Here is a 57671-nt window from a genome sequence, read left to right on the forward strand (position 1 = left end):
CAGTAGTCTCTCCAGCAGGAATTGTTACTGTTACAATAGTCTCAGTATAATCATCCTCGCCAGCAGTACCCGTCGTCGTTACAATCTCGATAACAGTATCCTCATCACTTGGGTTACTCAACGTTACAGGAATTGTTACTGTACCAGCATCTTCGTTTACTACTACATCTTCGATTGTTACTGTTGGAGCATCGTCGTTATCTACAATAGTTACCGTTCCACTTGGATCTGTATTATCAGTGTTACCACTTGTTACCGTACCATCTACTGTGAAAATCTCATCTTCTTCATCGGTAGTATCCTCTGTAATTGGAACAACTACTTCTCCTTCAGTCTCTCCAGCAGGAATTGTTACCGTTACAATAGTCTCTTCAAAATCATCCTCACCAGCAGTACCAGTCGTAGTTACAATGTCAATCACTGTATCCTCATCACTTGGGTTACTCAACGTTACAGGAACTGTTACTGTACCAGCATCTTCGTTTACTACTACATCTCCGATAGTCACTGTTGGTGCACCATCGTTATCTGTAATTGTTACTGTTCCGCTTGGATCTGTATTATCAGTGTTACCACTTGTTACTGTTCCATCTACTGTGAAAATCTCATCTTCCTCATCTGTCGTGTCTTCTGTAATTGGAACAACTACTTCTCCTTCAGTCTCTCCAGCAGGAATTGTTACCGTTACAATAGTCTCTTCAAAATCATCCTCACCAGCAGTACCAGTCGTAGTTACAATGTCAATCACTGTATCCTCATCACTTGGGTTACTCAACGTTACAGGAACTGTTACTGTACCAGCATCTTCGTTTACTACTACATCTTCGATTGTTACTGTTGGAGCATCGTCGTTATCAGTAATTGTTACATCTCCGCTTGGATCTGTATTGGCAGTGTTACCACTTGTTACCGTACCATCTACTGTGAAAATCTCATCTTCTTCATCGGTAGTATCCTCTGTAATTGGAACAACTACTTCTCCTTCTGTTTCTCCAGCAGGAATTGTTACTGTTACAATAGTCTCAGTATAATCATCCTCACCAGCTGTACCAGTCGTAGTTACAATGTCAATCACTGTATCCTCATCACTTGGGTTACTTAAGGTTACAGGAACTGTTGCTGTACCAGCGTCTTCATTAACTACTACATCTTCGATTGTTACTGTTGGAGCATCGTCGTTATCTACAATAGTTACCGTTCCACTTGGATCTGTATTATCAGTGTTACCACTTGTTACTGTTCCATCTACTGTGAAAATCTCATCTTCTTCATCGGTAGTATCCTCTGTAATTGGAACAACTACTTCTCCTTCAGTCTCTCCAGCAGGGATTGTTACCGTTACAATAGTCTCTTCAAAATCATCCTCACCAGCTGTACCAGTCGTAGTTACAATGTCAATCACTGTATCCTCATCACTTGGGTTACTTAAGGTTACAGGAACTGTTACTATACCAGCATCTTCGTTAACTACTACATCTTCGATAGTTACTGTTGGTGCATCATCGTTATCTGTAATTGTTACTGTTCCGCTTGGATCTGTATTATCAGTGTTACCACTTGTTACTGTTCCATCTACTGTGAAAATCTCATCTTCTTCATCGGTAGTATCCTCTGTAATTGGAACAACTACTTCTCCTTCTGTTTCTCCTGCAGGAATTGTTACCGTTACAATAGTCTCTTCAAAATCATCCTCGCCAGCTGTACCCGTTGTAGTTACAATATCAATCACTGTATCCTCATCACTTGGATTACTCAACATTACAGGAACTGTTACTATACCAGCATCTTCGTTAACTACTACATCTTCGATAGTTACTGTTGGTGCATCATCGTTATCTGTAATTGTTACTGTTCCGCTTGGATCTGTATTATCAGTGTTACCACTTGTTACTGTTCCATCTACTGTGAAAATCTCATCTTCTTCATCGGTAGTATCCTCTGTAATTGGAACAATTACTTCTCCTTCTGTTTCTCCAGCAGGGATTGTTACCGTTACAATAGTCTCTTCAAAATCATCCTCACCAGCTGTACCCGTTGTAGTTACAATGTCAATCACTGTATCCTCATCACTTGGATTACTTAAGGTTACAGGAACTGTTACCGTTCCAGCATCTTCATTTACTACTACATCTTCGATTGTTACTGTTGGAGCATCGTCGTTATCAGTAATTGTTACATCTCCGCTTGGGTCTGTATTGGCAGTGTTACCACTTGTTACTGTTCCATCTACTGTGAAAATCTCATCTTCTTCATCTGTCGTGTCTTCTGTAATTGGAACAACTACTTCTCCTTCTGTTTCTCCAGCAGGGATTGTTACCGTTACAATAGTCTCTTCAAAATCATCTTCTCCAGCAGTACCAGTCGTAGTTACAATCTCTATAACAGTATCCTCATCACTTGGGTTAGTTAAGGTTACAGGAACTGTTACCGTTCCAGCATCTTCATTTACTACTACATCTTCGATAGTTACTGTTGGAGCATCGTCGTTATCTATAATAGTTACTGTTCCGCTTGGATCTGTATTGGCAGTGTTACCACTTGTTACTGTTCCATCTACTGTGAAAATCTCATCTTCTTCATCGGTAGTATCCTCTGTAATTGGAACAATTACTTCTCCTTCAGTCTCTCCAGCAGGAATTGTTACCGTTACAATAGTCTCTTCAAAATCATCCTCACCAGCAGTACCAGTCGTAGTTACAATGTCAATCACTGTATCCTCATCACTTGGGTTACTTAAGGTTACAGGAATTGTTACTGTACCAGCATCTTCGTTTACTACTACATCTTCGATTGTTACTGTTGGAGCATCGTCGTTATCTACAATAGTTACCGTTCCACTTGGATCTGTATTATCAGTGTTACCACTTGTTACCGTACCATCTACTGTGAAAATCTCATCTTCTTCATCGGTAGTATCCTCTGTAATTGGAACAACTACTTCTCCTTCAGTCTCTCCAGCAGGAATTGTTACCGTTACAATAGTCTCTTCAAAATCATCCTCACCAGCAGTACCAGTCGTAGTTACAATGTCAATCACTGTATCCTCATCACTTGGGTTACTCAACGTTACAGGAACTGTTACTGTACCAGCATCTTCGTTTACTACTACATCTCCGATAGTCACTGTTGGTGCACCATCGTTATCTGTAATTGTTACATCTCCACTTGGATCTGTATTGGCAGTGTTACCACTTGTTACTGTTCCATCTACTGTGAAAATCTCATCTTCTTCATCTGTAGTATCCTCTGTAATTGGAACAACTACTTCTCCTTCTGTTTCTCCAGCAGGAATTGTTACCGTTACAATAGTCTCTTCAAAATCATCCTCACCAGCAGTACCAGTCGTAGTTACAATGTCAATCACTGTATCCTCATCACTTGGGTTACTCAACGTTACAGGAACTGTTACTGTACCAGCATCTTCGTTTACTACTACATCTTCGATTGTTACTGTTGGAGCATCGTCGTTATCAGTAATTGTTACATCTCCGCTTGGATCTGTATTGGCAGTGTTACCACTTGTTACCGTACCATCTACTGTGAAAATCTCATCTTCTTCATCGGTAGTATCCTCTGTAATTGGAACAACTACTTCTCCTTCTGTTTCTCCAGCAGGAATTGTTACTGTTACAATAGTCTCAGTATAATCATCCTCACCAGCTGTACCAGTCGTAGTTACAATGTCAATCACTGTATCCTCATCACTTGGGTTACTTAAGGTTACAGGAACTGTTGCTGTACCAGCGTCTTCATTAACTACTACATCTTCAATTGTTACTGTTGGAGCATCGTCGTTATCTACAATAGTTACCGTTCCACTTGGATCTGTATTATCAGTGTTACCACTTGTTACTGTTCCATCTACTGTGAAAATCTCATCTTCTTCATCGGTAGTATCCTCTGTAATTGGAACAACTACTTCTCCTTCAGTCTCTCCAGCAGGGATTGTTACCGTTACAATAGTCTCTTCAAAATCATCCTCACCAGCTGTACCAGTCGTAGTTACAATGTCAATCACTGTATCCTCATCACTTGGGTTACTTAAGGTTACAGGAACTGTTACTATACCAGCATCTTCGTTAACTACTACATCTTCGATAGTTACTGTTGGTGCATCATCGTTATCTGTAATTGTTACTGTTCCGCTTGGATCTGTATTGGCAGTGTTACCACTTGTTACTGTTCCATCTACTGTGAAAATCTCATCTTCTTCATCGGTAGTATCCTCTGTAATTGGAACAACTACTTCTCCTTCTGTTTCTCCTGCAGGAATTGTTACCGTTACAATAGTCTCTTCAAAATCATCCTCGCCAGCTGTACCCGTTGTAGTTACAATATCAATCACTGTATCCTCATCACTTGGATTACTCAACGTTACAGGAACTGTTACTATACCAGCATCTTCGTTAACTACTACATCTTCGATAGTTACTGTTGGTGCATCATCGTTATCTGTAATTGTTACTGTTCCGCTTGGATCTGTATTATCAGTGTTACCACTTGTTACTGTTCCATCTACTGTGAAAATCTCATCTTCTTCATCGGTAGTATCCTCTGTAATTGGAACAATTACTTCTCCTTCTGTTTCTCCAGCAGGGATTGTTACCGTTACAATAGTCTCTTCAAAATCATCCTCACCAGCTGTACCCGTTGTAGTTACAATGTCAATCACTGTATCCTCATCACTTGGATTACTTAAGGTTACAGGAACTGTTACCGTTCCAGCATCTTCATTTACTACTACATCTTCGATTGTTACTGTTGGAGCATCGTCGTTATCAGTAATTGTTACATCTCCGCTTGGGTCTGTATTGGCAGTGTTACCACTTGTTACTGTTCCATCTACTGTGAAAATCTCATCTTCTTCATCTGTCGTGTCTTCTGTAATTGGAACAACTACTTCTCCTTCTGTTTCTCCAGCAGGGATTGTTACCGTTACAATAGTCTCTTCAAAATCATCTTCTCCAGCAGTACCAGTCGTAGTTACAATCTCTATAACAGTATCCTCATCACTTGGGTTAGTTAAGGTTACAGGAACTGTTACCGTTCCAGCATCTTCATTTACTACTACATCTTCGATAGTTACTGTTGGAGCATCGTCGTTATCTATAATAGTTACTGTTCCGCTTGGATCTGTATTATCAGTGTTACCACTTGTTACTGTTCCATCTACTGTGAAAATCTCATCTTCTTCATCGGTAGTATCCTCTGTAATTGGAACAACTACTTCTCCTTCTGTTTCTCCAGCAGGGATTGTTACCGTTACAATAGTCTCTTCAAAATCATCTTCTCCAGCAGTTCCAGTCGTAGTTACGATCTCTATAACAGTATCCTCATCACTTGGGTTAGTTAAAGTTACAGGAACTGTTACCGTTCCAGCATCTTCATTTACTACTACATCTTCGATAGTTACTGTTGGTGCATCATCGTTATCTGTAATCGTTCCTGTAGCAGCTACTCCACCAACAGTAAGATCATAAACTTCAGCTTCTTCATCAATTGCATCGTCAGTTGTTGGTACTGTTACTGTAAAATCAGTAACTCCAGCAGGAACTGTAATCGTACCATCACCATTTAATACAACACCGTTAGTGAATTCCGCATCCGTTGGTAGCGTGTAATCCTCATCCTCAGTACTATCATTTGAAATAACAAATGGATATACTTCAGCATCTGCGCTCTCTACAACTACTACATCGTGTACTAATGAAGTACCTTCTAATTCTTCTTCCGTTGATACCGATACTACACCAGCATCATCGTTATCTGTAATCGTTCCTGTAGCAGCTACTCCACCAACAGTAAGATCATAAACTTCAGCTTCTTCATCAATTGCATCGTCAGTTGTTGGTACTGTTACTGTAAAATCAGTAACTCCAGCAGGAACTGTAATCGTACCATCACCATTTAATACAACACCGTTAGTGAATTCCGCATCCGTTGGTAGCGTGTAATCCTCATCCTCAGTACTATCATTTGAAATAACAAATGGATATACTTCAGCATCTGCGCTCTCTACAACTACTACATCGTGTACTAATGAAGTACCTTCTAATTCTTCTTCCGTTGATACCGATACTACACCAGCATCATCGTTATCTGTAATCGTTCCTGTAGCAGCTACTCCACCAACAGTAAGATCATAAACTTCAGCTTCTTCATCAATTGCATCGTCAGTTGTTGGTACTGTTACTGTAAAATCAGTAACTCCAGCAGGAACTGTAATCGTACCATCACCATTTAATACAACACCGTTAGTGAATTCTGCATCCGTTGGTAGCGTGTAATCCTCATCCTCAGTACTATCATTTGAAATAACAAATGGATATACTTCAGCATCTGCACTCTCTACAACTACTACATCGTGTACTAATGAAGTACCTTCTAATTCTTCTTCCGTTGATACCGATACTACACCAGCATCATCGTTATCTGTAATCGTTCCTGTAGCAGCTACTCCACCAACAGTAAGATCATAAACTTCAGCTTCTTCATCAATTGCATCGTCAGTTGTTGGTACTGTTACTGTAAAATCAGTAACTCCAGCAGGAACTGTAATCGTACCATCACCATTTAATACAACACCGTTAGTGAATTCCGCATCCGTTGGTAGCGTGTAATCCTCATCCTCAGTACTATCATTTGAAATAACAAATGGATATACTTCAGCATCTGCGCTCTCTACAACTACTACATCGTGTACTAATGAAGTACCTTCTAATTCTTCTTCCGTTGATACCGATACTACACCAGCATCATCGTTATCTGTAATCGTTCCTGTAGCAGCTACTCCACCAACAGTAAGATCATAAACTTCAGCTTCTTCATCAATTGCATCGTCAGTTGTTGGTACTGTTACTGTAAAGTCAGTAACTCCAGCAGGAACTGTAATCGTACCATCACCATTTAATACAACACCGTTAGTGAATTCCGCATCCGTTGGTAGCGTGTAATCCTCATCCTCAGTACTATCATTTGAAATAACAAATGGATATACTTCAGCATCTGCGCTCTCTACAACTACTACATCGTGTACTAGTGAAGTACCTTCTAATTCTTCTTCCGTTGATACCGATACTACACCAGCATCATCGTTATCTGTAATCGTTCCTGTAGCAGCTACTCCACCAACAGTAAGATCATAAACTTCAGCTTCTTCATCAATTGCATCGTCAGTTGTTGGTACTGTTACTGTAAAGTCAGTAACTCCAGCAGGAACTGTAATCGTACCATCACCATTTAATACAACACCGTTAGTGAATTCCGCATCCGTTGGTAGCGTGTAATCCTCATCCTCAGTACTATCATTTGAAATAACAAATGGATATACTTCAGCATCTGCGCTCTCTACAACTACTACATCGTGTACTAATGAAGTACCTTCTAATTCTTCTTCCGTTGATACCGATACTACACCAGCATCATCGTTATCTGTAATCGTTCCTGTAGCAGCTACTCCACCAACAGTAAGATCATAAACTTCAGCTTCTTCATCAATTGCATCGTCAGTTGTTGGTACTGTTACTGTAAAATCAGTAACTCCAGCAGGAACTGTAATCGTACCATCACCATTTAATACAACACCGTTAGTGAATTCTGCATCCGTTGGTAGCGTGTAATCCTCATCCTCAGTACTATCATTTGAAATAACAAATGGATATACTTCAGCATCTGCGCTCTCTACAACTACTACATCGTGTACTAATGAAGTACCTTCTAATTCTTCTTCCGTTGATACCGATACTACACCAGCATCATCATTATCTGTAATCGTTCCTGTAGCAGCTACTCCACCAACAGTAAGATCATAAACTTCAGCTTCTTCATCAATTGCATCGTCAGTTGTTGGTACTGTTACTGTAAAATCAGTAACTCCAGCAGGAACTGTAATCGTACCATCACCATTTAATACAACACCGTTAGTGAATTCTGCATCCGTTGGTAGCGTGTAATCCTCATCCTCAGTACTATCATTTGAAATAACAAATGGATATACTTCAGCATCTGCACTCTCTACAACTACTACATCGTGTACTAATGAAGTACCTTCTAATTCTTCTTCCGTTGATACCGATACTACACCAGCATCATCGTTATCTGTAATCGTTCCTGTAGCAGCTACTCCACCAACAGTAAGATCATAAACTTCAGCTTCTTCATCAATTGCATCGTCAGTTGTTGGTACTGTTACTGTAAAGTCAGTAACTCCAGCAGGAACTGTAATGGTACCATCACCATTTAATACAACACCGTTAGTGAATTCTGCATCCGTTGGTAGCGTGTAATCCTCATCCTCAGTACTATCATTTGAAATAACAAATGGATATACTTCAGCATCTGCGCTCTCTACAACTACTACATCGTGTACTAATGAAGTACCTTCTAATTCTTCTTCCGTTGATACCGATACTACACCAGCATCATCGTTATCTGTAATCGTTCCTGTAGCAGCTACTCCACCAACAGTAAGATCATAAACTTCAGCTTCTTCATCAATTGCATCGTCAGTTGTTGGTACTGTTACTGTAAAATCAGTAACTCCAGCAGGAACTGTAATCGTACCATCACCATTTAATACAACACCGTTAGTGAATTCTGCATCCGTTGGTAGCGTGTAATCCTCATCCTCAGTACTATCATTTGAAATAACAAATGGATATACTTCAGCATCTGCGCTCTCTACAACTACTACATCGTGTACTAATGAAGTACCTTCTAATTCTTCTTCCGTTGATACCGATACTACACCAGCATCATCGTTATCTGTAATCGTTCCTGTAGCAGCTACTCCACCAACAGTAAGATCATAAACTTCAGCTTCTTCATCAATTGCATCGTCAGTTGTTGGTACTGTTACTGTAAAGTCAGTAACTCCAGCAGGAACTGTAATCGTACCATCACCATTTAATACAACACCGTTAGTGAATTCCGCATCCGTTGGTAGCGTGTAATCCTCATCCTCAGTACTATCATTTGAAATAACAAATGGATATACTTCAGCATCTGCGCTCTCTACAACTACTACATCGTGTACTAATGAAGTACCTTCTAATTCTTCTTCCGTTGATACCGATACTACACCAGCATCATCATTATCTGTAATCGTTCCTGTAGCAGCTACTCCACCAACAGTAAGATCATAAACTTCAGCTTCTTCATCAATTGCATCGTCAGTTGTTGGTACTGTTACTGTAAAGTCAGTAACTCCAGCAGGAACTGTAATCGTACCATCACCATTTAATACAACACCGTTAGTGAATTCCGCATCCGTTGGTAGCGTGTAATCCTCATCCTCAGTACTATCATTTGAAATAACAAATGGATATACTTCAGCATCTGCACTCTCTACAACTACTACATCGTGTACTAATGAAGTACCTTCTAATTCTTCTTCCGTTGATACCGATACTACACCAGCATCATCGTTATCTGTAATCGTTCCTGTAGCAGCTACTCCACCAACAGTAAGATCATAAACTTCAGCTTCTTCATCAATTGCATCGTCAGTTGTTGGTACTGTTACTGTAAAATCAGTAACTCCAGCAGGAACTGTAATCGTACCATCACCATTTAATACAACACCGTTAGTGAATTCTGCATCCGTTGGTAGCGTGTAATCCTCATCCTCAGTACTATCATTTGAAATAACAAATGGATATACTTCAGCATCTGCGCTCTCTACAACTACTACATCGTGTACTAATGAAGTACCTTCTAATTCTTCTTCCGTTGATACCGATACTACACCAGCATCATCATTATCTGTAATCGTTCCTGTAGCAGCTACTCCACCAACAGTAAGATCATAAACTTCAGCTTCTTCATCAATTGCATCGTCAGTTGTTGGTACTGTTACTGTAAAGTCAGTAACTCCAGCAGGAACTGTAATCGTACCATCACCATTTAATACAACACCGTTAGTGAATTCTGCATCCGTTGGTAGCGTGTAATCCTCATCCTCAGTACTATCATTTGAAATAACAAATGGATATACTTCAGCATCTGCGCTCTCTACAACTACTACATCGTGTACTAGTGAAGTACCTTCTAATTCTTCTTCCGTTGATACCGATACTACACCAGCATCATCGTTATCTGTAATCGTTCCTGTAGCAGCTACTCCACCAACAGTAAGATCATAAACTTCAGCTTCTTCATCAATTGTATCGTCAGTTGTTGGTACTGTTACTGTAAAGTCAGTAACTCCAGCAGGAACTGTAATGGTACCATCACCATTTAATACAACACCGTTAGTGAATTCTGCATCCGTTGGTAGCGTGTAATCCTCATCCTCAGTACTATCATTTGAAATAACAAATGGATATACTTCAGCATCTGCGCTCTCTACAACTACTACATCGTGTACTAATGAAGTACCTTCTAATTCTTCTTCCGTTGATACCGATACTACACCAGCATCATCGTTATCTGTAATCGTTCCTGTAGCAGCTACTCCACCAACAGTAAGATCATAAACTTCAGCTTCTTCATCAATTGCATCGTCAGTTGTTGGTACTGTTACTGTAAAATCAGTAACTCCAGCAGGAACTGTAATCGTACCATCACCATTTAATACAACACCGTTAGTGAATTCTGCATCCGTTGGTAGCGTGTAATCCTCATCCTCAGTACTATCATTTGAAATAACAAATGGATATACTTCAGCATCTGCGCTCTCTACAACTACTACATCGTGTACTAATGAAGTACCTTCTAATTCTTCTTCCGTTGATACCGATACTACACCAGCATCATCGTTATCTGTAATCGTTCCTGTAGCAGCTACTCCACCAACAGTAAGATCATAAACTTCAGCTTCTTCATCAATTGCATCGTCAGTTGTTGGTACTGTTACTGTAAAATCAGTAACTCCAGCAGGAACTGTAATCGTACCATCACCATTTAATACAACACCGTTAGTGAATTCCGCATCCGTTGGTAGCGTGTAATCCTCATCCTCAGTACTATCATTTGAAATAACAAATGGATATACTTCAGCATCTGCGCTCTCTACAACTACTACATCGTGTACTAATGAAGTACCTTCTAATTCTTCTTCCGTTGATACCGATACTACACCAGCATCATCGTTATCTGTAATCGTTCCTGTAGCAGCTACTCCACCAACAGTAAGATCATAAACTTCAGCTTCTTCATCAATTGCATCGTCAGTTGTTGGTACTGTTACTGTAAAGTCAGTAACTCCAGCAGGAACTGTAATCGTACCATCACCATTTAATACAACACCGTTAGTGAATTCCGCATCCGTTGGTAGCGTGTAATCCTCATCCTCAGTACTATCATTTGAAATAACAAATGGATATACTTCAGCATCTGCGCTCTCTACAACTACTACATCGTGTACTAATGAAGTACCTTCTAATTCTTCTTCCGTTGATACCGATACTACACCAGCATCATCGTTATCTGTAATCGTTCCTGTAGCAGCTACTCCACCAACAGTAAGATCATAAACTTCAGCTTCTTCATCAATTGCATCGTCAGTTGTTGGTACTGTTACTGTAAAATCAGTAACTCCAGCAGGAACTGTAATCGTACCATCACCATTTAATACAACACCGTTAGTGAATTCTGCATCCGTTGGTAGCGTGTAATCCTCATCCTCAGTACTATCATTTGAAATAACAAATGGATATACTTCAGCATCTGCGCTCTCTACAACTACTACATCGTGTACTAATGAAGTACCTTCTAATTCTTCTTCCGTTGATACCGATACTACACCAGCATCATCATTATCTGTAATCGTTCCTGTAGCAGCTACTCCACCAACAGTAAGATCATAAACTTCAGCTTCTTCATCAATTGCATCGTCAGTTGTTGGTACTGTTACTGTAAAATCAGTAACTCCAGCAGGAACTGTAATCGTACCATCACCATTTAATACAACACCGTTAGTGAATTCTGCATCCGTTGGTAGCGTGTAATCCTCATCCTCAGTACTATCATTTGAAATAACAAATGGATATACTTCAGCATCTGCGCTCTCTACAACTACTACATCGTGTACTAATGAAGTACCTTCTAATTCTTCTTCCGTTGATACCGATACTACACCAGCATCATCGTTATCTGTAATCGTTCCTGTAGCAGCTACTCCACCAACAGTAAGATCATAAACTTCAGCTTCTTCATCAATTGTATCGTCAGTTGTTGGTACTGTTACTGTAAAGTCAGTAACTCCAGCAGGAACTGTAATAGTACCATCACCATTTAACACAACACCGTTAGTGAATTCTGCATCCGTTGGTAATGTGTAATCCGCATCCTCCGTACTATCATTTGAAATAACAAATGGATATACTTCAGCAACAATACTCTCCGCAACAACCACATCATGTACTAACGAAGTACCTTCTAATTCTTCTTCCGTTGATACTGACAAAACTCCAGCAGTATCATCATTAGTAATAGTTCCCACTCCAGTATTAGCTGCTGGATTGATTGTTCCGCTAGATACACTAGCTATACTAACCGAAAATTGTTCATTGTTTTCAACTTTATCATCTCCATTTACAGTAACAGGAAACACTCCACCTGTCTGTCCAGCTGGTATAACAACTGTTAAGACTGTAGGAGCTACATAATCTGCATCACCTAGTGTACCCGTACCATTAGAAACTGTAAAAGCTACTGTTGTATCCACATCTACTGGCGCACCTAAAGTCACCGGAAAATTTGCAACTACAGTTGATCCATCATCACCTTCGACTACCGTCACATCACCAACACTAACCAATATAGAATCAAAGAAATCATTTTCTTGTGAAGATTCGAAGTTAGTAATCGCAATAGCGATAGTATTATCGTTACCCGCGTCTACATCACTTAGTGACACAGTACCCGACAAATCTGTTTCTGTTATGGTAAAATTACCATTGCCAGAAACAGTAAAACTATATTGACCATTTGCGTCCGTTGTAGTTGTTTGAGTTGAATCACCTGTAAGATTAACAGCCACACCAGATCTTGGAGCACCGTCTACAAAAACTTGACCACAAATAATAGGATTAGTAAGGAGTACAGACTCTTCAGGACTGTATTCCACATCTTCAAATAATAAAGAAAACTGTCTATCTTCAAAACCTAAACCTCCATTATAACCATCTTTACTTATTGTATATTCAATAGAAGAGAACGAGTTATAATATCCAGTAAATGAATAAGAATCATCTACATTAATACCGTCAACAATTCCAGATCCATTAGACTCCCCTATTATCTGGGTAGGAGTTTGTGTAATGTTAATTTGTGAATTAGCACCATTTGTATAGTAGGCATCAGGAATCTCCAACTTAACTCTCTCTACATCCCCAGCAATATTACTATCTAGGTCTAATGCAGTAAGATATACTGATACTGCCTGGCTTATATTAGTATTTGCTACTACGAAATTGAATGTAAAAACAACCTCTTGCCCATTAACCCCAGGGTCTCCCTCAATAACTGGCTGAAAAGCTCTATCAAAACCACCAATAGCACCAGTTGTAGCATCTAGGTTATCTATACTATTAATAGAAGCTCCATTAATAAATGCATCTACAGAGACTAAACAGTCAATACCTGCTGATACATCATTAAATCTAAAGACATCACCTACTTCAACTACCGTTGGTGAGCCAGCCTCTGATTCTACAGTAGCATTTGTTCCAATGAAATCTGCAGATGTTAATACAATAGGATCATCATCACACGATCTCGCAACAGATTGAGCGTAAATGTTTCCATTAAGAAATAATCCTCCGAAGGTCAACAGAAGGATTACAATGACATTATTAAAATGCTTAAGAGTAAATTTTATCATATACTATAGGTAGCTGAAAGCATAAGCTTTCTGTTTTAGTTGCAATTAATGGGGTGTAACTATAAAAACCATTACAAAAATACAATGGACTTAAAAAACGGATTTCAGAACTACCCATCTTCACCAAAAATTCGATTAAAGAAGCAAATAATTCGGTGTTATACACATGTTATAAACAATTAAAATTCCAAGCAACACAATTCCCTCCTATGTACGCAATAAATAGCGGTAGGGTTTTAGAAAATATAAAATTTGTTGATTAGCATAATCCGCTGAACATCAGTATAGATAAGGGATAAGCGGCTTCACGCTCGAAAAAACTACTAAAAAACGATATAAAAATGGCCTCTTAAAATATGTTAATATTCTAGCAGTCAGACAGGTATATGTTGCTAATTTTCCATGTTAATTAACAGATTTTCCTGCAATACTGAGCTTATAATTAATCTTCTCTGAAATAGAGTTTTTATAATATTTCAGAGAAAAAAGCGTACCGCTTAAAATCGTAGAATCTTAAAGAAAAAAGAAAATAACGAATTTAAGAGCTTTTACGGACAGTTAGTTATAAATACAAGTGTGTATTCATAAATTCCGAAAAACACTCTAAAACAAGTCTTGAGGACAAGCCAAATTACGTATACATAATTTTTTACTATTCAAAAATAGTATAGCAATAGAATAAAATTATGATTCAAATTTTCGCGAAAGCGTAATAAAATTATCCTTTAATCAGGTTCCAAATGTCATTTCCAAAAATCACAACCATTAATCCCATCACAATGACAAAACCAATAATTTGACCTCTTTCTAATGTTTTTTCTGAAGGAGCTTTTCCAGAAATCATTTCATATAATAAAAACATCACGTGCCCTCCATCAAGTGCTGGAATAGGAAGAATATTTACAAAGCCAAGCCAAACAGAAAACATAGCCGTGAATCCCCAGAATTTATACCAATCCCATTGTGGTGCCATCATCTCTACAATACCTATAGGACCTTTTACTTTCTTGTAACCTTGTACTTTTCTATTAAAGATTAATTTAAACTGGCGCACTTGCTTAGTGAGTACATCCCATGTTTTTGTAAGACCAGCAGGAATTGCCGCTCCTATACTATACTCATCTTTTACTAATAATTCCTCAACGTTTGCACCTACCCCAAAAGAACGCCCCTCACCTACAGCAAAGGTTTTTTCTATACGTTGCCCATCTCTATCAAGTGTCATAGCAACATCTCCGCCTTTTGCTTGATCAAAAATAGATTGAAACTCCGTCCATTCATTAATAGTATTTCCATTAATCGCTACAATTTTATCACCTACAAGTACATCATTATTGAATGCTATAGAGTCCTTGGCCACTAGTCCTATAGTATTACTAAAACGTGGTCTTATAAATTGCTCTTCTGCATCAAGTACAGATTTTTTTGCTTCGTCTGGGATAGGGAATGTAAGTTCATTACCATCACGCACTACAGTTACGTTATCACCTAATAATATGTCAATCTGCACATCGTCAAAACGAGTTACCGTTTTATCGTCTATTTTTATTACTTGATCACCATTACGCAACCCTATTTCTTCACCTACTTCGCCTACAGCAATACCATACTTAAGACGGTCTGCTGGTACATACTCATCTCCATAATAAACAAGCATTGCACTATAAATGAACCATGCAAGAAGCACATTTACAGTCACACCACCTATCATCACAATAAGACGTTGCCATGCAGGTTTTGATCTAAACTCCCAAGGTTCTGGATCTTTTGCCATTTGCTCCTTATCCATACTCTCATCAATCATCCCAGCAATCTTCACATAACCTCCAAGTGGAAGCCATCCTATTCCATAAACAGTGTCACCTATTTTTTTCTTGAACAACGCAAACTTCACATCAAAGAAGAGAAAGAATTTCTCCACTTTAATACCGAAGTAACGAGCTGGTGCAAAGTGACCAAATTCATGTAAAATTACAAGGATAGAAATAGCAAGCGTAAACTGGGCAATCTGTATAAAAGTCTCCATAGAAGGATATAAGTCAAATTTTGAACGCACAAAAATAGGCTTTTAGATGCGCATACTAAAGTTATATGCGCGTAGGATAGCATTTTTCAAGCCATACTTTATATAACTGCCACTTGGATTGTAACTTTGTAAAAAAATGCACTATGGCACATCACCTCGCTCGCTATAAAACACTATTTATTACCCTTGGTATTCTTTCTGTCATTATTATGACCTTAATATATAGCCAACTCAAAGTAACTCCATCTCTTACAATTTACCAACCAGACATGGTAGATAAAGAACTCGTAGACAGCACCATGCAATATGTGAAGAAATATCATACCATTGCAGATTTTTCTCTAACAAACCAGAATGGAAAGACCATCACGCAGAAGGATTATGAGAATCACATCTACGTAGCAGATTTTTTCTTTACCACCTGCCAGACCATTTGCCCTATTATGACAGAGCACATGGTGCAAATACAAAAGAAGCTAGAGGGAGATACACTAGTTAAACTACTTTCTCACTCAGTAATCCCTACTTATGATACTCCAGAAGTTTTGAAGGCGTACGCCATAAAAAAGGGAGTAGATGACTCACGATGGAACCTTGTTACTGGTTCTCAGGAGGAAATTTTCACGCTTGCGCGAAAAAGTTATTTGGCCGTAAAAGATATCCCAGGGACAGAAGACGACCTTGATATGGTTCACACTGAGAACTTTATGCTTATAGATAAAAAACGTCAAATACGTGGTTATTATGACGGTACAGATCCAGAAGCAATAGATCAATTACTTGAGGATATTGAGATTTTAAAAGCATCTTATGAGCCAAGGAAAGCTTGGTACCAAAAGATTTTTTAGAATGGAATTACGTACGCTTTCGCGAAAGCGTAAAATGCATTACTTTTGTTATCTAAATTCAATCTAAATAAACATTGAAGAAAACAGTCGCCCATTTACAAAAAGGAGAACGCGCTATCATTATAGATGTGATGACAGACGAAGTTCCTCTTAAGTTACTCGAGATGGGTTGCCTACCAGGCAATGAAGTACGATTGATACAACTCGCACCATTTTCTGATCCTCTATATATAGATGTGAATGGAAGTCACCTAGCGATACGCCGAGAAACGGCTCTTCATATAATTATAGAAACGCCATCCTAAATTATGGCCAAACAGATTAACGTTGCCCTCATAGGGAACCCAAACACTGGAAAGACTTCTGTCTTTAACCATCTTACAGGTCTTAACCAGCAAGTAGGTAACTACCCAGGGATTACAGTAGAAAAGAAAGAAGGTATCTGTAAACTTGATCGTGGTGTAAAAGCACATATCTTAGACCTTCCGGGTACATATAGCCTTAATGCTTCGTCTCTTGATGAAAATGTGGTTATAGAGTTACTTCTTAATAAGAATGATAAAGACTACCCAGATGTTGCGGTTGTAATATCTGACGTTGAGAACTTAAAGCGTAACCTGCTTCTTTTTACTCAAATAAAAGATCTTGGCATCCCAACTATTCTTGCTATCAACATGGCAGATCGTATGGAGCGCAAGGCAATCTCTCTTGACATTCCTAAGATGGAAGAGCGCCTTAAAACAAGAATCGCACTTATAAGTAGCCGTAAAAACACGGGAATAGACAAACTCAAGGAACTTATCACCGAGTACAGATCTATCAATACAGAACCTTGTATTAATGCTTCTGTAATTGCTCCAGAATATTTTGACAGATTACGTAAAGCTTTTCCAAAGCAAGATTTATACAAGTTATGGCTTGTAATCACCCAAGACGTAAACTTTGGAAAGCTAGAGCGTAATGAGATGAAAACCATCTCTTCTTTTAAAACTGAGTCAGAGAGTAATCTTAAAAGACTACAGCAAAAAGAAACGATTGTACGCTATAAGTATATCAATGAAGTTTTGAGAGAAACTCAAACCATAGATATTGAAAATGCAAAAGATTTAAGAACTCGCTTAGACCGCATACTTACACATAAGGTGTGGGGTTACGTGATTTTCTTTGCCATATTACTACTCATATTTCAAGTAATATATGACTGGTCACAGTATCCAATGGATGCTATAGACACTGCATTTGCTAGTATGAGTGAGTGGGTGCAAACTAACCTTCCAGAAGGTAAACTTACAGATCTTCTTGCAGAAGGTATTATTGCTGGACTTGGGGGAATCGTGATTTTCATCCCTCAGATTGCCTTTTTATTCCTATTTATCTCTGTACTAGAAGAAAGTGGCTATATGAGTCGCGTGGTTTTCTTAATGGATAGAGTGATGCGTCGTTTTGGACTGAGTGGTAAATCTGTAGTTCCTCTTATTTCTGGAACTGCTTGTGCCATCCCTGCGGTTATGGCAACACGCAACATTGAGAACTGGAAAGAGCGATTAATCACCATACTAGTTACTCCATTTACTACTTGTTCGGCGAGATTGCCTGTGTACTTAATTATCATTTCACTAGTGATTCCTGATGAGAAGTTTCTATTTTTTAATTTACAGGCGCTTACGCTAATGCTCATGTATCTCATAGGCTTTGGTGCTGCGATAGGTTCTGCGTGGATTCTCAATAAAATACTTAAGATAAAAAACAAGTCATTTTTCGTAGTAGAAATGCCTAACTATAAAATGCCGCTGCTTAAAAACGTAGGAATAAATGTTCTTGAAAAAACAAAATCCTTTGTAGTAGATGCAGGTAAAATTATCCTTGCTATTAGCATTGTATTATGGGTACTAGCTTCCTTTGGACCTAATGAAAAGTTCAATCAAGCAGAAAATATTGTAACAACACAACTAGAAGCAGAAGGAGGCATAAACACATTTCCGGATGCGGAAGCTTACCAAGCAGAAATAAACAAACTAGTTGCAAGCCAAAAGCTAGAACATAGTTACATAGGCTATATGGGTAAAGCAATAGAGCCTATTGTAGAGCCACTTGGTTACGATTGGAAAATAGGGATTGCTCTTATTACTTCATTTGCAGCAAGAGAGGTCTTTGTAGGTACACTTGCCACCATATATAGCGTAGGTGACGCCGAAGAAGAGACTATTAGAAACCGTATGGCTGGAGAGATAAACCCAGTGCTTGGAACACCACGATTTAATTTTGCTAGCGGAATTTCCTTATTACTCTTTTATGCATTTGCAATGCAGTGCATGAGTACGCTAGCTATTGTAAAAAGAGAAACAAACACCTGGAAGTGGCCTGCAATCCAGCTTGTAGCGATGACAGCAATTGCATATGTAGCAGCGCTTGCCGCATTCCAGATTTTAAAATAATTTGTAAGCTAGACACTTATTTAACTACTAAGAACGCATGGAACTTATACAAAATATTATCGTGATTCTTATTTTTCTAGTAGCCCTAGGGTATCTAGTTACAAAGTTTGTATGGACACCAGCTTTCTTAAAAAAGAAAGACGACAGCGGCTGCGGCACTGGCAGTTGTGGATGTTAATTACTCACTTCTACTCGTAAATAATAATCACTTGCTTTAATTTTTGATAAAGATGTAGGGTACGGAGCTAGCCCCTTAATTGATATTACAAAACCATCTTCTGAGTATATAGGCGCTACTCGCCCACCATTGAGTATAATTTCTTTAGTGGTTTTTTTACCACTTTCGCTTGTTATTTCTACAAGCACTTTAGCATTTCCAGCCCAGATACAATCTACACCTTTTGGACATCTACTATCTTCAAGAACTTCAACTAATCGCAGAGATGTACCCTCGATAATAGTAGACTGCCCTTGAAAAGCCTTCAAATATATCTTAGGAACCTCTACTGTTGTGGAGTCTTGCGCTTTCGCGAAAGCGGAATAAAGAAATATAATCGCAACGATGTAATAGGTTTTCATAATGCTAGTTTTTACACAGCCTACATAAATAGACACTTGTGCTTTATACTTCTAAATACTCCAAAAGCGATGCCATGTTGCAGATTATCCTCTAAATAAGAAAAAATCATCTTTCATATGCTCGATATGCTCATCCTTATTTGTGATGATATATTCTAGCGCGAGATCTGTAAACTCTTTCCCTTTTGGTGTGAGCGAAACAATATCACTGCTAATATTAATTAAATTATTTTTTTCAGCGAGTTCTAGTACGGTTTCAGATCTTACTTTTTGCCAATTTATATGTTCGTTGAGATGCTGCACATGCCTCTCACTTTCCTCCTCATGATTATTAAGATGTAATAAGAATGTAAGTAAGGATACTTCTGTGCGCTGCTGTCGCTGCCTGTACATCACTGCAATAAGTCCTTTACTAGGTGCAAATAAATATACGGTAAGAAATACGAGACCAAGAACAGTAGTCATAGACCCAGCGATGGATGCATCGAGAAAATGAGCCATCCAATAACCACCAATTGCCGAAAAGACTCCAAATATCACCGAAAGCACTAACATCTTCTTCAAATCTGATGTAAGCAAATAAGCCGTTGCTGCCGGCGCAATCATAAGTGCCACTACAAGAACTGCACCTACCGCTTCAAAAGCACCAACAACCGTTACTGAAGAAATAGTCATTAATCCATAATGCAAAACCACCGGAGAAAAACCAAGCGCTGCAGACAAACCTGCATCAAAGGTACTCACCTTAAGTTCTTTAAAAAACGCGAATAGCATTCCCACAGTGATGCTTAAAATTGCCCCCATCACCCACAGTGACTTAGGTCCTACATCTGTTCCCGCTATTATTAATCTATCAAAAGGTGCAAATGCTAGTTCGCCCAATAATACCGCATCTACATCAAGGTGCACATCGTTTGCATTTTTGGCAATGAGTATAACGCCTATGCTAAAGAGTGCTGGAAAAACGAGTCCTATAGCGGTGTCCTCTTTTACTAATCCTGTTTTCTGGATGGACTCCACCATCACAACAGTAATGACACCCGTTACAGCCGCCAGTAATATCAATAATGGCGAATTAAGATCTTCAGTAATAAAAAATCCAATTACAATTCCCGGTAAGATAGAGTGACTAATGGCGTCACTTATAAGTGCCATTTTACGTAGTACCAAAAACACCCCTGGAATAGCACAAGCAATGGCTACTACTGCGGCAATCAATTGTATTTCTATTTGTGCATCCATTAGTTATTGTTATATAAGTTTGCAGCCGCATCGTAACCCTTACTCGTAAGCGACCAGTTCTGACCCTTTACTTTCACCCACTCTTTTTCTTCTAGCTCCTTCAATGTAGATTTTGCATATCCTTGAAAATTATTCAAGATTAATATTGCGTGAGGGTGAGAGATATTTTCATGTGTTTTTGCAATATCAAACATAAACTGCAATGTCTTCTGGAGTTCCAGATCTCGTCTGTTTTGATATTTACGTAGTTGTTTAAAAAGAATGCCTCGCCCAGGAGAAAAGATGAAAGAAAAAAGCACAAATACACTAGCCACTAGCACAATCACTGGGCCTGTAGATAAATTGTTTTGACTAGCGCTGATTGCCGTCCCAAAGACTCCTGAAAACGCACCAAATATAGCCGCGAGTACAATCATCACACTTAGCTTATTTGTCCACTGCCTTGCTGCAGCAGCAGGTGCGAGTAACATCGCACTCATTAATACCACGCCTACGGTTTGCAATCCTAGTACAATGGCAAGCACGATAAAAAAGGTAATGAGAATATCTATAAAACGCGTATTAAATCCTAAGGTCTTAGTATAGTCTGCATCAAATAATAATATTTTAAATTCTTTCCAAAACAGCAACATGATGACTAAACAAATACCTGTCACAATGGCCATTAACGTCACATCCTTCTCAACGAGCGTAGCCGCCTGACCAAAGAGATATTTATCAAGCCCCGCTTGGTTTGCATTTGGTTGTTTCTGTATAAACGTAAGCAACAACATTCCAAAACCAAAAAATAACGACAAGACAAGTCCTAGGGCTGTATCACTTTTAAGATGAGTTTTAGTAACCATCCCACGTATCCAGAAGGTGCCAATAAGTCCGCTTACTAAAGCTCCTAACAGCAACACATTTGTATCCTTTGTACCTGTGATTAAAAAAGCAATAGCAATACCAGGCAGCGCAGCATGAGAGATGGCATCACCAAGTAAACTTTGCTTTCTAAGTACTGCAAAACTACCAAGCATACCACAAATAGCACCAAGTATAGCTGTACCCAGCGTGATGGTTCTGAGGGTATAGTCAGAGAAGAGTTGAGAGAAATATTCTGAGAGTTCCATGTGTTATTAGTTTGTAGGACTTAGGATGCACCGCTGGTGCTTGTAGGACGCTTCGCTTGTAGTGAAAACTCTAATCCAATTTTAGACTTTTCTTTAAGCCCATTATCATTTTTGCGATTTCTTATCATAGTTTGTAGGACTTAGGGTGCACCGCTAGTGCTTGTAGGACGCTTCACTTGTAGTGAAAAAATCTAATCCAATTTTAGACTTTTCTTTAAGCCCATTATCATTTTCGCGATTTCTTGTAATTGTTTTCTAGTATTATCATTCTGTTCTTGAGAAATATATTTCTTTCTAGTTGCTACGGTAGAGCACGTAACACATTCCTTAAGAGAATCCCAAGCCATATTTAAATACCTATTGAATTGCTTATTTGTATCACCGTGACCCTCGCTTATATTTAATGCTATAGAAAGAGCCGCCCTACCATATTGACTCGATAACCGATACCTCTCTTTTTGTGGAAAAGTATCAATCAACGCATCAGCTGCGTCAATAAAGTCTAGTGCTTTCTGATAAACACTCAATTTTTCAAAATTGAATACTACATTTTCCATCTTAGTAATTTTTATATTTAATCAACATCATGTTCCAACCTTATTTTTAGCAATAAAAGCAACGCAAACAACTTATACTACAAGCATCGCGTCCTAACAGTTCCGCAGGAACGTCCTACCGCCTACATACTATTTATTTACCGCAACCTTATAGTTAATTCCATAAGTCTTGGTGAGATTATCATCATTAAAAATATCTTTCACAGGTCCTGTAGCAATTTTCTTGACGTTTAAAAAAGTCACCCAGTCAAAATATTCTGGTACTGTTTGTAAATCGTGATGTACTACTACTACTGTTTTTCCTGCTTTACGTAATTCTTTAAGAATATTGATAATAGCAATTTCTGTAGTGGCATCTACTCCTTGAAAAGGCTCATCCATAAAATAGATTGCTGCATCTTGCACTAGTGCTCGCGCAAGAAAAACACGCTGCTGCTGTCCTCCTGATAGTTGGCTTATTTGTCTTCCTTTAAAAGGAAGCATACCTACTTTTTCCAGTGCTTCTAGTGCTGCTCTTTTTTCCTTAGTTCCAGGACGTTTTATCCAGCCTAACTTTCCGTAGGTTCCCATAGTTACCACATCAAGTGCCGTGGTGGGAAAATCCCAATCTACACTTCCCTTTTGAGGAACGTATGCCACAAGCTTGCGCTGCTTATCATAGGGTTTTCCATAGATAGAAACGCTCCCAGCAATGGGATCTATAATACCAAGTATAGATTTTATAAGCGTAGACTTACCTGCACCGTTAGGCCCCACAATAGCCATAAGCACTCCTTCTGGCACTTCCAGATCTATATCCCAAAGAACCGGCTTGTAGTTATATGCAACCGTAAGGTCGTCTACGCGAATGGCTATATTCCCCTCTTGATCTCCACCAAGGGGAGAAGATTGTAATCTATTACTTAAATTCTCTCTCATGTTTTTCGCTTCATATAGGAAAAGGGTACTATCTGTACAATCGAAATAGAGATGCTTATAAGTTAGTGTATAGTTATAAACTCGTATTTCCTTATTCTTTACCTATTTTTTCTGTTCTTCTATTTTAAAGCTTCTACAATTGTAGTCACGTTGTATTTGAACATCCCTATGTATGTTCCCTCTACACTTCCCGCATTACCTAGTGCGTCACTATATAAAGAACCACCTATCACTACTTCTTGTCCTCTAGATTGCACGGCTGCTTGCAATGCTTCTATCGTTCTTCTAGGTACAGAGCTCTCTACAAAAATGGCTTTTACTTTATTGTCAATTATAAATTGAGAAAGACGCTGTACGTCCTTAACTCCTGCTTCGGTAGCGGTAGATAGTCCTTGCAACCCTACTACTTCAAAACCGTAACTCTTCCCAAAATAGTTAAAGGCATCGTGAGCCGTAACGAGAATCCTTTTTTCGGCTGGGAGCGTAGCTATTGTAGCTTTAACCTCTACTTCTAGTGCATCTAACTGTGCTAGGTAAGCTTCAGCATTTATTTCGTAGCTTTTTGCGTTCTGAGGATCCTTTCGCGAAAGCGTACTTACCACCTCTGTTGCAAATTGCTTAAAATACTGAATATTAAACCACACATGAGGATCATAGTTAGACGCAAAATAATCTGAACCTATGAGCGTATTTTTATCTAGAGATTCCCCCAGAGGTACTTGGGTAACTTGAGTTGCGTTCATCTTTTCAAAAACCTCCACAAGCTTACCTTCTAGGTGTAGCCCATTATAGAAAATTACATCTGCACCAGCAAGTTTTGTCACATCACCAGCACTTGCTTTATATAAGTGAGGATCTACACCGGCGCCCATCAAACCTTCTAGATTAATAAGATCGCCTCCTATATTTTTTACAAGATCTGTAATCATGGAGGTGGTAGCAACTACATTCAATTTGCCATTACTTTCTTTCTCACCCTTGCAACTAATCACGCTTAAAGCGAAAATGACAATTACTATATATAGACTCTGTTTCATTATTTCTTATTTTTTATCTATTCTAAAACTAACTCCTGCACTTATTAATAAATCTTGACCATCTGTAATGCTCTTACCTATAGTTGCATCAAGTTGCACTAGAGGAGCGATGGCATATGTAAGACCTGCATCCCAAAAATGATTTGCACGATTATCTTCTGGAAGATCCCCATAAACTTCTGCATAAGCACCAAGTTTATCTGTAATTGCATAGCCATATGCAAACGTATAAACATATGCTAGCTCCGGGGAGTCTCCACCATACTGGCCACCTATATTGTAGGCTATTCCTGATCGTTCACCAAGTGTATGATTAAATGCAAAGCGAAAATCTGCACTAGTAAATTCTGGCTTAAAGTCTGTACTTGCTGTAAATGGAAGAAATAAATGACCTATTAAACCTATTTCTGGTTTCCAGCCATCTTCTTTTGCTATAGCTACTTTTGCACCAAAAAGTAATGGAGACATCCCGTTAAGGCTACTTATTTCTTGATCATTGATATTTGTTTCTACCTCTTGGTACGCCCATCCCACTCTAAGCTCGAGATTATCTAGTATCCCATAACGGAGTAGCGTAGTATTATAACCCCACACGCGTTCTTCTATATTATTCTCCTCAAAAGTGGTCGTATATGCTCCTGTTTCAACTTGCAAACTTCCTTTAGGTACTACCGTAGGTGACTCTGTTGCATCCGGGCGATCTGTGACGAGACCTATTTGAGTTTCTGTCTTTTGTGCCGCTAGTTGTGTGCACATTGAGAAAAGTAATACTGTTGTAAGCGTAAAAATTTGTTTCAAGGTTATTGATTTTGGTAATTATTAAATCTGGATATATAGGTTATCTGCTATCTTTTTGGAAATAAAAAACTGTTCTTTTTTTACTTGTATCACCATCGAGCCGTCAAAGAACTCTCGCCCTAGTACTTTTATAGTTGCCCCTATTGCGATGTTTCTTTTATCTAAAAATTGAAGAAACTCTGCCGACGTTTCTCGTACTCCCACGAGCTGGCCGGTATTGCCCTTATTTAATTCTGACAGCAACTTTTTTATAGCACTTTTTATATTTCCATTTTTATCTGGAATAGGATCTCCATGCGGATCGTAGTCTGGATAGTCAAGAAATTTGTCTAAGCGATTAATAAGCTCCGTAGAGTTTACATGTTCTAATTGTTCTGCAATATGGTGTACCTCATCCCACTGGAAATTGAGTTTTTCCACCAGAAAAACTTCCCAAAGCCTGTGTTTACGTACAATATAAATAGCTGCTTTCTCGCCTTCTTTTGATAAGCGGGCACCTCTATATTTTCGGTAAGAAACCAAACCCTTGTCTGCAAGTTTTTGCACCATATCTGTTGCACTAGACGCTTTAGTCTGCATTGTTTCTGCAAGTGCGTTTGTGCTTACCTCCTTGTTAAATTCTTGTTCAAGGTGGAAGATTGTTTTAAGATAATTTTCTTCTGCTAGTGTGTACATATATTTATCAAAGGTAGGAAACAGAAGTAGAGTAGTAAAAAAATATATTTAGTCTAGACTAAATATTATAACTAAACTAATGTACCTTAAACGTTTGTGTTAATTAATGTTTTAAATAATTGTACTGGACATCACTTTGCTATATTTATCCAAACTATCATAAGATGCAAAGAGTAAAAGTCACCGCTCCCCTACAATCGTGGGATATTTTTTCAGAATATCTAGTCACTAGAGCTATTAAAGCTGCTAGAGAACTTGATTATTCTCAGGTGGAAAATTTCATCTCAAAGTATCATTGGGATTTTGACACTTCGCTACTAGCGACAGAAGATTTTACTACGATTGTAGTAACAGATCGTGACCAAGTTATCCAATGGGTGAATGGTGGTTTTACGGAAATGACTGGCTACCCAAGAAATCATGCTGTAGGTAAACACCCTCGTTTTTTACAAGGACCAGAAACCTCAAAAGAAACCAAGAAAGTTATAAGCAAATCACTACGTCTTGAAAAACCTGTAGTCAAGCAATTACTTAATTACAAAAAAGACGGCACGCCATATCTCTGTGATATAAAAATCATACCTCTTTTTAATAAGGATCAAGAACTCACACACTTCATGGCTCTTGAAAAGAAAGCACGTGTAGCTTAATATTTTCTTATCTTCTGTTTACTGCTGATAAACAAGACTTAACTAAAGACATTTGTTTAAACTTGACCCACATGTTTTACTTGTGGGTTTTTTGTTTTGTTATGCTTTCGCGAAAATGAATACCCTTGTAAAACACGATAGCCCTATTGGCTACAATATGCAAGACAAAAATCCTAATCTATCTATTTTTTAAAGTTTACAAGCGTTTAAAATGATATGAAAAACAATTATTTATACTAATATCACGAAAATCCATAAAAATTAACACATCTACTAAATGCTTACAAATTATTGATATACAGTACACTAAGTTGGTAAAAAAAAAAAAAAACGGATAGTTGATTTGCCTTTAATTAGTCGAAATAAAGGAAATCCGTAAAATTCATCTGTAGAAATTTACTACATTGCAATTGATTAATCATCTAGTATACTAGTAGTTACACAAGAGTGCATTTATTGCGCAGTAGATAAGCTCTTGTATAACCTTTATGTCGGTAATCTTGAGGATGACTTTAAATATACATTGAGATTAAATTTATAACTTATTATTATAAAACAAACATTTCTATTACTAGCGATAGTTTTTACTTTCTCTAGTTTTACAACAGTTACATCCAAACAAAAGATCGAAACTTCTATTGAGTTTTATGACTTGCTTGAAGAGGAACAGGTTGACGACAGACAATGTAGGCGCAGAACCTGTACGTATCGCAACGGTCAACAAATAAGTTGTACTGCGTGGATGTATTTTGACTGTGGTACTGTTTTGAATGAGGTAGTTGTAATTGCCAAAAATTAATTCACTAAATAATGAGTCTCTTAGGTGAGTATGCCTAAGAGACTCAATATTATATTGGTATGAAAAATTATAGAATCTATTTATTATTAGTATTTGTATGTAGCGGATTTAATCTAGGGGCGCAAAGCATTGACATTTCAGGAATAGTTACTTACCACCAAGAAACTAATCTTGCTTATTTATATGAAGAAGATTATAGCTTATACTTTGACAAAAATCAATCTTTATACTTGGAGAATATTGGCAAAAAAAAATCTAATCAGGAGAAAAGCAACCAACAGGGTAATGAAACGACACGATCTATTATCGTAGGACGTTCCAATATTTCACAGCAATATTATCACTATAAAGAAGGTAGATTTACTTATAGAGAGATCTGGTTTGATGAACCACTATATGTAGAAGACAAAATCACTTTTAATTGGGAACTCATTGACAAAACCAAACTCATAGGTTCTTTCCTATGTAAAAAAGCAAAAGTTTTATATAGGGGTCGTATCTATTATGCATGGTATGCATTACAAATTCCTTACAATTATGGACCCTGGAAATTTAGAGGGCTCCCAGGTCTAATTCTAGAGGTAGAAGAAGAAAACAGCAAATTTAGAATTACCGCATCTAAAATAGCACTAGGAGATACCATAAATGAATTTGAAATTCCAGAAAAACGTAACCTACTTTCTATTCCAGCCTTTTTGCTAGAAAAAGAAAGATTAAACAATGAATTGCTGGCACGGATTAATAGTAAAGCAGCTAAGGGATCTCAGCCCCTAAAAGCTAGCTCTGATTGTGATGATTGCAAAACCTTGCAACTAGAATGGTACAATAATTAATAATAAAAGTAGAACGTAATGATGGGTAGATGGCTCCTTATACTATTCTTTTGCCATTTCTTTATGTCTTCTAGTTATAGCCAAGTGACTTTTACTGGAGTGATTACAGATGAGCTAGGTAATCCTCTCCCGTTATCCAGTGTAATTGTTAATGAGCTGAATACTGATATCATTATAGCCTATGCCATAGCTGATGAAAATGGGAAGTATAAATTATCATTGAAAAAGCTAGAACAGGATTACTCTATAATTTTCAGCAGTTTAGGATTTAAGGCCTTCCAGCAGGTTATTTCTGAAATTGATGCTGAATCACCAACCTTAAATGTATCATTATCTATTAATAATCAAATTCTTGAAGAAGTTATTGTCCATGCAGAACGCCCTATAAAAGTGCGCAAAGACACCATTATTTTTAACGCATCTTCCTTTACAAACGGCACAGAAACAGTGGCAGAAGACTTACTTCGTAAAATACCTGGCATTAACATCTCAGATGATGGTACTATAAAAATAGGAAATCAAGAGGTAGAAAAAGTAATGATAGAAAATGATGACTTCTTTGAAAAAGGATATAAAACCCTTACGAAAAACATGCCTGCCTCGCCAATAGAGAAGGTGGAAATCCTTAAACGATATTCTAATAATAAACTGCTCAAAGGCATTGAGGAAAGCGATAAAATCGCAATCAATCTTACACTTAATGAAGATGCAAAACGACAGTGGTTTGGTAATATTGATCTAGGGTACGGTCTGGCGTCACAAGATCGTTATGATGCACGAGCTAATCTCTTAAATTTTGGCAAGAAAAATAAATATTACTTTTTTACAAATCTTAATAATGTAGGATACGACGCTACGGGTGATATAAATCATCTTATACGCTCTTCTAGTTATGGAGAGCCTGGAAGTATTGGCGACAGTGAGCAAAGTAATAAGCTCATACATTTATCAAATAGAGTTCCTTATTTTAAAGAGTCTAGATTTAAGTTTAATAATGCAGAGTTGATATCTCTCAATGCTATCTTTAACCCCTCAGAGCACCTTAAAATTAAAACTATAGGATTTGCAAACTGGGATGAGCTCGCCTACTTCAGAAACAGTACAGATACATTTGTAGCAAATGGCACAAACTTTACAAACACTGAAGAATATAGTCTTAAAAGTGATTTTGTAACACTCTTTGGAAAGCTAGACATCAATTACGACTTATCTAAAACCGCTAGTATAGAAGTGGTATCAAAGTATAGCAATGCTGCAGCAGATAAAAAATCTGACTTACTTTTTAATAACACGCCTACACTCCAACTGCTAGATGAAACAAATAGTAGATTAGATCAAAAAATAGCGTACTCAAAGAAGTTTAAAAACAATAAGGCACTATTAATTACGGGACGGTATATAAAAGAAGAAACTCCGCAAGGGTTTACAGTGAATCAAAATAATTTTTTTACCCTTTTTGAAGAAACCGAGTCGCAGGACAATATAAGTCAGAAAAGTAGCCTCAATTATGAGTATTTTGGCACTGAGGCTCACTGGCTAGATCGTAGAGAAAGCGGTCATCTTTTTGAGATAAAAGTTGGAAACACCCTAAGAGTGGAATCATTACAGAGCGACTTTACTATTGTTACAAATGATGGAATTATTACCCCAGTAGATTTTCAAAATAAACTGAATTATACTGTAAATGATACGTATCTATCTGCAAAGTATTTTTGCAAATTTTCAAATAAATGGTCGATTACAGGAACTATAGAAAATCACCTCATTACAAACAGCCTAGATAATAAAATATTAGAGAACAAAAGTAACGCAGAAACTATCTTCTTTATAAACCCCTCGCTTGCTACCTCCCTAAAGATTAATGAGAAAAATAAAATTACTTTATCCAGTGCATTATCAAGAAGAAATAATGGTATTACAGAAGTTTATAATGATTACGCTCTCACTGGTTTTAGAAGTTTTTCTAGAGGTACAGGCGCATTTAATCAACTAGATGCTTCTAACTTATCATTATCATATGAGCTGGGTAACTGGAGTGATCGATTCTTTGCAACTGCTTTTGTAACCTACGCAAAGTCATTTGATTTTTTATCTACTAATAGAACAATAACACAAGACTTCACACTATCAGAAAAAATATTACTAAAAGATCAAGAGCTTCTCAGTGCAAATCTCTCTCTAGATAATTATTTAAAAATAATAAAGTCAAATTTAAAAGCAAAAATCTCCTACTCCTCTACTAACTTTCAGAATGTGGTTAATGATTCCCCTACGCGAGAGGTTACATCAGATAATTACAGTTATGGATTAGAGTTGCGCAGTGGTTTTTCTGGCATATTTAATTATCACATAGGCACTACTTGGAGAACAAATAGCATACGTAGCGCAGGATTTAAGAACGACTTTACAAATAATGAAAGCTTTCTTGATCTCTCATTTATTTTAAATGAAAAATTTAATGTGCAAGTGCAAACGGAGCGTTACTTTTTCGGAAATCTTTCAAGTGACAATATTTATTATTTTGCAGATCTCACATCCACCTATGACATTAAAAAGAATAAAGTGAGCCTTTCCCTCTCTGCTAAGAATCTGTTTAATACAAAAATCTTCAGGGAGTTCTCCATAAGCGACATAGGCTCTTCCACCACGGAGTATCGCCTTTTACCTAGATATGCATTATTAAAACTGAGTTATCGTTTCTAAGGCACCAGCTCCTTCACCTTTTCATACACAAGATCACCTTCCCAACCTCTGTAGGTAAGATAGTCTGCAAGTTTTTTACGCTTGCGGTATTTATCGGTTTCTGAGGAGAGTTGTTCATAACGCTTTCGCGAAAGCGTAACGCAACTAGCTGGACATTTTTTTACTTTTATTAACAAAACTTTAACTTTTTAAGTTAATCATAAATATCTGTTTTTCAGCTATTTAATAGTGTTAAAAAAAAAAAAACGCATAGTTGATTTGCCTTTAATTAGTCGAAATAAAGGAAATCCGTAAAATGCATCTGTAGGAATTTACTACATTGCAATTGATTAATCATCTAGTATACTAGAAGTTACGCAAGAGTGCATTTATTGCGCAGTACATGAACTCTTGTATAACTCTTCTGTCGGTAATCTTGAACACGACATTAAAAAATATTTGAGAATTTATTTTTAAAATTATACTAATGAAAAAAATTATACCAATAATGCTTGTTATATTAATGGCATTGTCACTTACATCATTTCAAAATAAAGAAGAAAACACACAACAACGTGTTCCTTTTTGGGGTAGCACAACAGAGTGTTCAACCTCTGGAGATAACGGATGTGTAGTAACTACCTGCACCACCACGTCTTATGCGTTTTGGATAAAAATGGGATCAGAATTATCATCACTATCAATTGACTGCAGCGACATGGCTCCTTAATTTTTGAATAAATATCCCGCAATATTAATTGCGGGATTAATCTTTATTTTATGAAATTTTTTATAATTATTCTTTTTTCATTAAATTTATATAGCCAAGAAAAAAAAGTTTGTATTCTAGATAGTATTTCTAAAAATCCAGTTTCATTTAGTTCTATATATTATTCTACAAGCAATCGAGGTTCGATAAGCGACATAAATGGAGTAGTGAATATCAAAACTCTTGATAATAGCGAAAAAATATCCATTAGCAACTTAGGATACCACACTAAAGATATTTTTACAAATAATATAAATGACACAATATATCTAAATAAAAAGACTGAACAATTACCAGAAATTATTCTTGAATCTACGAAAAATGATTTGTTAGGATTTTCTAATTCAAAAAAAACAAAATATTTAGGTTCTCAAATATCTGGACCTATTTTGGTTCAGCTTATTTCCAATCCTAACCAATCGCAAACTATCATAAATAAGCTTATTTTTAATATACGTTCAAGTAAAAGAGATAGTTTATATGTGCGAGCACATTTATTTACAATAGATTCTGCAAGTATGAAACCTAAAATTGAACTATTATCAAAATCTATAATAAAAAAATTGAATAAAAGGAAAGGCAACTTAGAAATTGATATTTCTGGGGAGAAAATAATATTCCCTAAGGATGGTGTCTATATTGGATTAGAGTGGCTAGGGGAAGATAACGAAGCTGACTTCGGCTACACGTTGGTTGATAATGAATTAGAAGGCCTTTTAGTGACCTCTTTATTATTTAAAAAGAAAATTTGGACACGTCTCAAACTGACAGATGGTTTTACACGTGCTTCTTTCGGTTTAGAGGTAGTTAACTTTTAAGGTACCAGCTCCTTTACCTTTTCATACACAAGATCACCTTCCCAACCTCTGTAGGTAAGGTAGTCTGCTAGTTTTTTGCGCTTGCGGTATTTATCGGTTTCTGAGGAGAGTTGTTCATAACGCTTTCGCGAAAGCGTATTAAAAACCGTATCATACTCCTCGTCTTCTATCTCAAGTAGGGCTGTTTTAAGATTATAAGCCCCTATGCCGCGTTGTTTGAGTTCGCGAGTGATTCTTGTCCTTCCCCAGCTCTTATGACGAAATTTACCCCTCGCAAAGGCTTTTGCAAAACGCTCTTCGTTCAAAAAGTTGTGCTCTAGTAAATGACCTATAACCACATCTATCGCATCTGGTATCATACGCATGTCTCGTAACTTTTGAGCGACTTCTTTATGGCAGCGATCCTGGTAAGCGCAGTAGGCTTCCAGCTTACGCTTTGCTTCTTCTACAGTATATGTTTTAACGGGTTGTTGCACTAAGCAAAAGTACTTGTTTGCAAGGATACCATTTTTACAAAAGGGCATAAAAAAACCCCATCCTCAAAAGAGAATGGGGTTTTTACTAATTTTCAATCTTAATATCCTTACCAGAAGCGTCTGTAAAGTTATACTCAAGATACGTGTATGCATCTCGTGGCATTACTTTTACCCACTTCTTGTGATCTAAAAACCATTTAGATCGTATGGACGGGAAGCCTTTTGTTAAATAGGCTGCTACAAATGGGTGTGCATGTAGCGTCACCTTCTTTGTTCCAGATTTTAATATGCGGTTGAGCTGTCCTTGAAGTTTCTCTACAATTACAATAGGAGCTTCTATCTCATTAGTACCACCGTTAGGATTTTCTTCACGGGTCTTAATGTTCATTTCTGGACGTACTCGCTGCCTAGTGATCTGGATAAGTCCAAATTTACTAGGAGGTAAGATTTTGTGTTTTGCGCGGTCATCTTTCATCTCATCTTTGAGGTGATTAAATAACTCACGGCGATGTTCAGCTTTACCCATATCGATAAAATCGACTACGATAATTCCTCCCATATCACGGAGGCTAAGCTGACGTGCAATTTCTGAAGCGGCGATCATGTTTACCTCAAGTGCAGTGTCTTCTTGACTTTTGGCTTTATTTGATCTGTTACCACTGTTTACGTCTACAACGTGCAGGGCTTCTGTGTGTTCAATTACAAGATAAGCACCACGGCTCATTGATACTGTTTGGCCAAAAGACGTTTTAATCTGTCTCTCTACTCCAAATTTCTCAAAAATAGGCAGTTGGTTATTATATAATTTTACAATATTCTCCTTGTGTGGAGCAATCTCGCTTAAGTAATCCTTAATTTGATAATACAACGTCTCATCATCTACAGTGATGCTCGTGAAGCTATCGTTAAAAATATCCCGCAGGATAGACGATGCACGATTCATCTCTCCTAGAACTTTGCTAGGATGGTGAGCGTTTGGAATTTTTTTGCTCATAGTGGTCCATTTGTCCACTAGATTTTGCAGGTCTTTGTCTAGTTCTGCAACTTTTACACCTTGAGCTACTGTACGTACGATAACGCCAAACCCTTTAGGTCTGATACTTGTAACAAGTCTCTTAAGACGTGCTTTTTCTTCTTTACTCTCAATCTTTTGTGAGATAGAGATGCGGTCAGAAAAAGGAACGAGAACAATATAACGTCCAGCAATAGACAGCTCGCTACTTATACGAGGTCCTTTGGTCGAGATAGGTTCTTTTGCAATCTGTACAAGTACACTTTGTTTAGACTTAAGAACTTCGGCAATTTTACCGTTTTTGTCTATGTCTTTCTCAAAGGTGAAATTTTGTAAGGAATAGTCTTTTAATTTACCTGTAGTAACACTTTTTATGTATTTCTGAAGCGTAGGAAGTTTAGGACCGAGGTCATGGTAATGCAAAAATGCATCTTTCTCATAGCCCACATTTACAAATGCGGCATTGAGACCAGAAACGGTCTTTCTTACGTTTGCGATATAAATATCACCTACGTTAAACTTATTTTTATCTTCTTCTTTATGAAGCTCAATAAGTTTTCCATCTTTTAATAAGGCAAAATCAACTACGGAGGAACTAGATCTAATGATCAATTCTTTATTCACTGTGTAGTAATTTTATCCCAATAGCTATCGGGATGGTTGATAATTTTAATTCATTACAGATTGTGGTGTATGCCATGCGCATACGTTGTGTAATAAATACCGGTGCAATAATGACGTACCGTAGGTGCGGGTAGTGCTGTTATTGCAATGTCAATGAACGCAGAATTACACCCAGAGGGTGTAATAAAAGAAAAAGTAGTCTTAAGACTACTTTTTCTTCTTGTGGCGATTTGCTCTACGTCTTTTCTTACGTTTGTGAGTCGCTACCTTGTGTCTTTTTCTTTTTTTACCGCTTGGCATAAAAATGATAGTTTTTAATTACTTATTAGTCTACACTAACGTTCGTTTTTACACCTTCTACAAAAACTTTAGCAGGCTTGAACGCTGGAATATTATGTGCTGGTATTTTGATAGTCGTATTTTTTGAAATATTTCTACCTGTTTTTTCCGCTCTGGTTTTGATAATAAAGCTACCGAATCCTCTTAAGTACACGTTATCTCCACCTTCTAAAGAAGTTTTTACTTCTTCCATGAAAGATTCAATAGTTGCTTGCACGTCATTTTTTTCGATACCTAGTTTCTCAGAAACTTTAGCTACGATATCAGCTTTAGTCATAATGTCAAATATTTAGGGGTTAAAAATTCAAGACTGCAAATATAGGGATTATAATAACAAAGAATCAAACATAATCTTTTAAAAAATAGATACATAACATCTAGCTTTGTGTAAAACCCTATTTTACATTGTCATTTTCTAACAAACTCATAGCTTGGTACTTAGAACATAAACGCGATATGCCATGGCGCAATACTAAGGACCCTTATAAGATTTGGCTCTCAGAAATTATACTTCAACAGACGAGAGTAGCGCAAGGATTACCCTATTATTTGGCTTTTACAAAGTCATTTCCTACAGTACAAGATCTTGCAAATGCAACCGAAGAGGAAGTGCTTAAACTTTGGCAAGGATTAGGCTATTATTCACGCGGCCGAAACCTACACGCATCTGCTCAAATTATTGTAAATGATTATGGCGGAGTCTTCCCAAACACATATGAAGAAATTAAAAAATTAAAAGGAGTAGGTGACTACACCGCAAGCGCTATTGCCAGCATAAGTTTTAATGAGCCTACAGCAGTAGTAGATGGTAATGTATATAGAGTACTATCTAGGGTGTACGGCATAGACACGCCCATAAATAGCACGCCTGGCATTAAAGAGTTTAAAGCGCTCGCTCAAGAGCTCATAGATGTAAAACGCCCAGCAGATTTTAACCAAGCCATTATGGAATTCGGCGCGATACAATGTAAACCTCAAAATCCATACTGCCTGCATTGTATATATAATGATAAGTGCGTAGCATTACAAAAGAACAAAGTTTCTCAACTCCCTGTAAAGCTCAAAAAAACTAAAGTGCGTAATCGCTACCTCAACTATCTTGTCTTTAGAGATAAAGATGGACAAACCTTAATACAGCAACGCACCGGAAAAGGAATATGGCAAGGACTTTATGAATTTCCAGTAATTGAACTTGATGCTGCGCTTACTGATGGTGAAGAATCCCGCTTTCGCGAAAGCGTTACATCTTCAAAGCAAGCTAAGGGAATGAATATTAAAGAGGTTGTAAGATTTAATGAAAAACCAATCGTTCACAAATTATCTCACCAGCATCTACATACTACTTTCTGGGTGGTTGATGTGGTAGCCACTGGAACAGAAGGAACACCCCTAGCAACTATAAAAGATTTTCCTGTACCTATATTGATAGGTAGATTTTTAGAAGAGTTTCTACCTCAGTAGTACATTATTCTAACACAGTCTTAAGCTCCTTTCTATAATCTGAAGGGTTCTGGCCAGTGAAGGCTTTAAACTTTTTATTAAAGTGGGAGAAGTTATTAAAGCCGCTCTCATAGCACACTTGGGTAATACTCATGGGTTGCTCCGCTAGGAGTCTAGATGCGTGCACGAGTCGATACTCATTTACAAACTGCGTAAATGTTTTATGAGTAATCTTTTTAAAATAGCGACAAAATGATGGAATGGTCAAGTTTGTAATATTTGCCATTTCTTCTAGAGGAATTTCTTCTTTAAAATGAGTTTTCACATAATTAAAAACCTCATTAATGCGGTTATTATCTTTTACATCAGAGAGTAATGAGAAGCCATCTGCATTTAATATTCTAAACTCTTTTGTGGTTGCCAGCTCATTTAATACAGTTATTTGAGTTATGAGACGATTAAAATCTGATTGATCCTCCATCTCTTCCATCATTGCCCCTACTCTCTTTTTAGTCTCTCCAGAAAAAACAATCCCGCGTTGTGCTACTTGTAAAAGTCTTTTAATTGACGCCATTTCTGGAAGGTCAAAAAAAGTATCTCCTAGAAAATCTGTTTTCATGTGTATTACAGTCTCACTCTTATTACCCGTGAGTTCATCTGTAAAACCACAATGAGGTAAATTACTACCTACAAGAATAAGTGTACCCCATGTATAATAAGACAAGTTACTTCCCACCTGTCGTCTTCCTGTACCACCGTTTACATAAACTAGCTCAATCTCTGGGTGATAATGCCACAGACTGTTATCATTAATATGATGCTCATCAAACCGTTGATACGTAAATGAGTTTCCAAAATCTGGAGTAATAGATTCAAAAGTGGGTTTATGCAGAAGCATGGCCTTTTTTTTACAAATTTATAAATGACTACAAAATGAAAACTACATTAATTTACCTTAAATGTGTTCTAAATTAACACACACACCCCTATTAACCATACTGTAGGTTAAAAATGAACATATTGCTGCACAATTAGCAGTGGTGATCCCTTAATAACCACCGTATGTTTGTACCATAATAAATAATTAATCAATTACTTAAATCAACAGTTATGAAACAGACACTAAAATTTTCAGCAATTGCATTTTTATTATTTACTGCTACTACAACATTTGCAGCTACTAGTGAGATGACACATTATGACGTACAACCTGAGCTTTTAATTAAGACTTCAAATCCAGGTGATAAAATTAAAAAAGCGTCTAATGCAATAGACAAAGATGTTTTTACAGAAGGAACAGACATGGTATATGTGAGTTTTTCTAATCCAGAGTTACAACGTATCAAGCTAGAAGTGAGAGATGGACTTAACCGTATCGTTTACTCAAAAGAGATTGACGGAGAAGCTTCGGTAAGCAAGACTTTTAACTTTACAGGGGCTTACAAGGGATATTACACTATCCATATCGGAAACGAAAAAAAGAGCTTTAGCAAAGAGTTTGAAATACTATAAAATACGTTTACTCGCAGTAAACAATTAGTATGCTTAGTTATCCCTAGATGGTAGTTCGTCTAGGGATTTTTTTGTTTATTTATTTTCAGTAACAACCCCATTATCTCAAGAAAAGAACGTTTTTAGTAATAGTAGATAATGGTAAATGAGAGCATATTTTCGCGAAAGCATAACACACTTGCATTGCTATATTTACTACATTTGAAATTATGGCAGGAACAATCAATAAAGTGATCTTAATAGGTCACACGGGAGATGATGTAAAGATGAACTACTTTGAGGGTGGTAATTGTATAGGACGTTTTCCGCTGGCGACTAATGAGGAATACGTAAATCGCACCACAGGTGAACGCGTAAGCAATACGGAGTGGCACAACATCGTAGTGCGCAATAAAGCTGCCGAAATTTGCGAGAAGTACCTCAAAAAAGGTGACAAAGTATATGTAGAAGGACGTCTAAAGACTCGTAAGTGGACAGACGATAAAGGAATGGACAGATACTCTACAGAGATCCAGTGCCAAGAGTTTACTTTTCTTACTCCTAAAGGTGAAAACCAAGGGCAGTCACAAGGAGGTGGACAACAAGCACAACAACCTGTACAAGCAGCACGTCCTCAAGCACAACCTTACAACCCTAACCAGCCGGCACAACCAGCACAGCCTTCTACAGACACTAGTGATGTAGATGATTTGCCATTTTAATTTAACTAAACTATCAAACTTTTGGACCCTGATCCCGAACCCTTATTTATATTATTAATTAGTGTAGACCCCACTACTATCATAAGTATTGCAGTCCTTATAGTGTTACTCATGTGCTCTGCACTGATAAGTGGCGCCGAGGTTGCTTTTTTCTCACTATCACCTAGTGATCTTCTAGAAACAGAAGAGCAAGTCGCAGATAGAAAGATGCTCATTGTAAAAAAGCTTCTCACTAAACCTAAAAAGCTTCTCGCAACAATTCTTGTTGCAAATAATGCCATCAATATTGCGATTGTACTGCTCTTTGCCAGTCTGGGCGAAGTAATATTTGCAAATATCACAGCAGATATTTTTGGTATTCCACTACGTTTTTTGCTGGAAGTAGTGCTTATTACGTTCTTAATTTTACTTTTTGGTGAGATCCTTCCTAAGATTTATGCAAACCGTAATAACAAGAAATTTGCAGCACTTGTAGCATATCCACTCCGTGTACTTGATGTGATTTTTACACCTTTAAGCAGCCCTATGCGCGCTGCAACTTTATGGATACAAAGAAAACTAGGAGAGCAAAAAACTAGCTTTAATGTAGACCAGCTATCGCAAGCACTAGAACTTACAAGTGAAGAAGATACCACAAAAGAGGAGCAGAAGATTTTAAAGGGTATTGTTTCCTTTGGAAACACAGATACAAAGCAAGTGATGCGACCTCGAATGGATGTATTTGCACTCAATAAAGAGGATGATTATACATCTATTCTAAAACAAATTACAGAAAACGGCTTCTCTCGTATTCCTGTCTTTTCTGAAAGTATAGATACCATTGAGGGAATTCTATATGTAAAAGACTTGCTTCCTCATCTTAACGAGAAAGAATTTGACTGGGCAAAGCTTATACGCGAACCGTATTTTGTCCCAGAAAACAAAAAGTTAGATGACCTTCTTGCAGAGTTTAAAGAAAAGAAAAACCACCTCGCCATCGTAGTAGATGAGTATGGTGGTACAAGCGGCTTGATTTCTCTAGAAGATATTATAGAAGAAATTGTAGGAGACATCGCAGATGAGTTTGATGATGAAAACATCATCTATTCTAAACTTGATGAGCACAATTGGATTTTTGACGGAAAAACATCTCTCAAAGATTTTTACCGTATCATAAAACTTGAAGAAACCACTATTTTTGAAAATAAAAAAGGTGAGGCCGAGACTATTGCTGGTTTTGTGCTAGAAGTCTCGGGAGGATTCCCACGCAAGAATGAGGTAATAATATATCAAGACTACACGTTTACCATAGAGGCACTTGACAAAAAACGTATTAAACAGATTAAATTCACTATAAAATCGTGAGGTTTCCTGCATTCATAATATCAATTCTTACAGCTACTTTACTGGCATCTTGCGGTGGCGATACATTGCCTAAACCTAAGGGACAGCTCAGTTTATCATACCCTAGACCGTCATATACATTTACCGCATCAGATTGTGATTATAATTTTGACCTCAACTCACTAGGTAAAGTGCGCTATAAAGATAATTGCTCTGCTGTCATTGACTATCCATCGCTTAATGGGAGTGTATTCTTGACATATAGAGCAGTAAATAATAACATTAATGCATTACTCAATGACGCACAAAAGCTCACTTATGAGCATGTGCGCAAGGCAGATGACATTATAGAAGAGAAGTATATAAACCAAGAGCAAGGCGCTTACGGGATGTTTTACGACATTAAAGGAGATGCAGCCTCGCAGTCACAGTTTTATATCACAGACAGCACCACACACTTTTTAACCGGATCTATTTACTTCAATACAAAGCCTAACTATGATAGTATTTATCCTGCGGCTATGTATCTTAAGAACGATATTAGGCACTTGATGGAAAGCATTAAGTGGAAAGAATCACAGTAGCCTTCTTTAGAGTTCGCTTTCGCGAAAACTTCTCATATTCCTAATAAGTTATTACCGAACTTTGCATTTCTAAATTCAAGCAATGCCAAATAATTCACTCAAGTGGATATACCTTGTCGTACTATCCATTATTTGGGGAAGTTCGTTTATCCTTATCAAAAAAGGGCTAGTAGGCCTAGAACCACTACAACTAGGAGCTTTACGAATCTTATTCTCCGCATTTGTTCTGTTACTATTTGGATGGAAAAGTTTGAAAAGCATAAATAAGTTAGCTTGGAAATGGATAGGAGTTTCTGCATTGCTAGGAACTGGTATACCCGTGTTTCTCTTCGCTTTTGCCGAAACTGAGATTGATAGCGCCGTAGTAGGAATTTTAAATTCTAGTGTACCACTACTTGCGTTTGTTTTTGGAATACTACTATTTGGAGCCAAATTTATCAAACAACAGTTCATAGGTGTTCTTTTAGGACTTATAGGCGCTGGGGCACTCATTTATATAGGTGCTCAAATAAATGAAGAGCAAAATTACTGGTACGCTTCACTAGTAATCATAGCATCATCCCTGTATGCGCTTAATGTAAATATTATAAAACGCCACCTTCAAGATGTAAGCGCACTAGCTATTGCTGCAGGAAACTTTGTTTTCTTAATCATACCTGCACTCATCATACTATTTTACTCAGATTTTTTTGAACTTCCTTTAACCACAGATACCACAATACAGCAATCCATCGGCTACATTGTGCTGCTTTCTATTTTTGGGACTGCCATTGCAAAAGTGATGTTTAACAAGCTAGTACAGATAAGCAACCCAGTGTTTGCCTCCTCTGTAACCTACTTAATGCCTATTATTTCTGTGACTTGGGGATTACTAGATGGAGAAGCATTTACAAGTCTTCAGGTTATTGCTACACTGATTATCCTTACTGGCGTTTATATTGGGAATACGGGGAAAAGAAAGGTCTAACTAAATCTGATTCGATTGAAATAAAAGCCTCTAGCTTTAAAAATCTCATAAAGATTACTAGCTAACTTTCGCGAAAGCGCACAAAAAAAGGCGACTTACATTACTGCAAATCGCTTTCATCAACTAAACTATCTTTTCAACTACCCTAATGGTGGTTGTCCATTCATTATTTCTTCACTTGCATACTCTTCAAACTTCTTGAAGTTATCTTTAAAAGATCTCGCAAGCTTGTTTGCAGTGGCATAGTATCCTTCATCGTTATTCCAAGTTGCTCTAGGTGATAATACCTCTGTAGGTACTCCTGGGCATGTGCGTGGTTGCGCTAGTCCAAAAACAGAGTGTACATGGTAGTGATCATGAGAAGTCTCTTGTGGTAACTCTCCATTCATCGCTGCCTTGATCATAGCACGTGTGTACTTAAGTTTCATACGTGATCCTACTCCATAAGGTCCGCCAGTCCATCCAGTGTTTATAAGCCATACATTCACTCCAGATGCCTTCATTTTCTCACTAAGCATCTCTGCATATTTAGTAGGATGTAATGGCATAAATGGTGCTCCAAAACAAGCCGAAAATGACGGTTGTGGCTCTGTAACTCCTGCTTCTGTTCCAGCAACCTTTGCAGTATACCCACTTATAAAGTGATAAGCAGCTTGACCTGGTGTTAATTTTGAGATAGGAGGCAATACTCCAAAAGCATCTGCTGTTAAGAAGAAAATGTTTTTAGGATTCTTCCCTACAGAAGGCTCTTGAATATTATCAATGTGGTTAATAGGATAACTCACACGTGTATTTTGTGTGATAGAAGTATCTTCAAAAGCTACATTACCATTATCATCAAGAATTACATTCTCTAGTATTGCTCCTGGCTTGATAGCATTAAAGATATCTGGCTCATTTTCCTTAGACAGGTTAATCACCTTTGCATAGCAACCTCCTTCAAAGTTAAAGATGGTGTTTTCCTTAGTCCATCCGTGCTCATCATCTCCTATAAGCTTACGCTCAGGATCTGCCGAAAGTGTTGTTTTTCCAGTACCAGAAAGTCCAAAGAAAATTGCAGTCTCTCCATTATCCCCTACGTTTGCACTACAGTGCATAGGTAATGTTTCCTTCTCTACAGGAAGGATAAAGTTCAATGCAGAAAAGATTCCTTTCTTGATTTCACCAGTATAACCAGTTCCACCTATAATGATTGTCTTTTCTGTAAATGAAAGAATTGCAAAGTTACTCTGGCGAGTCCCATCTACTTCAGGATCTGCTAGAAATCCAGGAGCATTAAGAATAGTCCACTCTGGATCAAATGTTTTAAGTTCTTCAACCGTAGGGCGAAGAAACATGTTATAAGCAAACATGTTTGACCAAGGATACTCGTTTATCACTCGTATATTTAGTCTGTAATTCTCATCTGCACAAGCATAACTGTCTCGCACGTAGATTTCTTTTTCAGAAAGATAGTTGGCTACTTTTGCTTTTAATTTTGCAAAAGCTTCTTCACCAAATGGGAGGTTAATGTTACCCCACCAGACTTTATCTTCTGTCTTGGCATCTTTTACAATAAAGCGATCTAAAGGTGATCGTCCTGTAAAAGTACCAGTGTTTACTGCTAGTGCGCCAGAGGACGCAGTAGTTCCCATATCATTTTCTACGCTTATTTCGTGTAGTTTCTCAGGGGAGAGTTGGTAGTTGATTTTGGCATTTTTGATGCCTAATTTTTCTAATGAAAGTGTCTTCGAAGCTAAGCTATCTGCGACCATAACAATGAGTTTTGTGTTGTTTTAGGTCACAAAAGTAGTAAGACTTTGCTCAGCACTATAACGTTTTCGCTGTTTTATTTGGATTTTATGAAATGTATAACTATCAGAAACCAACTAACAATGAGCAAAGTCCCGCCTATTGGGGTGATAAGAGCGATTTTAGTAAAATCAAAAGATGTTAATTCATTGGTTGCCAGCCCGTATATAGATCCTGAAAAGAATAAAATACCTAGCAATAGAAGCACCCATACTATTTTTTTCGTTTTTTCGCTTAAAGCGAAAACTGGAATAAGCAATAACAATAAGGCATGATACATTTGATACTTTACTCCCGTCTCAAAAGTCGCAATCGCCGATGTGTCAAGCACTTTCTCGAGGCCATGAGCACCGAAAGCTCCTATAATAACTGCAGTAAGTCCAAAAATCCCACCTGTGAGTCTTAATTTTTTATCCATGCTATTTGTTTAAGGCGTGGTCCAAAACCGTACTTTAGACCAACAGAATTCAATTTGAACTCTCATACAAAATTACAAAACAAACTACCCATGCGAAAGATTCTCGTTATAGGCGCTGGAAAATCCACGAGCCAACTCGTAAACTACCTACTCTCTAAATCTGACACCGAAGATCTACATATCACCGTGGGTGACATCTCCATAGAGAATGCTCAAAAACTCATCAATAATCACAATAATGCTACTGCACTACGCCTTGATGTATTTAACAAGGAAGAACGTGAGCAGGCTATTAAAGCAGCAACTATAGTAATCTCTATGCTTCCTGCACGTTTCCATATTGAGGTGGCTCGAGACTGCGTAACTTTTGAGAAGTCTATGGTAACCGCTTCTTATATTTCTGATGAGATGGAAGCGCTTGATGCTGCTGTAAAAGAAAAAGGTCTTGTATTTATGAATGAGATAGGCCTAGACCCAGGTATAGATCACATGAGTGCCATGCAGGTAATAGACCGTATACGCGATAAAGGAGGAAAGATGATCCTGTTTGAATCTTTTACAGGTGGTCTCGTAGCTCCAGAAAGCGACACCAATCTATGGAATTATAAATTTACTTGGAACCCTCGTAACGTGGTTCTCGCAGGTCAAGGTGGCGCAGCCGAGTTTATTCAAGAGGGAACTTATAAGTATATTCCCTACCAACGACTTTTTAGACGTACAGAATTTTTACAGATAGAAGGTCACGGTCGTTTTGAAGGTTATGCAAATCGCAATTCGCTAAAGTATCGCTCTGTATATGGTCTTGATGACATCCCTACATTGTATCGCGGTACCATACGTCGAGTTGGCTTTTCTAGAGCTTGGCAAATGTTTGTACTCTTAGGTATGACAGATGATAGTTATCAACTAGAAAAGACGGAGCACATGAGCTACCGTGATTATGTAAATTTATTTCTACCCTACTCTCCTACAGATTCTGTAGAGTTAAAACTACGTCACTACCTAAAGATTGATCAAGATGATTTACTCTGGGACAAGCTTTTAGATCTTGATCTTTTTAATGCCAATAAAAAATTAGGACTTACAAACGCAACTCCTGCTCAAGCATTACAACGCATCCTAGAAGACAAATGGACACTCGCACCAGAAGATAAGGATATGATTGTGATGTATCATAAATTTGGCTACGAGCTTGACGGTAAGCGCAAGCAGATTGATGCAACCATGGTAAACATAGGAGAGGATCAAATAGAAACAGCAATGGCAAGAACGGTAGGTTTGCCAGTAGCTATGGCAACCTTACGTATTCTTAATGGAGAGATTACTACACCTGGAGTACAACTACCTATTAAGAAAGAAGTGTACAAACCTATTCTTAAAGAACTAGAAGACTACGGCATTACCTTTAAGGAATACGAGGTAGACTATCTAGGTTATAATCCAGATAACGTAGGCGGATAAGCTTTTTAAAAATTAAATTACAGTTTCTAACTATTTACATATCTTGTAGTTTCAATATATAATCTTTTTGAGATGAAAATAGTAAAAGACGAACTTATTATAGACGGTATAGATAAGATAATCTTGCGCCAACTTATGGAAGATGCCCGTAAGCCTATTCTTGAGATTGCTCGTAAAGTAGGGATTTCTGGAGCTGCCATACACCAGCGTTTACGCAAGCTTGAGAAGTCTGGACTAATAACTGGCTCTAAGTTTATTATAGATCCAAAAGTATTAGGTTATCGCACGCAAGCATTTATAGGTGTATACCTCGATAGAGCTGCCAATAATGCAAGAGCCGTACGACAACTTAAAGATATTCCCGAGGTGATAGAGTGTCATTACACTACTGGAAACTGGTCTGTACTTATCAAAATTCTGTGCAAAAACAATGAAGATTTAATGAATTTACTCAATAAAAAGATTCAAGCTATAGATGGTGTCTCTCGTACAGAAACCTTTATCTCACTTGATCAACAAATAGACAGACAGATTAAAATCTAACTTTTTACGCTTTCGCGAAAGCGTACCACTACTATTAAAACCCAATATTTATGCATAAAAAAACCTCTCACTTGGAGAGGTTTTTCTTTTAACTAAGCTTTTGTTACAGCCCAGGATAACTACCCGTAAGGATCTCAATACCATCAATTACCCAACCTACAACAAAGAAACCTGCTGTAAGAATAAATAAGATGTTCCAGCCTATTGGGCTTCCTAAGTACCATCTGTGTGCCGCAAAACCTCCTAAGAATAACCATAATAAAATAGCTATCAGTTGGCGATCTGCTTCTACTGCTGCAGGTGAAGTAAGTACTTCTGCCTGATCATCCTCAGTAAGTGTTACTCCGTTTACGGCAGCAACTGCTGTTCTCTGTACTGGAAATCCAGCATAGGTATTTGTAACGGCAAGCATTACAAACGCAAATAATAGTGTAATTTTGAGTCTCATAGTTTGGTTTTGTTTTTATTAGACCTAACTAAATTACCTAAAAAACAGCTATGTACTTACGAAGAATTCTCTTTTTTACATATTTCCTGCTCGGAGCTACCGCTTACGGCCAACTTACTGCTTATGAATATATGGGAGTTATAAAGCTTAATGATTCTGCTTTTATATCCTATAAACTAGCCTTTGAAGAAGTGGATGGTAGAGTACAAGGATACTCCATGGCAGATTTAGGAGGGAAACACGAAACTAAGTCAAATATCAAAGGAATTTACGACAGTGAAAACAAAATATTCTCCTTTGCCGAATATGATATTGTGTACACAAAATCTCCACTAGGTGAGGTAGACATGTGTCTCATAAACTTTGAAGGTAAAATGAGAAATCTTGAAAACAACAAAGCTTTTAGCGGTGATTTTAAAGGACTATACCCAGACAAGAGTTCATGCCTAGATGGGATGCTCATCATGTCTGCCACAGAAGAGGCGCAAGCTAGAATTGCCAAGCTAGACAAGAAGATTCAGAAATCTAAAAAGGTAAGTCAAGAATTAAAAGATAGAATTTCGGCAAAACGTTCTGTAGACACGCTTACCATGAGTATCGTAAGGAAAAATGAAAACCTCAACGTCTTTACAAAGACAAAGGATGTTGTGATTTCTATATATGATTCAGGAAAGGTTGATGATGACCGCATTAATCTATTTGTGGATGATATACTTATACTAGAAGATTACTCAATAGAAAAAGCTAAAAAGCAAATACCAATCACTATTACCAAGAAAACAACCGTAGTACGCGTAGAAGCCCTTACAGAAGGAACCTCTGCTCCAAATACAGTTAAAGTAGAAATAAAAGACGGCCCAAGTTTAATAACTACGAGAACGAGTTTAAAAACTGGGGAAAAGGCCGAACTTACTTTAGTGAGGCAGTAAAAGAAGTTAGATTTCCTCTTAATAAAGCACAAAAAACCCACGCTATAAACGTGGGTTTTGATTAACTCTATCAATTTATTAGTTACACTGTAAATTGGTGAGATAGTTAGTTATATTCCTATCCTCATCTACTGAGAAAAGATTGTAATGGTATTTCTTATTAAACATCTTATTACCATGTTTGAAACTATTTTTAACATTACTCTCCATACCCGATATAAGTGTTGAGCAGTCACCGAAATATTTTTTTACAGTTTCTATTGAATTTATACTTTTTTCCTGAGTTAAGGAATGAGCCCATTCCTTTTCTACGACATTACCTTGCTTATCAAATACAGTAAAGAAGTTTACATCTCTGTATACCCTACTAGCAAGGGTATATTTATCACTTTCAGCTACTATTTCCATTAATCGATAAGTCTTTTTCTTTGGAACCAACATTTTTAACACAATCTCCTTTGTTCCAGAATTAGAAAGATTAAAATAATATGTGACCGCGCCTCCCCCAACTGATTGTCCAATAAATTCAAATTTTTTCAAGGCTTCTACATCTAGAACCACCTCGTTTATATCTTTAATATCGATATCGTTTATTTCTCCATCCTCATCAAAATAATATAAAACCTGAGCACCATAGGTTATTCTACCCCAAATGCGTTGACTTACCCCTACATTTTTATTAGCTAATTGTAATTTAGGTGTATGCTTCTTTTTTCCAGATTTAGCCTTCTGGTTATTTTCTCCATCATGCAAAGTAATTATAGATCCATCTTGCATTGTAATCTCACCGAAAATGTTTTGAGCATTAGCAGTTGTAAATAAAGCACCCATAAAAAGGGCAAGTAGCAATTTTTTCATATTATTTTTTTTGTTTAAGATGCTCAATATATGCATATTGCAAAAATTCACTTGCATAATTCTATTTAAAATGTGTCAAATTTTGTTTCCCCGCCCCTAAAGGGAGCAAAATTCTTTAACTGTCAGTACATTCAAACTAACGCACAAAAAAACCCACGCTATAAACGTGGGTTTTGTAATCTAACATTTTCGCGAAAGCGAAAAAATTACTATTCCTGTGCGACTCGCACCTAGTATCTGTAGTACTCAGGCTTAAATGGCCCTTCTACTGTCACACCGATGTAGTCTGCTTGCTCTGTAGAAAGAGTTTCTAGCTCTACACCTAGACGTGATAAGTGCAATGCTGCTACTTTCTCATCAAGGTGCTTAGGAAGCATGTATACTTCGTTGTTATAGTTTGCACTGTTTTTCCAAAGTTCGATTTGTGCTAGCGTCTGGTTTGTAAATGAGTTACTCATTACAAAACTAGGGTGACCTGTTGCACAACCTAAGTTTACAAGACGACCTTCTGCAAGAACAATAATATCTTTACCGTCTATAGTATACTTATCTACTTGTGGCTTGATTTCATCCTTAGTTGCTCCGTGTGTGCTGTTTAACCAGCCCATGTCGATCTCATTATCAAAGTGACCTATGTTACATACAATCACCTTATCCTTCATAGCCTCAAAGTGCTCTGGGCGTATGATGTCTTTGTTTCCAGTTGTAGTAATCACAATATCTGCGTTACCTACTACAGAGTTAAGTTTCTTTACTTCAAATCCGTCCATTGCAGCTTGAAGTGCACAGATAGGATCAATTTCAGTTACTGTAACAATAGATCCAGCACCTTTAAAAGAAGCTGCTGTTCCTTTACCTACATCTCCGTATCCACATACTACTACACGCTTTCCAGCAAGCATAGTATCTGTAGCACGACGTATAGCATCTACCGCACTCTCACGACATCCGTACTTGTTGTCAAACTTAGACTTAGTTACAGAATCATTTACGTTTATTGCTGGCATAGGTAATGTTCCTTTCTTTACACGCTCGTAAAGACGGTGTACACCAGTCGTAGTTTCTTCAGAAAGACCTTTGATATCTTTTGCAAGTTCTGGGTAACGATCTAATACCATGTTAGTAAGATCACCTCCATCATCAAGGATCATGTTTAATGGCTTACGATCTTCTCCAAAGAAAAGTGTTTGCTCGATACACCAGTCAAATTCTTCTTCATTCATCCCTTTCCAAGCATATACTGGTATTCCAGCATCTGCAATGGCTGCAGCAGCTTGATCTTGAGTAGAAAATATGTTACAAGAAGACCAAGTTACCTCTGCTCCTAGTGCTTTTAATGTTTCAATTAAAACAGCTGTCTGTATTGTCATATGCAGACATCCTGCAATACGAGCACCTTTAAGCGGCTGCTCATCTCCATACTCTTCACGTAGAGACATAAGCCCAGGCATCTCTGCCTCTGCAAGTTCGATCTCTTTGCGTCCCCAGCCTGCTAGGGAAATATCTTTTACTTTGTACGGTACGTACGGTACTGTCTTTGTGCTCATAATTTGTATATTTAGCTTATTTCTTAGCAGTGGCAAATTTACGCAATACCTTACAGAAAACCTTTTAATCGATGCCTCTTTACAAAACGATAACAGTTAGCTCGAGTACAACAGTCTATATTTGGAAGATTGAAGAAGATATTACTACGCTTTCGCGAAATATAAAACTCACAGATCATTGCCAAAATAGACTCAAGGGAATGAAGTCTGAGCTTCATCAAAGAGGTTTCATGAGTATACGCCATCTCCTCGCCGAAGCAGGCTACACAGATTTTGACTTATATTATGATAAAAACGGAAAACCTCATCTGCATGATGGCAAGCAAATCTCTATCACACATAGCTACACCTTTACTGCCATTATTGTAAGTGATCAACCCGTAGGTATCGACATAGAAAAGCAACGTGACAAAATCTTACGCATTGCTCATAAATTTACACCCATAGAAGAATACTACACACTTACTAATGCAGATGCTCGCATGCGCAAACTCACTATTGTATGGGGAGCAAAAGAGTCACTTTATAAACTATATTCACAAGAAGGGCTCAGTTTTTTAAAGCATATTGACGTTACAGATTTTGATTTTGATGATGCTAAGACTACAGCGACGGTAAATTATGAAGGTGCAGTCTCCACCTATGATCTCACCTTTATGGAGTTCGAGGGATTTACCTGTGTATATGGGTTTTAATTTTGGCCCCGATAGCTATCGCGATTTAAAGTTTTACTTGCGTTTACGGTTATTAATAATGAATAGCATTCTTTGTACTGCAATTCCTACCTTCGTGTGGTGACTATATATTCCCAAATCAAACACAAAAAAGAAGAAGGCGGTAAACTACTCGCAATTCTCATAGATCCAGATAAGTTTGAATTGGATCCCGCTTTCGCGAAAGCGTACTTAAAAAAACTACCCGCTACTACAACCCATATTTTTATAGGCGGCAGTACAGATCCAGCACGTAAAACAGCAACTGTGGTTCGACTTCTAAAAGCCGAAACATCATTACCAATTATTCTGTTTCCTGGAAATTACAATCAGGTTACTCCAGATGCAGATGCAATATTATTTTTATCCCTATTATCTGGTGATAATGCCGAATTTTTAATAGGCCAGCAAACCAAAGCTGCAAGAGCAGTACAACAAAGCAAGCTTGAAGTGATCCCTACTGGATACTTACTCATAGAAGGCGGATCTGTAACTGCTGTGCAACGAGTGAGCCAGACCAGCCCAATGTCGCAAGGTGATGTAGAACGCATAGTAGACACGGCACTTGCAGGACAATATTTAGGTAAAAAATGTATCTATCTAGAAGCAGGAAGCGGCGCAAAAACAGCGGTGCAACCTTCAATTATTAAAGAAGTTTGCAATGCGCTCACCATCCCAGTAATCGTGGGCGGAGGTATTAGAAATTCTACTCAAATGGATCTAGCCTACGAAGCTGGTGCAACAATGGTCGTTATAGGCACAGCTTTTGAAGACAACTCGTGGAATGACCTCTAATTAATATTATATCACCCTCATGAAATACATCATTTATCTAATAACGATTCTCATCACAACACAACTACTAAGTCAAACGACTTATGTAGTTGATGCAGTGTCAAAAACACCAGTATCCTTTGCTACTATTTCTTTTGGTGATGGAAGAGGAACGTTTGCAGGCGACGTTGGTGAGTTTACTTTTATTAGCTCAAAATATAAGGATATAGACAGTCTGTACATTTCGGCTATAGGTTTTAAAGAACAGGCCTTTGCTGCCGCTAGCTTACCCAAAAAGATTTTTTTAGCTCCAGAGGCTAGCTTACTTTCTGAAGTTATCGTTACCGCAGAAAAGAAAGGCAAATACAAAAAGAAGAAACACAAGGAGACTACACACACTAATTATTATAACTGCTGGCTCCCTACCGTAGAAAGTGAGGTTGCTGTTCTTTTTAATCGTGAGGATGGAAAATCTTCAAAAATTGCCCAACTGTGGATTCCTATAAACTCAGAAAAGGAATATCGCAAAAAAGGTAACATGAAATTTTCTACCTTGTTCCGCATTCAGTTTTATAAGAATGAGAATGGACTGCCTGGGACACCTGTAATTCATAGGGATATTGTTTTTCGCGTAAGCGAGCAAGATGATGAGATGTACGAGCTCGATATAGATAAATATCAAATCTTTATTCCTAGAGACGGGATTTTTGCCTCCTTGCAAGTACTAGGGTATGCAGATAAAGAAGGAAAGCTTATACAGACTAAAAAATATAATGAAATTGAAACTCCTAGAGGAATTCAAAAAGTATCTGTTACTTTTAGACCTCTATTACCGTTTACAAGTGAATTGCCATCACAAAAAACGTATGTGAGAAGAGTCTTTTTTAATGATAAAAAATGGCAGGTCTTTGACCGTACTTACAATGAGCATTCAGCGCTTGTAAAAACTGGAAATGTAAATTATGGAATGGGTGCATTACTACACATTTATCAAGAATAACAACTATGCAAATCTCTGTAGATCTTACTTTTAGTCCGCTACAAAATGATTATGAAATGTATATCATTTCTATTATAAAGCGACTACGTGATTCTGGTCTTACCATTGTAGAAAATCCTCTTGCCACTCAAGTATATGGGGACTATGACAAGGTGATGACTACACTTACTAAAGAAATGAAGCGCAGCTTTGAGGAAATAGGCATCGGTCTATTTTATATTAAAATTGTAAAAACAGATCGCTCTGATTATGTCGCAGATTTTTGATTTCCTTTTTGGGCAGTATGCCACATACGACACCTTAGACATTGTCTTAGAACTTATAGCTGCGGTATTTACAATCGCATCTGTAGTCTACTCAAAACAAAATAACGTTCTCGTTTTTCCAACTGGGATGATTTGCACAGCAATCTTTGTGTATCTACTTCTCAAATGGGGACTACTGGGAGACATGATGATTAATGGATATTACTTCGTTATGAGTGTTTATGGATGGTATGTCTGGACAAAAAAAGTAGATGGCATTGCGGTCACTCCTATTACGAGAACTACTAGAAAAGAGCACCTACTATCTGCTATCATTTTTATAACATCTGCGATTTTTGTGTACATCGTGTATATCATTTTCGATAAAATTGAACACTGGACATCTTATGTAGATATGATCACCACGGGAATATTTTTTGTAGGCATGTGGCTCATGGCTAAACGTAAAATTGAGAATTGGATTTACTGGATTATAGGTGATATCATCACAGTACCTCTTTATTTTTATAAAGGACTCACTTTCAGTAGTATTTTATATTTTGCACTCACTATCATTGCCATTTTTGGATATTTAGCATGGAAAAAGAACTTAGACAAGTCAGTAGTAATTGCATAAGAATTTGCCTTATTGGACCAGAAAGTAGTGGGAAAAGTACGCTTTCTCGAAAGCTAGCTCAGCATTACAACGCACCCTTAGTGCTAGAATATGCAAGAGAATATCTTCAAAATTTATGGGACAAAGAGCAAAAGATATGTAGACCTATGGATCTACTACCCATTGCCAAAGGCCAGATAAAACTAGAGAATGCTGCAGTGAGCAATGCTACAAACCTTGTTATTTGTGACACAGACTTACTCACCACAAAAATATATAGCGAAGCATACTATGATGGATGGTGTCCAGAATTGTTGGAAAAAATGGCGTTAGAAAATAAATATGATTTGTACCTTTTAACGTACATAGACACTCCTTGGGAGAAAGATGACTTAAGAGATCGCCCAGAAAGAAGAGAGGAAATGTTTAATTATTTTAAACATACCTTAGAGAAGTATAAAAAACCATTTATTCTTGTAAAAGGCACTGTGCCAGAAAGAATGGTAACTGCTACCAAATCTATAAATACACTTTTAGTTTGAATATCACAGATCAAGACATAGAGCACATCACAAATTTAGGTGTAACCAGAGAGCAAGTTGAAGAGCAATTCCAGATACTCAAGGAAGGAATTCCATTTGCAAACTTGCGAAGTGCGGCAACAAAAGGAAATGGTCTTATTGTGCTCAATCCAGAAGAAGAAAAACAACTAGTACAACATTACGAGGATAGTAAAAGTGCAATACATCCATTAAAATTCACTCCAGCATCTGGTGCTGCTACGAGGATGTTCAAATTTCTATTTGAATTTGTAGAAGACTACAATCCAAAAGAGGGAAGTATTAACGCATACATAAATAAGAAAGGTGTTCCAGAGTTAAGATTATTTTTTGTTGGCTTAGAGAGCTTCCCTTTCTACAAGAAAATAAGAGCACGCATTAAAGACAAGTATGGAAAAGATGGTGCAGACATCAATGAAAACAGATTGCGTTTTGTAAAAATAATGCTTGAAGAAAAGGAGCTTAATTTTGGAAAAAAACCTAAAGGATTATTCCCTTTTCACAGTTATAAGAAATATGTTGCAGCAGCTTTTGAAGAGCATCTTTTTGAAGGTGCTCTGTATGCAACAAAAGACACCGTTGCCCGACTTCACTTCACAGTTTCAAAAGAACATCAAAAGAGATTTTCAAAACGTTTTGATAAACGCAAAGACTATATAGAACGTAAGACAGGAATGACCTTTGACATATCTTATTCTTACCAAGACTCAGCTACAGATACAGTAGCCCTTACCGAAACTAATACACTTTTAAGAGATCAGGAAGGAAAACTCATATTTAGACCTGGAGGGCACGGAGCTTTAATAAACAACTTAAATAAGCAAGATGCAGATATTATATTCATTAAGAATATTGATAACGTCGTTGTAAATAAGTACAAGACTCAAGTTGCTTATTATAAAAAAATGCTTGCTGGAAAGTTACTTTCACTTCAAGCAACATCTTTTGAATATCTAAAGAAAATTGACAGTCAAAGTGACCTTTTAGACAGCGAGCGTATAGAGATTGCGGCCTTCTTAGAAAATGATCTATTCTTAAGGCTTCCTACAAACTATAAAAGTCTTGAAAACGCAGCACAAACAGATCTTTTGAGAAAATTACTAGATCGCCCTATACGCGTGTGTGGTATGGTAAAAAATGAAGGAGAACCAGGAGGCGGCCCTTTCTGGGTGATTGACGAAGATGGTACTGAGAGTTTGCAAATTATAGAAAGTGTGCAGATTAATCCCGATGACAAGGAGCAGCAGGAAATTCTTAAAAATGCTACACACTTTAATCCAGTAGATATCATTTGCGGTGTAAAAAATTACAAAGGAGAGAAGTATGATCTTCTCAAATATGTAGATTACAAAGCAGGATTTATCGCATCAAAAAGCTACCAAGGAAGGAAAATTAAAGCACTTGAACATCCAGGACTTTGGAATGGTGCAATGGCACATTGGAACACTATATTTATAGAAGTTCCGCTAGTTACTTTCAATCCTGTAAAAACGGTTAATGATCTTCTTAAACCAGCTCACCAAGTAAAATAACACAATCATAGGTTAAATTTTGTTTAATCTTATTTATTAAAAGATAAACAATAAGTATCTTTATTTCAAAATAGAAATATGGATACCGCACTGGTATGGTTTAGAAATAATCTACGCGTACAGGATAATAGCTCACTGACACACGCAATTGCTTCAGGCAAGCGTATTATTGGGCTATATTGTTTTGACCCTAAACAATTTCAAATTGGCGATTTTGGGTTTAAAAAAACGGAGAAATATCGCGCTCAATTCTTGATTGAGACTGTTCAGAATCTCAAAAAGAATCTCAACAATCTCAACATCACTTTGATTGTAACTCACGAACATCCAGAAGTAGCTATACCAGAACTCATAGAGCAACACGACATCTCAGAAATCTACTCTCAAAAAGAGTGGACGCATGAAGAAAATGAAGTTACCCATGCGGTCGAAGAAAAAATTAATAACGTAAAACACCACTTATACTTTGATCAGTTTCTCTTTCATCCCGAAGATATTCCTTTCGATACTTTCGGAGACATTCCTCAAGTATTCACTCAATTCCGTAAAAAATGCGAGAAAGAAAGCAGTGTCCAGCCTTTACAAGAAAAAATCGAAGCGCTTCCTTCAGAAAATCTACTCGATGAAGAAAGCGACATACCTAACTTGCAAGAGCTAGGCTTAGATACTTTTACTAAAGACCATCGCTCTGCTTTCCCATGGAACGGTGGAGAAGACGAGGCTTGGAGCCGTCTAAATGATTACTTCTGGAATACAAAAAAACTACAGTACTACAAGAAAACACGCAACGGACTCGTAGGCGAAGATTATAGCTCAAAGTTGTCTGCATGGCTGGCAAACGGATCTATATCTGCACGCCAAATTTATTGGGAGGTAAAAAAGTTTGAAAAAGAAATTATTTCAAATCAAGATACATATTGGCTCATTTTTGAATTGATATGGAGAGATTATTTTAAATACGTTTCTCTCAAACACGGGAATGACTTGTTTAAAATAGGCGGGATTCTGAATAAAGAATACGACTGGAAGCGTAATGATAAAGCCCAGCGTGAATGGATTCATGGCAATACAACATATGACTTTGTAAATGCCAATATGATAGAACTCAAAGAAACAGGATGGATGTCTAACCGTGGTCGTCAAAATGTTGCGAGCTTTTGGGCCAAAGAGCAACAGCAAGACTGGCGCGTAGGCGCTGCTTACTTTGAAAGTATCCTCATAGATTATGACGTGCATAGCAACTGGGCAAACTGGATGTACAACGCAGGTGTAGGAAACGATCCTAGAGACAGAAAATTCAACATTAAAAGGCAGCAGGAAATGTATGATGGTAATGGCAAGTTTGTAAGACTATGGACTCAAAATGAATTATTCTAAATGAGCACTTTACGACTTATTCTGGGCGATCAGCTCAACCACAAGCACTCTTGGTATCAAGAGCAATCTGACGATATCATTTACTTCATGGCAGAAATGCGCCAAGAAACAGATTATGCTACACATCATATTCAAAAAGTTGTCGCCTTTTTTAAAGCAATGCGCGAGTTTTCTGACTGGCTTACATCTCAAGGACACCGCGTGATTTATTACACCCTTGATGCTCCTGAAAACACCCAAAGCCTCACTAACAACATTGAGCAACTTATCAAGGAAAATAATATATCACTATTTGAATACCAACTTCCAGATGAATATCGGCTAGATGAAATGTTATCACGCTTTCGCGAAAGCGTAACCATCGAAGTAAAGTCATATGACACAGAGCATTTTATGACTTCTCGAACGGATCTCACTTCGTTTTTTGAAGGTAAAAAGCTCTTCACCATGGAATATTTTTACCGCATGATGCGCAAGAAATATGACGTCATGATGATAAATGATAAAGATCCCGAAGGTGGTAAGTGGAATTTTGACCATAGTAACCGTAATAAGTGGAAAGGAGATACTTTAATCCCTATTGAAAAGACTTTTGACACAAATGTCTCCTCTATTGTAAAGCTCATTGAAAGTGCTGGAGTTAAAACTATAGGACGCATAGACGAAAAGAATTTTGCATGGCCTACCAATCGTAAAGAATCACTTGAAGTGCTTGACTATTTCTGTGAGCATTTACTAGTTCATTTTGGCGATTATCAAGATGCCATGGATCCAGATCAAGCCTACTTATATCATAGCAGATTAAGCTTTGCAATGAATAGTAAGATTCTAGATCCTCAAGAAGTTATTAAAACGGTTATAAACTACTGGAGAGCACATCAAGAAGAAATAAACATTAGTCAAGTAGAAGGTTTTGTTAGGCAGATTCTAGGATGGAGAGAGTACATGCGAGGGATGTATTGGAAAGAAATGCCAGCATTTGCGACGACTAATCATCTTGAGAATCATAATCCACTACCAGATTTTTACTGGACAGGAAAGACTAAGATGAATTGTTTAAAATGCAGTGTCAACAATAGCCTAGATAACGCTTATGCACACCATATACAGCGATTAATGATTACTGGTAACTACGCTCTTCTTACTATGTGTGATCCAGCACAAGTAGATGAGTGGTATCTCGGGATTTATATTGACGCTATAGAATGGGTTGAAATCACAAACACTCGCGGAATGTCACAATGGGCAGATGGTGGTAAAATTGCAACGAAACCCTAT

General features: G+C 37.5%; 47 protein-coding genes (2 of these 47 only partly in view). 27 read left to right on the forward strand and 20 right to left on the reverse strand.

Annotation, left to right across the window (positions count from 1 at the left end; translation table 11 throughout):
- Window positions 1–13825, reverse strand: partial view of a gliding motility-associated C-terminal domain-containing protein gene (locus DCS32_RS04910; RefSeq protein ID WP_108877252.1) — the 5' portion only. The gene continues 2855 nt to the left of window position 1, outside the view; the window shows 13825 of its 16680 coding nt (coding positions 1–13825); it begins with the start codon at window positions 13823–13825; its stop codon lies off the left edge, out of view.
- Window positions 13826–14543: 718 nt separating this feature from the next.
- Window positions 14544–15851 carry an RIP metalloprotease RseP gene (rseP, locus tag DCS32_RS04915; RefSeq protein ID WP_108879240.1) on the reverse strand — a complete coding sequence of 436 codons (1308 nt, stop codon included), beginning with the start codon at window positions 15849–15851 and terminating at the stop codon, window positions 14544–14546.
- 143 nt (window positions 15852–15994) lie between these two features.
- Here rseP and DCS32_RS04920 point away from each other — a divergent pair, with 143 nt between their 5' ends.
- From DCS32_RS04920 to DCS32_RS04935, 4 genes are all read left to right on the forward strand, one after another.
- A complete protein-coding gene (locus DCS32_RS04920) occupies window positions 15995–16699 on the forward strand; it encodes an SCO family protein (RefSeq protein ID WP_108877253.1) in 705 nt (234 codons plus the stop codon).
- 74 nt (window positions 16700–16773) lie between these two features.
- The gene (locus tag DCS32_RS04925; protein WP_108877254.1) at window positions 16774–17004 is read left to right on the forward strand and encodes a ferrous iron transport protein A; all 231 of its coding nucleotides are present in this window, start codon (window positions 16774–16776) and stop codon (window positions 17002–17004) included.
- A gap of 3 nt (window positions 17005–17007) precedes the next feature.
- Window positions 17008–19134: a ferrous iron transport protein B gene (gene feoB, locus DCS32_RS04930; protein WP_108877255.1), complete on the forward strand. Its 2127-nt coding sequence runs from the start codon at window positions 17008–17010 to the stop codon at window positions 19132–19134.
- Window positions 19135–19171: 37 nt separating this feature from the next.
- On the forward strand, window positions 19172–19312 hold the full coding sequence (locus DCS32_RS04935) for a FeoB-associated Cys-rich membrane protein (RefSeq protein ID WP_108877256.1): 141 nt from the start codon (window positions 19172–19174) through the stop codon (window positions 19310–19312).
- Here the strand turns inward: DCS32_RS04935 and DCS32_RS04940 are convergent.
- From DCS32_RS04940 to DCS32_RS04975, 8 genes are all read right to left on the reverse strand, one after another.
- Window positions 19309–19713, reverse strand: coding sequence for a hypothetical protein (locus tag DCS32_RS04940; protein ID WP_108877257.1), 405 nt, complete (start codon window positions 19711–19713; stop codon window positions 19309–19311). The two genes, DCS32_RS04935 and DCS32_RS04940, sit on opposite strands and share 4 nt — an antisense overlap.
- Window positions 19714–19797: 84 nt before the next feature.
- The gene (locus tag DCS32_RS04945; RefSeq protein ID WP_108877258.1) at window positions 19798–20955 is read right to left on the reverse strand and encodes a metal ABC transporter permease; all 1158 of its coding nucleotides are present in this window, start codon (window positions 20953–20955) and stop codon (window positions 19798–19800) included.
- On the reverse strand, window positions 20955–22067 hold the full coding sequence (locus DCS32_RS04950; protein WP_108877259.1) for a metal ABC transporter permease: 1113 nt from the start codon (window positions 22065–22067) through the stop codon (window positions 20955–20957). Before DCS32_RS04950 ends, DCS32_RS04945 begins: the two co-directional genes overlap by 1 nt.
- A gap of 191 nt (window positions 22068–22258) precedes the next feature.
- Window positions 22259–22624 (reverse strand): four helix bundle protein, encoded by a 366-nt coding sequence (locus DCS32_RS04955; protein ID WP_108877260.1) that lies wholly within the window; start codon window positions 22622–22624, stop codon window positions 22259–22261.
- A gap of 129 nt (window positions 22625–22753) precedes the next feature.
- A complete protein-coding gene (locus tag DCS32_RS04960; RefSeq protein ID WP_239057564.1) occupies window positions 22754–23542 on the reverse strand; it encodes a metal ABC transporter ATP-binding protein in 789 nt (262 codons plus the stop codon).
- 119 nt (window positions 23543–23661) lie between these two features.
- On the reverse strand, window positions 23662–24579 hold the full coding sequence (locus tag DCS32_RS04965; protein WP_108877261.1) for a metal ABC transporter solute-binding protein, Zn/Mn family: 918 nt from the start codon (window positions 24577–24579) through the stop codon (window positions 23662–23664).
- 6 nt (window positions 24580–24585) lie between these two features.
- Window positions 24586–25377, reverse strand: a complete 792-nt coding sequence (locus DCS32_RS04970) for a transporter (RefSeq protein ID WP_108877262.1) — start codon at window positions 25375–25377, stop codon at window positions 24586–24588.
- A gap of 21 nt (window positions 25378–25398) precedes the next feature.
- Complete coding sequence (locus DCS32_RS04975; protein ID WP_013750882.1) at window positions 25399–26052, reverse strand: metal-dependent transcriptional regulator; 654 nt, start codon at window positions 26050–26052, stop codon at window positions 25399–25401.
- Between the two features lie 164 nt (window positions 26053–26216).
- On the opposite strand from DCS32_RS04975, the gene DCS32_RS04980 reads away from it, so the two are divergent.
- From DCS32_RS04980 to DCS32_RS04990, 3 genes are all read left to right on the forward strand, one after another.
- Window positions 26217–26702 (forward strand): PAS domain-containing protein, encoded by a 486-nt coding sequence (locus DCS32_RS04980; protein WP_108877263.1) that lies wholly within the window; start codon window positions 26217–26219, stop codon window positions 26700–26702.
- 858 nt (window positions 26703–27560) lie between these two features.
- Window positions 27561–28334, forward strand: a complete 774-nt coding sequence (locus DCS32_RS04985) for a GLPGLI family protein (protein WP_108877264.1) — start codon at window positions 27561–27563, stop codon at window positions 28332–28334.
- A 63-nt stretch (window positions 28335–28397) separates the two neighbouring features.
- Window positions 28398–31037, forward strand: a complete 2640-nt coding sequence (locus DCS32_RS04990) for a carboxypeptidase-like regulatory domain-containing protein (RefSeq protein WP_239057565.1) — start codon at window positions 28398–28400, stop codon at window positions 31035–31037.
- On the opposite strand, the gene DCS32_RS04995 is transcribed toward DCS32_RS04990, so the two are convergent.
- Window positions 31034–31213: a RecX family transcriptional regulator gene (locus tag DCS32_RS04995; RefSeq protein ID WP_204161801.1), complete on the reverse strand. Its 180-nt coding sequence runs from the start codon at window positions 31211–31213 to the stop codon at window positions 31034–31036. The two genes, DCS32_RS04990 and DCS32_RS04995, sit on opposite strands and share 4 nt — an antisense overlap.
- 290 nt (window positions 31214–31503) lie before the next feature.
- Between DCS32_RS04995 and DCS32_RS05000 the strand changes: the two genes are divergently transcribed.
- Together DCS32_RS05000 and DCS32_RS05005 are read left to right on the forward strand one after the other, a co-directional pair.
- Complete coding sequence (locus tag DCS32_RS05000; protein WP_108877266.1) at window positions 31504–31746, forward strand: hypothetical protein; 243 nt, start codon at window positions 31504–31506, stop codon at window positions 31744–31746.
- Between the two features lie 50 nt (window positions 31747–31796).
- On the forward strand, window positions 31797–32603 hold the full coding sequence (locus tag DCS32_RS05005) for a hypothetical protein (RefSeq protein ID WP_108877267.1): 807 nt from the start codon (window positions 31797–31799) through the stop codon (window positions 32601–32603).
- Here the strand turns inward: DCS32_RS05005 and DCS32_RS05010 are convergent.
- The 3 genes from DCS32_RS05010 to DCS32_RS05020 all read right to left on the reverse strand — a co-directional run bounded on the left by DCS32_RS05010 (window position 32600) and on the right by DCS32_RS05020 (window position 35331).
- Window positions 32600–33127 (reverse strand): regulatory protein RecX, encoded by a 528-nt coding sequence (locus DCS32_RS05010; protein ID WP_013750878.1) that lies wholly within the window; start codon window positions 33125–33127, stop codon window positions 32600–32602. The genes DCS32_RS05005 and DCS32_RS05010 overlap by 4 nt on opposite strands.
- A 37-nt stretch (window positions 33128–33164) precedes the next feature.
- Window positions 33165–34715, reverse strand: coding sequence for a ribonuclease E/G (locus tag DCS32_RS05015; RefSeq protein ID WP_108877268.1), 1551 nt, complete (start codon window positions 34713–34715; stop codon window positions 33165–33167).
- A 325-nt stretch (window positions 34716–35040) separates the two neighbouring features.
- Entirely contained in the window at window positions 35041–35331 is a 291-nt protein-coding gene (locus DCS32_RS05020; protein ID WP_013750876.1) for an HU family DNA-binding protein, read from the reverse strand.
- A gap of 128 nt (window positions 35332–35459) precedes the next feature.
- Between DCS32_RS05020 and mutY the strand changes: the two genes are divergently transcribed.
- Window positions 35460–36515: an A/G-specific adenine glycosylase gene (gene mutY, locus DCS32_RS05025; RefSeq protein WP_108877269.1), complete on the forward strand. Its 1056-nt coding sequence runs from the start codon at window positions 35460–35462 to the stop codon at window positions 36513–36515.
- A gap of 4 nt (window positions 36516–36519) precedes the next feature.
- On the opposite strand, the gene DCS32_RS05030 is transcribed toward mutY, so the two are convergent.
- Window positions 36520–37392: an AraC family transcriptional regulator gene (locus DCS32_RS05030; RefSeq protein ID WP_108877270.1), complete on the reverse strand. Its 873-nt coding sequence runs from the start codon at window positions 37390–37392 to the stop codon at window positions 36520–36522.
- A 212-nt stretch (window positions 37393–37604) separates the two neighbouring features.
- Between DCS32_RS05030 and DCS32_RS05035 the strand changes: the two genes are divergently transcribed.
- The 5 genes from DCS32_RS05035 (at window position 37605) to DCS32_RS05055 (ending at window position 41581) form a co-directional block, all read left to right on the forward strand.
- On the forward strand, window positions 37605–38006 hold the full coding sequence (locus DCS32_RS05035; protein ID WP_108877271.1) for a DUF3244 domain-containing protein: 402 nt from the start codon (window positions 37605–37607) through the stop codon (window positions 38004–38006).
- Window positions 38007–38215: 209 nt separating this feature from the next.
- The gene (locus DCS32_RS05040) at window positions 38216–38707 is read left to right on the forward strand and encodes a single-stranded DNA-binding protein (protein ID WP_108877272.1); all 492 of its coding nucleotides are present in this window, start codon (window positions 38216–38218) and stop codon (window positions 38705–38707) included.
- A gap of 21 nt (window positions 38708–38728) precedes the next feature.
- Window positions 38729–40051, forward strand: coding sequence for a gliding motility-associated protein GldE (locus DCS32_RS05045; protein WP_108877273.1), 1323 nt, complete (start codon window positions 38729–38731; stop codon window positions 40049–40051).
- A complete protein-coding gene (gene gldD, locus DCS32_RS05050) occupies window positions 40048–40614 on the forward strand; it encodes a gliding motility lipoprotein GldD (protein WP_108877274.1) in 567 nt (188 codons plus the stop codon). The genes DCS32_RS05045 and gldD overlap by 4 nt, the downstream gene beginning before the upstream one ends.
- An 82-nt stretch (window positions 40615–40696) precedes the next feature.
- Window positions 40697–41581: a DMT family transporter gene (locus tag DCS32_RS05055; RefSeq protein WP_108877275.1), complete on the forward strand. Its 885-nt coding sequence runs from the start codon at window positions 40697–40699 to the stop codon at window positions 41579–41581.
- Between the two features lie 140 nt (window positions 41582–41721).
- Here DCS32_RS05055 and pckA read toward each other — a convergent pair whose 3' ends face one another.
- Together pckA and DCS32_RS05065 are read right to left on the reverse strand one after the other, a co-directional pair.
- Window positions 41722–43335, reverse strand: a complete 1614-nt coding sequence (gene pckA / locus DCS32_RS05060) for a phosphoenolpyruvate carboxykinase (ATP) (RefSeq protein WP_108877276.1) — start codon at window positions 43333–43335, stop codon at window positions 41722–41724.
- Between the two features lie 74 nt (window positions 43336–43409).
- Window positions 43410–43790: a DUF423 domain-containing protein gene (locus DCS32_RS05065; RefSeq protein WP_108877277.1), complete on the reverse strand. Its 381-nt coding sequence runs from the start codon at window positions 43788–43790 to the stop codon at window positions 43410–43412.
- Between the two features lie 90 nt (window positions 43791–43880).
- Between DCS32_RS05065 and DCS32_RS05070 the strand changes: the two genes are divergently transcribed.
- Window positions 43881–45251 (forward strand): saccharopine dehydrogenase family protein, encoded by a 1371-nt coding sequence (locus DCS32_RS05070; protein ID WP_108877278.1) that lies wholly within the window; start codon window positions 43881–43883, stop codon window positions 45249–45251.
- Between the two features lie 72 nt (window positions 45252–45323).
- The gene (locus DCS32_RS05075; protein WP_108877279.1) at window positions 45324–45794 is read left to right on the forward strand and encodes an Lrp/AsnC ligand binding domain-containing protein; all 471 of its coding nucleotides are present in this window, start codon (window positions 45324–45326) and stop codon (window positions 45792–45794) included.
- A 103-nt stretch (window positions 45795–45897) separates the two neighbouring features.
- Here DCS32_RS05075 and DCS32_RS05080 read toward each other — a convergent pair whose 3' ends face one another.
- Window positions 45898–46242, reverse strand: a complete 345-nt coding sequence (locus DCS32_RS05080; protein WP_108877280.1) for a TM2 domain-containing protein — start codon at window positions 46240–46242, stop codon at window positions 45898–45900.
- A gap of 50 nt (window positions 46243–46292) precedes the next feature.
- On the opposite strand from DCS32_RS05080, the gene DCS32_RS05085 reads away from it, so the two are divergent.
- Window positions 46293–47171 (forward strand): hypothetical protein, encoded by an 879-nt coding sequence (locus DCS32_RS05085; protein WP_108877281.1) that lies wholly within the window; start codon window positions 46293–46295, stop codon window positions 47169–47171.
- A gap of 78 nt (window positions 47172–47249) precedes the next feature.
- Here the strand turns inward: DCS32_RS05085 and DCS32_RS05090 are convergent, their stop codons facing one another.
- Both DCS32_RS05090 and ahcY read right to left on the reverse strand, forming a co-directional pair.
- Complete coding sequence (locus tag DCS32_RS05090; RefSeq protein ID WP_108877282.1) at window positions 47250–48029, reverse strand: hypothetical protein; 780 nt, start codon at window positions 48027–48029, stop codon at window positions 47250–47252.
- 230 nt (window positions 48030–48259) lie between these two features.
- Window positions 48260–49576, reverse strand: a complete 1317-nt coding sequence (ahcY, locus tag DCS32_RS05095; RefSeq protein ID WP_108877283.1) for an adenosylhomocysteinase — start codon at window positions 49574–49576, stop codon at window positions 48260–48262.
- Between the two features lie 71 nt (window positions 49577–49647).
- Between ahcY and DCS32_RS05100 the strand changes: the two genes are divergently transcribed.
- The 9 genes from DCS32_RS05100 to DCS32_RS05140 form a co-directional block, all read left to right on the forward strand.
- The gene (locus DCS32_RS05100; protein ID WP_108877284.1) at window positions 49648–50271 is read left to right on the forward strand and encodes a 4'-phosphopantetheinyl transferase family protein; all 624 of its coding nucleotides are present in this window, start codon (window positions 49648–49650) and stop codon (window positions 50269–50271) included.
- A gap of 99 nt (window positions 50272–50370) precedes the next feature.
- A complete protein-coding gene (locus DCS32_RS05105) occupies window positions 50371–51084 on the forward strand; it encodes a geranylgeranylglyceryl/heptaprenylglyceryl phosphate synthase (RefSeq protein WP_239057566.1) in 714 nt (237 codons plus the stop codon).
- Window positions 51085–51103: 19 nt separating this feature from the next.
- Window positions 51104–52063 carry a 3-ketoacyl-ACP reductase gene (locus DCS32_RS05110; RefSeq protein WP_108877286.1) on the forward strand — a complete coding sequence of 320 codons (960 nt, stop codon included), beginning with the start codon at window positions 51104–51106 and terminating at the stop codon, window positions 52061–52063.
- Window positions 52064–52068: 5 nt separating this feature from the next.
- Window positions 52069–52329, forward strand: coding sequence for a thiamine-binding protein (locus DCS32_RS05115; RefSeq protein ID WP_108877287.1), 261 nt, complete (start codon window positions 52069–52071; stop codon window positions 52327–52329).
- The gene (gene pnuC, locus DCS32_RS05120; protein WP_108877288.1) at window positions 52313–52945 is read left to right on the forward strand and encodes a nicotinamide riboside transporter PnuC; all 633 of its coding nucleotides are present in this window, start codon (window positions 52313–52315) and stop codon (window positions 52943–52945) included. The genes DCS32_RS05115 and pnuC overlap by 17 nt, the downstream gene beginning before the upstream one ends.
- Window positions 52906–53466 (forward strand): AAA family ATPase, encoded by a 561-nt coding sequence (locus tag DCS32_RS05125; RefSeq protein ID WP_108877289.1) that lies wholly within the window; start codon window positions 52906–52908, stop codon window positions 53464–53466. Before pnuC ends, DCS32_RS05125 begins: the two co-directional genes overlap by 40 nt.
- Window positions 53463–55016, forward strand: coding sequence for a DUF4301 family protein (locus tag DCS32_RS05130; RefSeq protein ID WP_108877290.1), 1554 nt, complete (start codon window positions 53463–53465; stop codon window positions 55014–55016). The genes DCS32_RS05125 and DCS32_RS05130 overlap by 4 nt, the downstream gene beginning before the upstream one ends.
- 78 nt (window positions 55017–55094) lie before the next feature.
- Window positions 55095–56393, forward strand: coding sequence for a DASH family cryptochrome (locus DCS32_RS05135; protein WP_108877291.1), 1299 nt, complete (start codon window positions 55095–55097; stop codon window positions 56391–56393).
- Window positions 56394–57671, forward strand: partial view of a cryptochrome/photolyase family protein gene (locus tag DCS32_RS05140; protein ID WP_108877292.1) — the 5' portion only. 258 nt of this gene lie beyond the right edge of the window; 1278 of the gene's 1536 nt are visible here — the first part of the coding sequence; its start codon is at window positions 56394–56396; its stop codon lies beyond the right edge, outside the window.

Origin of the sequence: Dokdonia sp. Dokd-P16 (genome assembly GCF_003095655.1) — a bacterium.
Taxonomy (GTDB): domain Bacteria; phylum Bacteroidota; class Bacteroidia; order Flavobacteriales; family Flavobacteriaceae; genus Dokdonia.

Excerpts from the sequence above, each read along its gene's own strand:
- rseP (WP_108879240.1), bottom strand. The coding sequence starts at position 15,851 with ATGGAGACTTTTATACAGATTGCCCAGTTTACGCTTGCTATTTCTATC.
- DCS32_RS04920 (WP_108877253.1), top strand. The coding sequence starts at position 15,995 with ATGGCACATCACCTCGCTCGCTATAAAACACTATTTATTACCCTTGGT.
- feoB (WP_108877255.1), top strand. The coding sequence starts at position 17,008 with ATGGCCAAACAGATTAACGTTGCCCTCATAGGGAACCCAAACACTGGA.
- DCS32_RS04935 (WP_108877256.1), top strand. The coding sequence starts at position 19,172 with ATGGAACTTATACAAAATATTATCGTGATTCTTATTTTTCTAGTAGCC.
- DCS32_RS04940 (WP_108877257.1), bottom strand. The coding sequence starts at position 19,713 with ATGAAAACCTATTACATCGTTGCGATTATATTTCTTTATTCCGCTTTC.
- DCS32_RS04945 (WP_108877258.1), bottom strand. The coding sequence starts at position 20,955 with ATGGATGCACAAATAGAAATACAATTGATTGCCGCAGTAGTAGCCATT.
- DCS32_RS04950 (WP_108877259.1), bottom strand. The coding sequence starts at position 22,067 with ATGGAACTCTCAGAATATTTCTCTCAACTCTTCTCTGACTATACCCTC.
- DCS32_RS04955 (WP_108877260.1), bottom strand. The coding sequence starts at position 22,624 with ATGGAAAATGTAGTATTCAATTTTGAAAAATTGAGTGTTTATCAGAAA.
- DCS32_RS04960 (WP_239057564.1), bottom strand. The coding sequence starts at position 23,542 with ATGAGAGAGAATTTAAGTAATAGATTACAATCTTCTCCCCTTGGTGGA.
- DCS32_RS04965 (WP_108877261.1), bottom strand. The coding sequence starts at position 24,579 with ATGAAACAGAGTCTATATATAGTAATTGTCATTTTCGCTTTAAGCGTG.
- DCS32_RS04975 (WP_013750882.1), bottom strand. The coding sequence starts at position 26,052 with ATGTACACACTAGCAGAAGAAAATTATCTTAAAACAATCTTCCACCTT.
- DCS32_RS04980 (WP_108877263.1), top strand. The coding sequence starts at position 26,217 with ATGCAAAGAGTAAAAGTCACCGCTCCCCTACAATCGTGGGATATTTTT.
- DCS32_RS04985 (WP_108877264.1), top strand. The coding sequence starts at position 27,561 with ATGAAAAATTATAGAATCTATTTATTATTAGTATTTGTATGTAGCGGA.
- DCS32_RS04990 (WP_239057565.1), top strand. The coding sequence starts at position 28,398 with ATGTCTTCTAGTTATAGCCAAGTGACTTTTACTGGAGTGATTACAGAT.
- DCS32_RS05000 (WP_108877266.1), top strand. The coding sequence starts at position 31,504 with ATGAAAAAAATTATACCAATAATGCTTGTTATATTAATGGCATTGTCA.
- DCS32_RS05005 (WP_108877267.1), top strand. The coding sequence starts at position 31,797 with ATGAAATTTTTTATAATTATTCTTTTTTCATTAAATTTATATAGCCAA.
- DCS32_RS05010 (WP_013750878.1), bottom strand. The coding sequence starts at position 33,127 with ATGCCCTTTTGTAAAAATGGTATCCTTGCAAACAAGTACTTTTGCTTA.
- DCS32_RS05020 (WP_013750876.1), bottom strand. The coding sequence starts at position 35,331 with ATGACTAAAGCTGATATCGTAGCTAAAGTTTCTGAGAAACTAGGTATC.
- DCS32_RS05030 (WP_108877270.1), bottom strand. The coding sequence starts at position 37,392 with ATGCTTCTGCATAAACCCACTTTTGAATCTATTACTCCAGATTTTGGA.
- DCS32_RS05035 (WP_108877271.1), top strand. The coding sequence starts at position 37,605 with ATGAAACAGACACTAAAATTTTCAGCAATTGCATTTTTATTATTTACT.
- DCS32_RS05040 (WP_108877272.1), top strand. The coding sequence starts at position 38,216 with ATGGCAGGAACAATCAATAAAGTGATCTTAATAGGTCACACGGGAGAT.
- DCS32_RS05055 (WP_108877275.1), top strand. The coding sequence starts at position 40,697 with ATGCCAAATAATTCACTCAAGTGGATATACCTTGTCGTACTATCCATT.
- pckA (WP_108877276.1), bottom strand. The coding sequence starts at position 43,335 with ATGGTCGCAGATAGCTTAGCTTCGAAGACACTTTCATTAGAAAAATTA.
- DCS32_RS05065 (WP_108877277.1), bottom strand. The coding sequence starts at position 43,790 with ATGGATAAAAAATTAAGACTCACAGGTGGGATTTTTGGACTTACTGCA.
- DCS32_RS05070 (WP_108877278.1), top strand. The coding sequence starts at position 43,881 with ATGCGAAAGATTCTCGTTATAGGCGCTGGAAAATCCACGAGCCAACTC.
- DCS32_RS05075 (WP_108877279.1), top strand. The coding sequence starts at position 45,324 with ATGAAAATAGTAAAAGACGAACTTATTATAGACGGTATAGATAAGATA.
- DCS32_RS05080 (WP_108877280.1), bottom strand. The coding sequence starts at position 46,242 with ATGAGACTCAAAATTACACTATTATTTGCGTTTGTAATGCTTGCCGTT.
- DCS32_RS05085 (WP_108877281.1), top strand. The coding sequence starts at position 46,293 with ATGTACTTACGAAGAATTCTCTTTTTTACATATTTCCTGCTCGGAGCT.
- DCS32_RS05090 (WP_108877282.1), bottom strand. The coding sequence starts at position 48,029 with ATGAAAAAATTGCTACTTGCCCTTTTTATGGGTGCTTTATTTACAACT.
- ahcY (WP_108877283.1), bottom strand. The coding sequence starts at position 49,576 with ATGAGCACAAAGACAGTACCGTACGTACCGTACAAAGTAAAAGATATT.
- DCS32_RS05100 (WP_108877284.1), top strand. The coding sequence starts at position 49,648 with ATGCCTCTTTACAAAACGATAACAGTTAGCTCGAGTACAACAGTCTAT.
- DCS32_RS05110 (WP_108877286.1), top strand. The coding sequence starts at position 51,104 with ATGAAATACATCATTTATCTAATAACGATTCTCATCACAACACAACTA.
- DCS32_RS05115 (WP_108877287.1), top strand. The coding sequence starts at position 52,069 with ATGCAAATCTCTGTAGATCTTACTTTTAGTCCGCTACAAAATGATTAT.
- pnuC (WP_108877288.1), top strand. The coding sequence starts at position 52,313 with ATGTCGCAGATTTTTGATTTCCTTTTTGGGCAGTATGCCACATACGAC.
- DCS32_RS05125 (WP_108877289.1), top strand. The coding sequence starts at position 52,906 with ATGGAAAAAGAACTTAGACAAGTCAGTAGTAATTGCATAAGAATTTGC.
- DCS32_RS05135 (WP_108877291.1), top strand. The coding sequence starts at position 55,095 with ATGGATACCGCACTGGTATGGTTTAGAAATAATCTACGCGTACAGGAT.